This window comes from Pseudomonas sp. FSL R10-1339 (genome assembly GCF_009600545.1).
In the GTDB taxonomy this organism is placed as follows: domain Bacteria; phylum Pseudomonadota; class Gammaproteobacteria; order Pseudomonadales; family Pseudomonadaceae; genus Aquipseudomonas; species Aquipseudomonas bubulae.
Map to the genome: position 1 here is coordinate 1 of NZ_WIVQ01000013.1, position 56314 is coordinate 56314.

General features: G+C 57.9%; 55 protein-coding genes (1 of these 55 cut by a window edge). 32 read left to right on the forward strand and 23 right to left on the reverse strand.

Annotated elements, in window-relative coordinates; genetic code table 11:
• Window positions 1-687: 687 nt before the first annotated feature.
• The 4 genes from GHO03_RS06480 to GHO03_RS06495 form a co-directional block, all read right to left on the reverse strand.
• The gene (locus tag GHO03_RS06480; protein WP_133144362.1) at window positions 688-1191 is read right to left on the reverse strand and encodes a hypothetical protein; all 504 of its coding nucleotides are present in this window, start codon (window positions 1189-1191) and stop codon (window positions 688-690) included.
• A gap of 418 nt (window positions 1192-1609) precedes the next feature.
• The gene (locus GHO03_RS06485; protein WP_095024246.1) at window positions 1610-1924 is read right to left on the reverse strand and encodes a tyrosine-type recombinase/integrase; all 315 of its coding nucleotides are present in this window, start codon (window positions 1922-1924) and stop codon (window positions 1610-1612) included.
• A gap of 55 nt (window positions 1925-1979) precedes the next feature.
• On the reverse strand, window positions 1980-2585 hold the full coding sequence (locus GHO03_RS06490) for a hypothetical protein (protein ID WP_095024247.1): 606 nt from the start codon (window positions 2583-2585) through the stop codon (window positions 1980-1982).
• Between the two features lie 71 nt (window positions 2586-2656).
• On the reverse strand, window positions 2657-3544 hold the full coding sequence (locus tag GHO03_RS06495; protein WP_153379916.1) for a LysR substrate-binding domain-containing protein: 888 nt from the start codon (window positions 3542-3544) through the stop codon (window positions 2657-2659).
• A 108-nt stretch (window positions 3545-3652) separates the two neighbouring features.
• Here GHO03_RS06495 and GHO03_RS06500 point away from each other — a divergent pair, with 108 nt between their 5' ends.
• The 5 genes from GHO03_RS06500 (at window position 3653) to GHO03_RS06520 (ending at window position 6711) form a co-directional block, all read left to right on the forward strand.
• Complete coding sequence (locus GHO03_RS06500) at window positions 3653-3988, forward strand: carboxymuconolactone decarboxylase family protein (protein ID WP_095018802.1); 336 nt, start codon at window positions 3653-3655, stop codon at window positions 3986-3988.
• Between the two features lie 6 nt (window positions 3989-3994).
• A complete protein-coding gene (locus GHO03_RS06505) occupies window positions 3995-4369 on the forward strand; it encodes a tautomerase family protein (protein ID WP_095024250.1) in 375 nt (124 codons plus the stop codon).
• Window positions 4370-4624: 255 nt separating this feature from the next.
• Window positions 4625-5140: an AAA family ATPase gene (locus GHO03_RS06510; RefSeq protein ID WP_133144365.1), complete on the forward strand. Its 516-nt coding sequence runs from the start codon at window positions 4625-4627 to the stop codon at window positions 5138-5140.
• A 517-nt stretch (window positions 5141-5657) separates the two neighbouring features.
• A complete protein-coding gene (locus GHO03_RS25730; RefSeq protein ID WP_153379918.1) occupies window positions 5658-5813 on the forward strand; it encodes a hypothetical protein in 156 nt (51 codons plus the stop codon).
• 229 nt (window positions 5814-6042) lie between these two features.
• On the forward strand, window positions 6043-6711 hold the full coding sequence (locus GHO03_RS06520; RefSeq protein WP_153399399.1) for a DUF3313 domain-containing protein: 669 nt from the start codon (window positions 6043-6045) through the stop codon (window positions 6709-6711).
• A 72-nt stretch (window positions 6712-6783) separates the two neighbouring features.
• Here GHO03_RS06520 and GHO03_RS06525 read toward each other — a convergent pair whose 3' ends face one another.
• Window positions 6784-6990: a hypothetical protein gene (locus GHO03_RS06525; RefSeq protein ID WP_095002319.1), complete on the reverse strand. Its 207-nt coding sequence runs from the start codon at window positions 6988-6990 to the stop codon at window positions 6784-6786.
• Between the two features lie 548 nt (window positions 6991-7538).
• Between GHO03_RS06525 and bcsQ the strand changes: the two genes are divergently transcribed.
• The 10 genes from bcsQ (at window position 7539) to GHO03_RS06575 (ending at window position 23212) form a co-directional block, all read left to right on the forward strand.
• Window positions 7539-8618, forward strand: coding sequence for a cellulose biosynthesis protein BcsQ (bcsQ, locus tag GHO03_RS06530; RefSeq protein WP_095021181.1), 1080 nt, complete (start codon window positions 7539-7541; stop codon window positions 8616-8618).
• The gene (gene bcsA, locus GHO03_RS06535) at window positions 8615-10837 is read left to right on the forward strand and encodes a UDP-forming cellulose synthase catalytic subunit (protein WP_133144367.1); all 2223 of its coding nucleotides are present in this window, start codon (window positions 8615-8617) and stop codon (window positions 10835-10837) included. Before bcsQ ends, bcsA begins: the two co-directional genes overlap by 4 nt.
• The gene (gene bcsB / locus GHO03_RS06540) at window positions 10837-13104 is read left to right on the forward strand and encodes a cellulose biosynthesis cyclic di-GMP-binding regulatory protein BcsB (protein WP_095031850.1); all 2268 of its coding nucleotides are present in this window, start codon (window positions 10837-10839) and stop codon (window positions 13102-13104) included. The genes bcsA and bcsB overlap by 1 nt, the downstream gene beginning before the upstream one ends.
• A gap of 6 nt (window positions 13105-13110) precedes the next feature.
• On the forward strand, window positions 13111-14349 hold the full coding sequence (bcsZ, locus tag GHO03_RS06545; protein ID WP_095018810.1) for a cellulose synthase complex periplasmic endoglucanase BcsZ: 1239 nt from the start codon (window positions 13111-13113) through the stop codon (window positions 14347-14349).
• The gene (locus GHO03_RS06550) at window positions 14325-18245 is read left to right on the forward strand and encodes a cellulose biosynthesis protein BcsC (protein WP_153399401.1); all 3921 of its coding nucleotides are present in this window, start codon (window positions 14325-14327) and stop codon (window positions 18243-18245) included. The genes bcsZ and GHO03_RS06550 overlap by 25 nt, the downstream gene beginning before the upstream one ends.
• 17 nt (window positions 18246-18262) lie before the next feature.
• On the forward strand, window positions 18263-18931 hold the full coding sequence (locus GHO03_RS06555; protein WP_095025060.1) for an SGNH/GDSL hydrolase family protein: 669 nt from the start codon (window positions 18263-18265) through the stop codon (window positions 18929-18931).
• Window positions 18928-19590, forward strand: coding sequence for an alginate O-acetyltransferase AlgF (locus GHO03_RS06560; protein ID WP_133144369.1), 663 nt, complete (start codon window positions 18928-18930; stop codon window positions 19588-19590). The genes GHO03_RS06555 and GHO03_RS06560 overlap by 4 nt, the downstream gene beginning before the upstream one ends.
• A gap of 18 nt (window positions 19591-19608) precedes the next feature.
• Window positions 19609-21024 carry an MBOAT family protein gene (locus GHO03_RS06565; protein ID WP_133144370.1) on the forward strand — a complete coding sequence of 472 codons (1416 nt, stop codon included), beginning with the start codon at window positions 19609-19611 and terminating at the stop codon, window positions 21022-21024.
• An 11-nt stretch (window positions 21025-21035) separates the two neighbouring features.
• On the forward strand, window positions 21036-22172 hold the full coding sequence (locus GHO03_RS06570) for a cell division protein FtsQ (RefSeq protein WP_133144371.1): 1137 nt from the start codon (window positions 21036-21038) through the stop codon (window positions 22170-22172).
• A gap of 209 nt (window positions 22173-22381) precedes the next feature.
• The gene (locus tag GHO03_RS06575) at window positions 22382-23212 is read left to right on the forward strand and encodes an AraC family transcriptional regulator (RefSeq protein WP_153379928.1); all 831 of its coding nucleotides are present in this window, start codon (window positions 22382-22384) and stop codon (window positions 23210-23212) included.
• Here GHO03_RS06575 and GHO03_RS06580 read toward each other — a convergent pair.
• The gene (locus tag GHO03_RS06580) at window positions 23209-23796 is read right to left on the reverse strand and encodes a LysE family translocator (protein ID WP_095026980.1); all 588 of its coding nucleotides are present in this window, start codon (window positions 23794-23796) and stop codon (window positions 23209-23211) included. The two genes, GHO03_RS06575 and GHO03_RS06580, sit on opposite strands and share 4 nt — an antisense overlap.
• A 159-nt stretch (window positions 23797-23955) precedes the next feature.
• Between GHO03_RS06580 and GHO03_RS06585 the strand changes: the two genes are divergently transcribed.
• The 4 genes from GHO03_RS06585 (at window position 23956) to GHO03_RS06600 (ending at window position 27870) form a co-directional block, all read left to right on the forward strand.
• Window positions 23956-24513 (forward strand): helix-turn-helix domain-containing protein, encoded by a 558-nt coding sequence (locus tag GHO03_RS06585; protein ID WP_095002329.1) that lies wholly within the window; start codon window positions 23956-23958, stop codon window positions 24511-24513.
• A 22-nt stretch (window positions 24514-24535) separates the two neighbouring features.
• Window positions 24536-25882 carry a glutamine synthetase family protein gene (locus GHO03_RS06590; protein WP_095002330.1) on the forward strand — a complete coding sequence of 449 codons (1347 nt, stop codon included), beginning with the start codon at window positions 24536-24538 and terminating at the stop codon, window positions 25880-25882.
• A 145-nt stretch (window positions 25883-26027) separates the two neighbouring features.
• A complete protein-coding gene (locus GHO03_RS06595; protein WP_095002331.1) occupies window positions 26028-26789 on the forward strand; it encodes a hypothetical protein in 762 nt (253 codons plus the stop codon).
• A 22-nt stretch (window positions 26790-26811) separates the two neighbouring features.
• Window positions 26812-27870: a linear amide C-N hydrolase gene (locus GHO03_RS06600; RefSeq protein ID WP_095039170.1), complete on the forward strand. Its 1059-nt coding sequence runs from the start codon at window positions 26812-26814 to the stop codon at window positions 27868-27870.
• A 4-nt stretch (window positions 27871-27874) separates the two neighbouring features.
• Here the strand turns inward: GHO03_RS06600 and GHO03_RS06605 are convergent, their stop codons facing one another.
• The 3 genes from GHO03_RS06605 to bamA form a co-directional block, all read right to left on the reverse strand.
• Window positions 27875-28177: an XRE family transcriptional regulator gene (locus GHO03_RS06605; protein ID WP_165484571.1), complete on the reverse strand. Its 303-nt coding sequence runs from the start codon at window positions 28175-28177 to the stop codon at window positions 27875-27877.
• Window positions 28170-28529, reverse strand: a complete 360-nt coding sequence (locus tag GHO03_RS06610; RefSeq protein ID WP_095002334.1) for a type II toxin-antitoxin system RelE/ParE family toxin — start codon at window positions 28527-28529, stop codon at window positions 28170-28172. The genes GHO03_RS06605 and GHO03_RS06610 overlap by 8 nt, the downstream gene beginning before the upstream one ends.
• Before the next feature lie 93 nt (window positions 28530-28622).
• Window positions 28623-30989 carry an outer membrane protein assembly factor BamA gene (gene bamA, locus GHO03_RS06615; RefSeq protein WP_153379933.1) on the reverse strand — a complete coding sequence of 789 codons (2367 nt, stop codon included), beginning with the start codon at window positions 30987-30989 and terminating at the stop codon, window positions 28623-28625.
• 183 nt (window positions 30990-31172) lie between these two features.
• Here bamA and GHO03_RS06620 point away from each other — a divergent pair, with 183 nt between their 5' ends.
• From GHO03_RS06620 to GHO03_RS06630, 3 genes are all read left to right on the forward strand, one after another.
• Entirely contained in the window at window positions 31173-31856 is a 684-nt protein-coding gene (locus tag GHO03_RS06620) for a response regulator transcription factor (protein WP_133144673.1), read from the forward strand.
• Window positions 31853-33112, forward strand: a complete 1260-nt coding sequence (locus GHO03_RS06625; RefSeq protein WP_095031858.1) for an ATP-binding protein — start codon at window positions 31853-31855, stop codon at window positions 33110-33112. The genes GHO03_RS06620 and GHO03_RS06625 overlap by 4 nt, the downstream gene beginning before the upstream one ends.
• A gap of 203 nt (window positions 33113-33315) precedes the next feature.
• Window positions 33316-33765 carry a hypothetical protein gene (locus GHO03_RS06630; RefSeq protein ID WP_095002338.1) on the forward strand — a complete coding sequence of 150 codons (450 nt, stop codon included), beginning with the start codon at window positions 33316-33318 and terminating at the stop codon, window positions 33763-33765.
• Here the strand turns inward: GHO03_RS06630 and GHO03_RS06635 are convergent.
• Window positions 33759-35345 carry an aldehyde dehydrogenase (NADP(+)) gene (locus tag GHO03_RS06635; protein WP_095024263.1) on the reverse strand — a complete coding sequence of 529 codons (1587 nt, stop codon included), beginning with the start codon at window positions 35343-35345 and terminating at the stop codon, window positions 33759-33761. The two genes, GHO03_RS06630 and GHO03_RS06635, sit on opposite strands and share 7 nt — an antisense overlap.
• 330 nt (window positions 35346-35675) lie before the next feature.
• The gene (locus GHO03_RS06640) at window positions 35676-36287 is read right to left on the reverse strand and encodes a TetR/AcrR family transcriptional regulator (protein ID WP_095039165.1); all 612 of its coding nucleotides are present in this window, start codon (window positions 36285-36287) and stop codon (window positions 35676-35678) included.
• Window positions 36288-36404: 117 nt separating this feature from the next.
• On the opposite strand from GHO03_RS06640, the gene GHO03_RS06645 reads away from it, so the two are divergent.
• On the forward strand, window positions 36405-37610 hold the full coding sequence (locus GHO03_RS06645) for an MFS transporter (protein ID WP_095002341.1): 1206 nt from the start codon (window positions 36405-36407) through the stop codon (window positions 37608-37610).
• Between the two features lie 59 nt (window positions 37611-37669).
• On the opposite strand, the gene pcp is transcribed toward GHO03_RS06645, so the two are convergent.
• Genes pcp through GHO03_RS06660 form a run of 3 tightly spaced genes read right to left on the reverse strand, consistent with a single transcriptional unit; the run spans window position 37670 to window position 39994 of the window.
• Complete coding sequence (gene pcp, locus GHO03_RS06650; protein ID WP_153379937.1) at window positions 37670-38308, reverse strand: pyroglutamyl-peptidase I; 639 nt, start codon at window positions 38306-38308, stop codon at window positions 37670-37672.
• Window positions 38309-38315: 7 nt separating this feature from the next.
• A complete protein-coding gene (locus GHO03_RS06655; RefSeq protein ID WP_095002343.1) occupies window positions 38316-39266 on the reverse strand; it encodes a DUF979 domain-containing protein in 951 nt (316 codons plus the stop codon).
• Entirely contained in the window at window positions 39263-39994 is a 732-nt protein-coding gene (locus GHO03_RS06660) for a DUF969 domain-containing protein (protein WP_095002344.1), read from the reverse strand. Before GHO03_RS06660 ends, GHO03_RS06655 begins: the two co-directional genes overlap by 4 nt.
• A gap of 306 nt (window positions 39995-40300) precedes the next feature.
• On the opposite strand from GHO03_RS06660, the gene GHO03_RS06665 reads away from it, so the two are divergent.
• Complete coding sequence (locus GHO03_RS06665; RefSeq protein WP_095002345.1) at window positions 40301-41221, forward strand: LysR family transcriptional regulator; 921 nt, start codon at window positions 40301-40303, stop codon at window positions 41219-41221.
• Window positions 41222-41311: 90 nt separating this feature from the next.
• On the opposite strand, the gene GHO03_RS06670 is transcribed toward GHO03_RS06665, so the two are convergent.
• Both GHO03_RS06670 and GHO03_RS06675 read right to left on the reverse strand, forming a co-directional pair.
• Window positions 41312-41479 carry a hypothetical protein gene (locus GHO03_RS06670; protein ID WP_153328097.1) on the reverse strand — a complete coding sequence of 56 codons (168 nt, stop codon included), beginning with the start codon at window positions 41477-41479 and terminating at the stop codon, window positions 41312-41314.
• A gap of 186 nt (window positions 41480-41665) precedes the next feature.
• On the reverse strand, window positions 41666-42853 hold the full coding sequence (locus tag GHO03_RS06675) for a methionine gamma-lyase (protein ID WP_095026973.1): 1188 nt from the start codon (window positions 42851-42853) through the stop codon (window positions 41666-41668).
• Between the two features lie 124 nt (window positions 42854-42977).
• Between GHO03_RS06675 and GHO03_RS06680 the strand changes: the two genes are divergently transcribed.
• From GHO03_RS06680 to GHO03_RS06690, 3 genes are all read left to right on the forward strand, one after another.
• Entirely contained in the window at window positions 42978-43448 is a 471-nt protein-coding gene (locus GHO03_RS06680; protein WP_095002348.1) for an Lrp/AsnC family transcriptional regulator, read from the forward strand.
• 170 nt (window positions 43449-43618) lie between these two features.
• Complete coding sequence (locus GHO03_RS06685; RefSeq protein ID WP_095018824.1) at window positions 43619-44299, forward strand: glycoside hydrolase family 19 protein; 681 nt, start codon at window positions 43619-43621, stop codon at window positions 44297-44299.
• A 65-nt stretch (window positions 44300-44364) separates the two neighbouring features.
• Window positions 44365-44898 carry a DUF3087 family protein gene (locus tag GHO03_RS06690; RefSeq protein ID WP_095002350.1) on the forward strand — a complete coding sequence of 178 codons (534 nt, stop codon included), beginning with the start codon at window positions 44365-44367 and terminating at the stop codon, window positions 44896-44898.
• 157 nt (window positions 44899-45055) lie between these two features.
• Here GHO03_RS06690 and ppnN read toward each other — a convergent pair whose 3' ends face one another.
• Window positions 45056-46429, reverse strand: a complete 1374-nt coding sequence (ppnN, locus tag GHO03_RS06695) for a nucleotide 5'-monophosphate nucleosidase PpnN (RefSeq protein WP_095002351.1) — start codon at window positions 46427-46429, stop codon at window positions 45056-45058.
• A 234-nt stretch (window positions 46430-46663) separates the two neighbouring features.
• Here ppnN and GHO03_RS06700 point away from each other — a divergent pair, with 234 nt between their 5' ends.
• Window positions 46664-46984 carry a YbjQ family protein gene (locus tag GHO03_RS06700; protein ID WP_095002452.1) on the forward strand — a complete coding sequence of 107 codons (321 nt, stop codon included), beginning with the start codon at window positions 46664-46666 and terminating at the stop codon, window positions 46982-46984.
• A gap of 46 nt (window positions 46985-47030) precedes the next feature.
• Here the strand turns inward: GHO03_RS06700 and GHO03_RS06705 are convergent, their stop codons facing one another.
• Window positions 47031-47576, reverse strand: coding sequence for a DUF1269 domain-containing protein (locus GHO03_RS06705; RefSeq protein WP_016780418.1), 546 nt, complete (start codon window positions 47574-47576; stop codon window positions 47031-47033).
• Window positions 47577-47873: 297 nt separating this feature from the next.
• Window positions 47874-48068 (reverse strand): carbon storage regulator CsrA, encoded by a 195-nt coding sequence (gene csrA, locus GHO03_RS06710; protein ID WP_016780419.1) that lies wholly within the window; start codon window positions 48066-48068, stop codon window positions 47874-47876.
• A 251-nt stretch (window positions 48069-48319) separates the two neighbouring features.
• Between csrA and GHO03_RS06715 the strand changes: the two genes are divergently transcribed.
• The gene (locus tag GHO03_RS06715; protein WP_095002352.1) at window positions 48320-48676 is read left to right on the forward strand and encodes a hypothetical protein; all 357 of its coding nucleotides are present in this window, start codon (window positions 48320-48322) and stop codon (window positions 48674-48676) included.
• A gap of 122 nt (window positions 48677-48798) precedes the next feature.
• Window positions 48799-49419 (forward strand): TetR/AcrR family transcriptional regulator, encoded by a 621-nt coding sequence (locus GHO03_RS06720; RefSeq protein ID WP_095002353.1) that lies wholly within the window; start codon window positions 48799-48801, stop codon window positions 49417-49419.
• 115 nt (window positions 49420-49534) lie between these two features.
• On the opposite strand, the gene preA is transcribed toward GHO03_RS06720, so the two are convergent.
• From preA to GHO03_RS06740, 4 genes are all read right to left on the reverse strand, one after another.
• Window positions 49535-50809, reverse strand: a complete 1275-nt coding sequence (gene preA, locus GHO03_RS06725; RefSeq protein ID WP_133144379.1) for an NAD-dependent dihydropyrimidine dehydrogenase subunit PreA — start codon at window positions 50807-50809, stop codon at window positions 49535-49537.
• The gene (locus GHO03_RS06730; RefSeq protein ID WP_133144380.1) at window positions 50810-52177 is read right to left on the reverse strand and encodes an NAD(P)-dependent oxidoreductase; all 1368 of its coding nucleotides are present in this window, start codon (window positions 52175-52177) and stop codon (window positions 50810-50812) included.
• A 58-nt stretch (window positions 52178-52235) separates the two neighbouring features.
• Window positions 52236-53675: a dihydropyrimidinase gene (gene hydA, locus GHO03_RS06735; protein WP_153399403.1), complete on the reverse strand. Its 1440-nt coding sequence runs from the start codon at window positions 53673-53675 to the stop codon at window positions 52236-52238.
• Between the two features lie 313 nt (window positions 53676-53988).
• On the reverse strand, window positions 53989-54228 hold the full coding sequence (locus GHO03_RS06740; protein ID WP_133144381.1) for a hypothetical protein: 240 nt from the start codon (window positions 54226-54228) through the stop codon (window positions 53989-53991).
• Window positions 54229-54281: 53 nt separating this feature from the next.
• On the opposite strand from GHO03_RS06740, the gene GHO03_RS06745 reads away from it, so the two are divergent.
• Entirely contained in the window at window positions 54282-55769 is a 1488-nt protein-coding gene (locus tag GHO03_RS06745; protein WP_133144382.1) for an NCS1 family nucleobase:cation symporter-1, read from the forward strand.
• 36 nt (window positions 55770-55805) lie between these two features.
• Window positions 55806-56314, forward strand: the 5' portion of a protein-coding gene (locus GHO03_RS06750) for a Zn-dependent hydrolase (protein WP_095021197.1). 763 nt of this gene lie beyond the right edge of the window; 509 of the gene's 1272 nt are visible here — the first part of the coding sequence; its start codon is at window positions 55806-55808; the stop codon falls past the right edge of the window.

Here is a 56314-nt window from a genome sequence, read left to right on the forward strand (position 1 = left end):
GGCTCCAGAAAGAAATCGGGAGCACAGCATCGGACATCAGGTTTCGGCTTGGAATGTGGGCTTCATGGAGCGCTTACGAATAATTTAGGTCGAATGCTCGGCACGATTTTTTCTCTATAGATATCGTTGGATAGCATTCGGAATTTTCAGGTTTTCTAGCAGGTAGGTCTTTCGGAAGGCGCGCAAAATGCCAACGTAGCGATCTCATATTATTGTAGTATATTTGGCAATGCCATAGGTGATATTTGCAAATGGAAGAAAAATATATTTTTTGCGCTGCGGTTTTGCTTTATATGAATTTTATGGCTCTTCGGAAGAGTTCAAAAGCGCTAAGTGCTCCTTAGGTAACATTCGGGTTTCGTACATTTTCAATAGTGCCAGTATCGAAATTGAATTCGCTTTGAATACCCGAGTTTTCTTACGTTCAATCTGTACCTTGGACGTCCGAAGGTAATAACTGGCCGATTGCAGCCAGTTACGATGAGTTACTATTGGCACATGGCAGGCGTTAACTATAGGCAGTAATCGACAGAAGCAACCGTCCAGAGTGGCTGACTCACAGGCAAGAGCTGCATAGTTCTGATTATCTACAGTTCAGAGAACAGATGAGGATTCGAAAATGCGTTTAGCTTAGGAGTAGTGCAAAGGAGTTTGCCAATTGCTAAGCATGAAACTGAGTACTGGTCATCAGCGCTCAATCCACACCCAGCGCCACGTGTGTTTTGGCGCTGTACCAACACGCACTGCCCTAAGTATATGCTCAAAAAATACCTCGTACTCAGCTTTGCGCGAGCGCTCGTCGAAGATTATCTCGGTTACGCCGTAGTTCTCTTTAAGCAACTTGGCGAAGCCGTGCGCCATGCGCTTGGAAAAGCCCATTCCTGTGTAATCTGAGGCGACGGCGAAGTGTCCCACTGTTGCTGTTTTTTGGTGCATGTCAACGGTGATTTCTTGGATATATCCCAAGATTACGGCACCCGCTCGCCATTCGAGCCTTGGTAGCGTCCAGAAGTCGTCAGTTTCGTGGCAGAGCATTTTCGTAAGCTCTAGCGACGCACCTAGTTCCCCCACAAAATTAGTGCTTGGGGACAGGTAAGATCTGCCCAGGGCCATGAGAAATTCTTCATTTGGAGATACGGAAAATGCTCTCGCCTTGCGTTTAAAGTAACTTTTCATCTTCAAATCGGCCATTTAATTGTCGAGATTATAAGCAAGTAGTGATAGTATATGGTTATCGGATCATTGACTAGACTGATGTGCTTTGTATTGTCCGCATTTGGAGGAAAAAATGTTTGTTAACACTGGTGCATCTATTGATTTAGATGCATGCGCGAAACCTTCATTTATGAACAATATCGTTACCAGGGGCAAGTTTTCACCTAATTAAGGTCGACTACGCGAGGTGTCGTGGCACAGGTAGAGCGCCACCCTTAGGTAGTAGACGCAACTACTGTATGAAAATACAACGCTAAGTTATTGATTTATATAGGCTGATTCAACGATTTCAGGCGATGGATTAAGCCAATAAAACCTATTTAAATCATGCACTTAGTGCCTATATCTGGTCACCTTGACATGGTGGGGGTCGTTGGTTCGAGTCCAATCGCGCCTACCAAACAAAATCCGCTCTGCTGGGCGGTCTAGAAGGGCTCACCGAAAGGTGGGCCCTTTTTTGTTGTTCTCGTTTGGGAAAACTTTGGCCAATCATTGGGCAAACCACCAACGGCAGCAGTTTCAGATCGGCTTTGACCTTGTGATAGATCACTGCCTCCGGCCCATGCCCAGAATGATAATGCGCCGTCATTTTCACATCGGCATGCCCCATCAAGCCCTGAATGTCATCCTGAGCAAATCCCTGTTGCTCATATAGCCAGGCACCCAACGCTCGAATCTCATGAAAGGTTGGCCGCTCATTCGCCGGAATGTGGTCATAGGCCTTTGCTTGCCCAAAGCGAGCGAGTCGCTACTTGATTTGTTATTCAGCAGTTGAATACCGGTGCGTAGCGTTCTTCGCGCTTCTTGAAGTGGACAGGTGCCATCGGGACTTTCTCACCGTTCACGAAAATATCCGGAAAGGTTACGGTGAAGTCATCCATATCCCCTTTGCCCAAGGGTGTTCCCTTGAAGCCCGCGTGGAAGATTTTCCTCGGATCAAAACCGGTTTCCAGCTGTTCAACGCTGACCTGATAAGACTGCCCTGTAGCCAGTTGCACGGTGACCATGGGCGATGCGGCACTCACCCAAAGGTCGGGCGGGGTCTGTTTGAGCGCCGCGCTGCGTTGTTCCGGGGTGTTCAGGTTGAGCAGGTAAGGCGGTTTGTACAGGCGACCGAAGAGGCGCAGTTCCGTGTCAGTTGAGCGCTTGTTGCTTGGCCAGCTGGATGTACCCGGCGGTGCTGCATAAACCAGCACATGAACCCAGTCGAGTTCTTCAGAAAGAGGCGTATAGCTCATCGCCGCCTTTGGCCCGGGGCAGGTACGCTCGAGGAGGGCGTTTTGGCCCACGGCTGATTCTGGATGCAGATAGGGCCCTGTACTGCATCCCGCGAGCAGTACCAACAGCGCATACAAGGTGTGTTTTTTCATAGGGGCAACTCCATTTGCTGCGCGATAAGCCGCTAGTTCGACGTCTGGGCTGCTTGATTCAAGCTAAGAATTTATTTCGAAACTGCAAAATTGAATGCCGGCTCTTGTAGGCTCGCTTTGATCAATGCTGCGAGTTCACGCGTGGCGGGTGTGGGAGCCTCAGTACAGCTATGAATCATGTAACCAAGGTGTGGTACAGGGGGCAAGCCTGAAACGATGTCGAGATGGCCCGGTAGCCCGATGCGGGTTCTTAGCGTCAAGCCTAACCCAGCAGCAACGGCGGCCCATATACCGGCAACGCTGGGGCTGGTCAGGGCGATTCGCCAGGGGATATTCGCGGCATCCAGTGCCTGGGTGGCGGCACTGCGCAACACGCACGGCGCATCAAACAGGATCAATGGCAGCGGTGAGTCATCCATCATGGTTGGCAGTCGTGTGTTACGAGCCCCGATCCAGTGCATCGGCGTTTCACCCAGTCTCGTCGCAAGCGGCGAATTGCGCTCCGTGTCCCATGTTAGGGCCAAGTCCAGGCCGGTGCTTTCTACCATTGAAAGTAATTCAGCGTTTCGCGCAATCCTGACTTCAAGATTCACCATTGGGTAGGCTTGAACGAAGCGTCGCAGGATGTCGCTGAGGAAATGCTCCCCAAAATCTTCTTGAACTCCGAAGCGAACGGTTCCGGTCGTCTGGCTTTCATGCAGGCTCAAGAAGATCCCGTCGTTGAGCTCCAGTAGCCGGCGGGCGTGGCTGAGCAGGATTTCTCCCACAGGTGTCAAGACCAGGCCACGTCCTGATCTGGCCAACACCGGGGTGCCCATCTGCTCTTCAAGTTTCTTCAATTGAGCGCTCACTGCGGACGTAGATCGACCGAGGCAATCCGCAGCCTTGGCAAAGCTGTTGAACTCAACGCCGGTAACGAAGGTGCGCAATACATCGAGATCGAAAGTTGGACGGCGCATCGGATAATCCACAAATTTGGAACAGTTGATCCTATTAAATCTGATATTCGCAATTACCGCGACTTGATAGTTTTGTCCGATTGACAAGGTAATTCGGGGATTAAGGTCGTGAATACATTAAAGGATAGCGGGCGAGAGCACGTGGGCAGATTCCCGCAAAAGTTTGCCGATTTAACTGACCAAACCCTGTTTGGTGATATGTGGAAGCGAACGCAATTGACACCTCGCGAGCGCAGCCTGGTGACGGTGGCTGCCCTAGTGGCGCTGTACCGGCTGGAGCAACTGCCATTCCATTTGAGTCGAGCGCTGGACAACGGTTTGAGTGATGATGAATTGGAGGAAGTCATGACCCATCTGGCGTTCTATTCAGGCTGGCCGACGGCTGCTTCTGGCCTGAAGCAGCTCAGCGATGTGCAAGCCAGTCGTGCTCCCAGCCAAGGGTAACTATTTATGCCATTTGCACGTATTTCACTGCATCGCGGAAAGTCCGCTGCGTATCTGCAGGCGCTATCCCAAGGGGTGCATGACGCTCTGGTCGAGAGTTTTGAGGTGCCTGGCGCAGATCGCTTCCAGGTCATCCATCAGCATGATGTCGGTGAGCTGATTTTCAATCCCGAGTACCTGGGCGGGCCGCGCAGTCATGATTTTGTGTTGATTGCTATCACCGCTGGCCGTTCACGAAGCGTCGAAACGAAACAGCATTTCTACCGCACTCTGGTCGAGAAACTTAACGAGACTACTGGGCTCAGCGAGGAAGATGTCATGGTGGTAATTACCACCACAGACAGTGAGGATTGGTCGTTTGCTGGCGGTCGGGGTAACTAGCTCCCGCGCTCTTGATAAAGAAAACAGGTCGGCCCAAATTATCTACGTGTACCAGAGGCCAGAACTTGCATGATTGAGTGGTAGTAAATACGAGTCTGTACGGCTTTTAACAATGTTCTTTAGCTACCTGCTTCTATCGCTCCGCCACCGAGCGAGCCTGCTCTGTGCAAGAACCCATTGGTTGCTGCGTAATGACTGAAGTGGCCCGGTTTCTGCGTATAACGGGCAGTCACCAGACCCATTCAAGGACATAAAATGCTTATCGTCTTCAGCGGCCTTCCAGGCACCGGAAAAACGACTATCGCAAGCGAGCTTGCCGGCAGAACGGGTGCCGTCTACCTAAGGGTCGATACCATCGAACAGGCGATTCGAAACGCCGGCGTTCTTGCAAAAGAGGTGGGCAAGAGCGGTTACATGGTCGCCAATGAGCTTGCTCTGAGCAATCTTCGTTTTGGCCACACGGTTATAGTCGACTGTGTAAACCCGGTCGATGAAAGCCGACAGGCATGGAGTGATATTGCTCAGCGCGCTGATGTGCCCTTGGTCAACATTCAGGTGATATGTTCTGACAGGCGCGAGCACCAGCGTCGGGTGGAAACCAGGGAGGTCGATATTCCCGGGCTGACGCCCCCAACCTGGCAGTCTGTTCTCGATCATGAATATGAGGCGTGGGGCACTGCTCCATTCAGCATCGACACGGCCTTGACTTCTAAGGCGCAGGCTGTGGCGCTGATCACTGAAACGCTTTTATCCAGGGCGCGTCTGCTCTGAAGGCGTTCAATGCGCCCCCGGTTCTACTGGAGCCGGTTATCTGTCCGCATCGGAGTGCGATCTGCCTGATGCTTGTCAGCTGCGCTTGTGCGCTGGCCGGCAGCCCCGGATCACACTCCGATGCGACCTCCCGTGAGGGATCGGGCAGTTAGCGACAGGCTGTCGTTGGCGCTGGTTGTTCGGTGCGGTTCTATACCTGTAATTGAAGCTTGATCAGGTCAACTTGCACTGCTTTTTGCAGATTTATTCACCGTCGGTTGTCATTCTGCTCCCCAATTAACCAACACCAAGCAGGCGTAAGTGGGTGGGTCAGGTAGGGCGTGTGCCCCAGTACGCAGTCTTTGCGAGGGCGGGAGCAGCCGCGGGTGTCGAGGAATCATTGGTCGTTTTTATTGTCATATTTATGACCTTTTCTTTCAGGACGCTCAAATGAAGCGCACAACCCTATTGATCCTGGCCGTCTCTAGCGCTTTTCTGCTGGGCGGCTGCGCGCCTGTCTGGTACGACGGGGGGCGGCATGGTCACGATCGAGGTTACGACTCGGGCCGTGGATACGATCGCGGGCATGATGATCGGGGTTATGACCGCGGCTACGATCGTCGCGACAATGATTGCCGTTATGACCGCAATCGCGATCGTGATGACAGGGACGACTGATCCTCTGGTGCTTTAACTGCGCAGCGTGTCATCCACGCTGCGCTTCAGGTTATTAACTGCTGGCTCAATCAATTCCCGCCATTTGTTTCACCTCTGCAATATCCCTGCTTCGCGGAAACAAACCGGACATCTGCCAGCAATTGCGTTCAGGCAAGCTGTGCGCAATTAGTCCCGCCGCGCTCGTTCTGGCACCTAGGGCTGATGAGAACCCTCCTGTAAAACATCGTCCCGGGAATTCCTGCTCCATGCGAACCAGTCTTTCGCTGCCGCTGCTGGCTGCCTTGTCCATTTTGCTTGCGGCCTGTGCCAGCAAGACCATCCCGCCCGAAGAGTTTTCGGGCTATCTGTCCGATTACAGCCAGTTGGCGCAAAAGCAGTTGCCTTCCGGGCAGGCCGTACTGTCCTGGGTAAGCCCTGATCTGGATATCAGCCATTACACCGGCATCTATATCGAGCCAAGCCAGTTTTACCCGTGGGTGTTACCGACCGGGCGGGGGCCACAGTCCACGCTGTCGGCCGTAACCGGTTATTACGATGCTGCGCTCAAGCGCGAACTGGGCAAGGTCATGACGGTTGTCGCGGCCCCGGGCCCTGGCACGCTGATTGTCAGGCCGGCCATAGTCTCGCTCTCGGCTAGTACCCAGGGCCTGCGGTTTTATGAGTATTTGCCCGTGACCCTGCTCGCCGCTGGGGTCAGCACGACGGTCGGGATGCGTGATCAGGACAGTGAAATCAGCACCGAGATCGCCGTGATCGATGCTGCTGACCAGCAGGTGGTCGCGCAAGTGGTGCGCAAGGGGACAGGGCTGGCGCTGGAAAATGATTCTCAGGTCATGACGCTGGATGATTTCAAGCTGGTGCTCGATGGCTGGGCGCTTGATATGCGCCGCGAATACTTGTCCAGCCGCCATTGAGAGCCGGTCAAGGGTTGGTCCGGGGCTCGCCGAAAGGCGGGCTTTTTTTTGTCTGCGATTTGTCTGGCTCCTTCACACGACTTCAAGTGCCGCCTGAATCTGATCGGCGTACTTGCTCAGGTTATTCATCTCTGTCTGTAACTGACCGGAGCTGGCTGAGTTCAGCACCTTGGACTGGATCAAGGTCAAAGCAGCCGCGACGGCCAGTTCACGTTTGCCTTCCGGGCTGGCAGCACCAAAGGGGGTATCGCCCCGGAGGTTTTTGAAGTGCTCAGACATGATGCTCTCCTTATCGTTGCGGGTTTGAAACCTGTTACTACCGGTAACCGGTAATAACTAAAGTTTAGGGTAGGATTGATGGCGCGCATCGAAAAGGGCCTGAAAACAGCCCGGTAGACATGGTTGTGCCCGAAAGTACCGGCATGAATCTGAGGAACCATCAGGGTGACCAGCGGTGCACCGTTAGTCGCTGCGTAACGTTCAACTTTGTTCATAATGGCGCGGTAATTGCTGTCTGTCGGTCCGCCAATGGATCACTCGTCTAATTGATGTGCATTTCCTGCGCATTTTCCGGTCTTTCCGGCCTTCGCGTATAAGCCTCGTCATTACAAAGGATTGGGTTGATTGGTTGAGAGCGACGCGAGCAGCGCCAAATAAAAATAGCCGTACTCGTCAATAAAATGGCGAATAGCCTGATTATTTGTGCTTGCAATTACGATATTAATCCAAATTTGTTCAATTTATTGACGATATCATTGTGATGGCTTATTTTGACGCCCTGTTGCTGGCCATGCGTCGTGAATACTCAGTCCGGAAGGAACCTACTTATGAGTCGTACAGACGACATATCGAACTTGTTCAGCAGGTTCGGCGCCACTTCGGACAGTTATCACGAGTTCGACAGTCAGTTCGAATACCCCAATACGCCGCCAGCTCAAGTTAAAGCCTCTGAGCCTGAAGAAGTCACGGCCCCGGTACTTGCTGCTCTGCCACCGGTTGCGCCAGTCTGCGTGGCATTGGCGAAAGCCGAAGATCCGGCACCGCTGATGAGCACTGCCGACGTCGCCATCCCGCTGCGTAATTTGCTCGCTGAAGTAGCGCTTGCTCGTCAGGCCGAAACCGAGGCCCTGCAGGCACAATTGCGCACGCCGCAGTGCAAGGCTCGTGTCGTGGTGCTGGTCTCGGCCAAGGGCGGCGTTGGCAAGACCACGCTGGCCGCCAGCCTGGCAAGCAGCCTGCGTCTGGAGGGTGGCAAGACCCTGGCCATCGACCTTGATCCGCAAAATGCCCTGCACCATCACCTCGGCGTTGAATCCGGCGTGACCGGCATCGGCAGCGCCTGCTGGAGCAGCAATCTGCAGCAGGGATTCAACGATGTACAAGTGCTGCCCTACGGCGTGTTGAGCGATGACCAGCGCTGTGCCCTGGAGCGCGAAGTAAGCCAGGACCGCCACTGGCTGGCACGGCAACTGGAACGCATGGACCTGGGCACACATGACCTGGTGATTGTCGATACGCCCACCGGCCGCTCGGCGTACCTCCAGCAGGCGCTGGATGTGGCCGATCAGGTGCTGGTGGTCACTGCTGCCGACGCGGCCAGCTTTATTGCCCTGGAGCATATGGACCGTCTGCTGGGAGCCAACGTTGCGCGCAGCTATGTGGTCAATCAATTTGAGCCCGGGCGCGAGTTTTCCCGCGACATGCTCGAAGTGCTCAAGCGCCGTCTGGGTGCGCAGTTGACGGGGGTAGTAGAGCAGGATCACGGTTTTGGCGAGGCCTTGGCTTACGGCCGCAACCCGTTGACGGTGCCCGTCCGGTCTGTAGGTGGTGAAGGGGTTTTACTGCTTGGCGAACACCTTAAGGCTGCTTTGCAGAACGTCCGTGTAACCGAGAACTCAGCTTCATGAGTCAGTCAAACAGCCCCCCCCAGGTTGCGCAAAGCCGGTTTCAGCGTTGGGCCCAGTCGCTGTCAGATCATCTTGATCAGTGGCCGGCTGCGGCACGCCGTGCGCTGCTTGCCGGTACCGCAGTGTTTTGCGGGCTTTTGGGCCTGCTGATTATTACCGTACCGTTCGAATTCTATGCGCAGTGCATCTTTGCCATCGGCTGCTTTGTTGCAGCATTGGTGCTGCGCAGGATACCCGGGCGCCTGACCATCCTGATCATGATCGGCCTGTCACTCACGGCCTCGTTGCGCTATATATACTGGCGCTTGACCGAAACCCTGGGGTTCGACGACTGGGTCGACATGGCGTTCGGTTATGGCCTGGTGCTGGCCGAAATCTATGCCCTGGTGGTGCTGGTGTTTGGCTACCTGCAAACGGCCTGGCCGCTGCGGCGCCAGCCGGTATTGCTCAAGGGCCCGCCGAGCGAATGGCCAGTGGTTGACGTGTTTATCCCGTCATACAACGAGACGCTCGATATCGTGAAGCTGACCATCTTTGCCGCTCAGGCAATTGACTGGCCACAGGACAAGCTGCGCGTGCATGTGCTCGATGACGGTCGCCGCGAAGACTTTCGCGAGTTCTGCGAGCAGATCAACGTCAACTACATCACCCGTGACAACAATCGTCATGCCAAGGCCGGTAACCTCAACGAAGCATTGCAGGTCACCAGTGGCGAGTTCGTAGCATTTTTCGATGCCGACCACGTGCCGACCCGCTCTTTCTTGCAAGTGAGCATTGGCTGGTTCCTCAAAGACCCCAAGCTGGCGATGTTGCAAACGCCGCACTTTTTCTTTTCGCCCGACCCGTTCGAAAAAAATCTCGACACCTTCCGTTCGGTGCCCAACGAAGGCGAGTTGTTTTATGGTCTGGTGCAGGACGGCAACGACCTGTGGAACGCCACGTTTTTCTGTGGCTCTTGCGCAGTGATCCGTCGCAAGCCGCTGATGGAAGTCGGCGGGGTGGCGGTCGAAACTGTGACCGAAGATGCCCATACCGCGCTCAAGCTCAACCGCGCCGGCTACAACACTGCTTATCTGGCGATACCGCAGGCAGCGGGTCTGGCCACGGAAAGCCTTTCACGCCACATTAGCCAGCGTATTCGCTGGGCGCGGGGTATGGCGCAGATTTTCCGCACCGACAATCCGCTGTTCGGCAAGGGCCTGAACCTGGGCCAGCGCCTGTGCTACCTCAACGCAATGCTGCATTTCTTCTATGGTTTGCCGCGCTTGGTGTTTTTGACGGCGCCGCTGGCTTTTCTGTTTTTTGATGCGCAAATCTTTCATGCCTCGGGCTTGATGATTGCCGCCTATGCATTGCCGCATATTTTTCATGCCAGCCTCACCAACTCCAGCATTCAGGGGCAATACCGGCATTCGTTCTGGAACGAGGTCTACGAGACAGTACTGGCCTGGTACATCATGGCCCCGGTGCTGGTGGCGCTGGTCAACCCCAAGTTCGGTGGTTTCAACGTGACCGACAAGGGCGGGATCATTGACGAGAAGTACTTCGACTGGAAGCTCGCCCGTCCATATATCGTGCTGCTGACCCTTAACATGGCAGGGATGGCGTACGGGATCGCGCGGCTGGCAATGGGTGAGGAGGGCGCCACGACCACGCTGTTGATCAACCTGTTGTGGACGCTCTACAACGTGATCATCACCAGTGCCGCCGTAGCGGTGGCCAGTGAAACCCGGCAGGTTCGTGCCGAACCGCGGGTTGCGGCCACATTGCCGGTACGCCTGACCCGTGCCGATGGCAGTGTGATAGACGGCGTCACCCAGGATTTTTCGCAAAAAGGCATGGGCTTGCGCCTGCCCCAGGGCGTCAGCGTACCTCAAGGCGAGCAGGTGCAGATTTCGCTATTGCGCAGCCAGCACCTGAGTCTGTTCCCGGCTGTGGTTGTATTCAGTCGCGGTGAATTGCTCGGCGTTCAATTTGATGCCCTGACCCTGCGCCAGCAAAGTGATCTGGTACGTCTCACCTTTTCCCGTGCCGACACCTGGGCATCGACCTGGGGTAGCGGGCAGGTTGATACCCCGCTGGTGGCCCTGCGCGGAGTCAGCCGAATTGGTTTTCGCGGTATCCAAGAACTCTTCAAAGCCTCGCTCATGGAAGTGCGCAGCTTGCTGCGCCGTCGCCGCGTCGCCCCATCAAAGCTAGAAAACATCCAGGATAAGTGATGAATTCAACGTCTTCAGTCTTCGCCAATTTGCGCGATCCGCGTCGTGCCCTGGCACGCATTGCGTGTGCCTTGCTGGCTTTGAACAGCGGCGCTGCCTGCGCCGAGAGCGCTCCAGCCGTTGCTGCAACCGGTAGCAATAATTACACCGTGACCCTCAAACAGTTGGGCCGCAATTATCCGATGAACCTGCGTGGTGTGGAATCGAGCGACAGTGTCAGTTTCGATGTGCGGGCCGACTCGATTGTGACGGGTGCCAAGTTGAACTTGCAGTACACCTACTCGCCGGCATTGCTGGAAGAGCTGTCGCAAATCAACGTCATCATCAACGATGAAGTGGCGGCAAGCCTGCCGTTGCCCAAGGACAAAGCCGGGCAACTGCAACAGCATGTCGTCGACATACCGGCGCACCTGATTACCGAGTTCAACCGTCTGAGTTTGCAGTTTATCGGGCACTACACCATGAGTTGCGAAGATCCGCAGCACACCAGCCTGTGGGCCAAGATCAGCAACGCCACCAGCTTGAGCATTGATGTATCGCCCTTGGGTTTACCCAATGATCTGTCCATCTTGCCGTTGCCATTTTTCGATCGTCGCGATACCCGGGCCCTGGATTTGCCGTTTGTGTTCGTCTCTGCGCCTGACAACGCCACGCTCGAAGCAGCCGGTGCACTGTCGTCGTGGTTTGGCGCCCAAGCCAGTTTTCGGGGTGCACGGTTTTCCTCGAGTTACAACCAGATTCCCGCCAGCGGCAGTGCGGTGGTTTTGATCAGTGGTCCGGATGCGCTGCAGATTGGCAGTATTAGTCTACCGCCAGCGAAGGGCCCGACCCTGACCTTGATGACCAATCCGAATGACGTCAATGCCAAGCTGCTGGTGGTCAGCGGTCGCGACGGTGCCGAACTCAAGAGTGCCGCAACTGCTTTGGTACTGGGCAGCCAGGCCTTGTCGGGCAGCAGCGTGGTGATCGATCGATTGCAGGTGGTGCAGCCCCGCAAGCCCTATGACGCGCCGAACTGGTTGCCCAGTGATCGCCCGGTAAAGATTGGTGAGTTGATGCAGGCCAAGCAACTGGCGGTGTCCGGCTACAACCCGGGTGACATCACCGTGCCGTTGAATTTTCCGCCGGATTTGTTTACCTGGCGTAACGAAGGCGCGCCGCTGAATCTTAAATACCGCTATACGCCGCAAGAGAAGTCCTACAATTCGTCGTTCATTATCAGTTTTAATGACGCGCTGATTCAGTCGCAGAACCTGCTGTCCCGGGACAGGCTCGACAGCAGTGTGCTCAGAACACTGAAGTCAGACGACAGCCTTGACCGCGAAACCAATGTGTTGCTGCCCCTGAACTCGGTGGCCCTGCAGTCCCGCCTGCAGTTGCGCTATATGTTCGATTACATCAAGCAGGGCCAATGTAACGACATCATCATTGACAATATGCGCGGTGCGATTGATCCCGAGTCGACCCTTGATTTGAGCGGCTACGACCACTTTATCGCCATGCCCAACCTGGGCGTGTTCAAGGATTCCGGCTTTCCGTTTACCCGTCTGGCTGACCTGTCGCAAACCGCCGTGGTGTTGCCGGATGATGCCGGGGTTGCTGATTTGAATGCCTACCTCACACTGCTCGGCCGATTTGGCCAGTCCACCGGCTACCCGGCTACTGGCGTACAGGTGATTCAGGCGGATCAGGTGGCGGGCGCTGCGGACAAGGACTTGCTGGTGCTGGCGTCCGGTGCCAATCAGCCCTTGCTGGCACATTGGGCCGATCGCCTGCCCGCTAACGATGGCGAAGGCCAGCAGAGCTTCCATTTATCTGACTTGCCGATGCGGCTACGTGACTGGTTTAGCCCCGATCCTGAAGCCAATATTCGCAAGACGCGGTTGGCGATGGCGTTTTCCGGTGGCGCGCGTAGCACTTACCTGACCGGTTTCGAATCGCCGCTTAAAAAAGGGCGCAGTGTTGTGGTTATTGCCAGTGGTCAACCGCAAGGTCTGGCCGATGCCACAAATGCACTGATCGGAGGTGAGGATTACACCCATTCGATCCAGGGCAGTCTGGTGGTGGTACGCGGTAAAAACATCGAGCCTCTGGTGGCGGACGAGCAGTACTACGTTGGCAGCCTGGGGCCTATCAAGTACCTGCAATGGTTGATGTCGCGCCATGTGGTCTTGTCCCTGCTGCTGACCGGTCTGGGGGTGATTTTGCTCAGTGGTCTGGCTTATCTGGCACTGCGCGCACGCGCCAACAAACGACTAGGTAACTGACGGCTCATGGGGTTCTTCGCGATCAAACGTTTTAATTCCTCACCGCGGCGCCTGCATCGTGCGCTGCTGTGGTTGGCAGGCGCTCTGGCAGGTATCGCCCTGACCCCCGCGATGGCCAAGGACACCAGGTGCCAAAAAGCCGACTGGCCGCTGTGGCAAGCCTACGCTTCGCGCTTTGTACAGGCTGACGGCCGTATGCTGGAGTCCAGCCCACAGCTCAACCAAAGCTCTTCCGAAGGTCAGTCCTACGGGATGTTATTTGCATTGATCGGCAATGATCAGGCGCGCTTTGACAGGTTATGGCAATGGACCTTGGCCAATATGGCTGGCGCCGACGTGAGCACGCGTTTGCCAGGCTGGTTGTGGGGGCAGGGCAAGGACGGGACGTGGCAATTGCAGGACGCCAATTCAGCGTCCGACTCGGACTTGTGGATTGCCTATTCGTTGCTCGAAGCGGCACGTCTGTGGCAGCGCCCGGACTACCGCGAGGCAGCCTTGCATCTGCTTGAAAACATCCAGAGCCAACTGGTCGTGAGCTTGCCCGGTCTGGGCAAAATGGTGTTGCCCGGGCCTCAAGGCTTTGTGCAGCCAGATCATCTGTGGCGCTTGAATCCCAGCTATCTGCCGCTGCCGTTGCTGCGGCGGCTGGCCATGCAGGCACCGGCCGGGCCGTGGAAAGAAATTGCCGAAAACACCGTGAAAATGGTCAAGGCTTCCAGCCCCAAGGGCTATGTTGCCGACTGGATCGGCTATCGTGCCACCGGGCCGAACAGCGGTCTGTTCGTGGTCGATCCGGTTAATGGCGAACTGGGCAGTTACGACGCGATTCGCGTTTACCTGTGGGCAGGCATGACGCCCAAATCCGATGTGTTGGCAGCACCGTTGCTGGCGCGACTGGAGGGTATGGCGAACAGCACGGCTTCCACCGGCATTCCACCGGAAAAGGTCCAGGTCAGGAGCGGTACGCTAGAGGGGCAGGGGCCGTTCGGCTTCTCCGCCGCGCTGATTCCTTACTTCCAGGCCAAAGGCCAGCCCTGGCTTGCCCAAGCTCAGCAGCGTCGAACCGAGCTAGCCCTCACGAAGGCGCTGGGGCAGGCCGATGGCGAACGTACCGAGCCTTTGTATTACAACGTCATGCTTAGCCTGTTCGCACTCGGCTGGGCAGAAAACCGCTTTCAGTTTCGTGATGACGGAACACTCAAACTGTCTTGGGAGACGTCATGCGTCCGCACCGCCACGCACTAGCTATCGGGATTCTAACCGCAGTCATCGGCACAGCCGTCCACGCCGATACCAGCGACGTGCAAGCGCGGCTGGTCGCACAGGGTCAGTACTGGCAAGGCCGCGCCAATGCACAACGGGCGGCCGAGGCCTGGGAAAAAGTCTTGCGTCTGGACCCCAATCAAGTGGATGCCCTTTATGGTATGGGCTTTGCCAGCCTCAAACAGAACAAGCCCGAGCAAGCAAGGCAATACCTGGCGCGTTTGCAGGCCCTGTCGCCCCGACCGTGGCTGGCGGCGCAGCTGGAACAGGATATTGCCCTGACTGAGACGCAGAACAAAGCACTGCTGGATGAGGCCCGACGTCTGGTCGATAGCGATCAGCGAGATGAGGCGACTCAGGTGTTTGCCAAACTGTTTGCCGGTCGCACACCGTCAGGTACGGTGGGACGTGAGTATTACAACAACCTGGCGTTCAATCCTGCAGGTTGGCCAGAAGCGCGAAAAGGCATGGAGCGCTTGCTGCGCGAGACGCCCAACGACTCGACTCTGGCGCTGTTTCTGGCCAAGCAACTGATTCGTTACGAAGACAGTCGCCCTGAAGGTATCCGTAATCTGGCCAAGCTATCGACCCGGCCCGACATCGGCGGTGACGCTGATGAAAGCTGGCGTCTGGCGCTGGTCTGGTCCGGTCCGCCGAGTGCTGCCCAGGTGCCGTTGTTCGAAGCCTTTTTAAAGGCTCATCCAGATGATCAGGAAATTCGTGACCTGCTGAACAAAGGTAAATTGAAAGCCAGCACTGCAGACCGTGTACCGGCCTGGCAACCTGATCCGCTGGTCGAGCGTGGGCTCAAGGCGTTGGATAAAGGTGATCAGGCGGGTGCCGAGCAAGCCTTTGCCGCACGCTTGAAAAACAAGCCGAATGATCCTGATGCTTTGGGTGGGCTCGGTGTGGTGCGTCAGCAACAGGACCGTCTGAGCGAAGCTGAGCAACTTTTGAACCGCGCTATCGGCAACGGCGGCTCGCGCTGGAAGCCGGCGCTGGATAACGTGCGCTACTGGGCTTTGCTGCAACAGGCGCGCAACCAGGCCAAGAGCCAGCCCGCCAAGGCCCGGGAAAGCATTGCCCAGGCAATGCGAGTGAACCCCAGGGGCATCGAGGCACGTTTGGCCCTCGCGGATATTCAGGCTCAGAACGGTCAGCTCGATGAGGCTCAAGCCAGTTACCGTCAGGTGCTGAGTGTGCAGAAGGACAATGCTCAGGCCGTACAAGGGCTGGTCAATGTTCTGTCGCAAGCGGGGCAGGCCGATGAGGCCTTGCGCCTGCTAGATACCCTGACCCCGGCCCAGCAGGCCGAAATGGGCGGTGGCGGTCGACTGCGTGCGCTGCGCTCCACGCAGGCTGCGGCATTGGCCGAGCAGCGTGGCGATACCCGGGGCGCACAACAAGCTTTGGTGCAAGCGGTCAAAGATGACCCGGACAACGTCTGGACCCGTTTTGATCTCGCCCGCCTTTACCTAAAAACCGGTGAGCCGCAAAAAGCCCGCGTTCTGATCGACAGCTACCTCAAAGCCCATCCGACAGATGTTGACGCCCTCTATACCAGTGCTCTGCTCTCAGTGGAAATGGAGCAGTGGGACGCTGCTCAGGCTGCCATAAGCCGGATTCCAGTGGGTCGTCGCACCGCAGATATGAACGATTTGGCGGATCAGATCACGCTGACGGTGCAGGTCAAGCTCGCTGCCACCATGGCCAAGCGTGGCCAGCGTCAGGAAGCCCTGGCACTGCTCGACCGGTTGCAACCGATGGCGAGCCGCAGTCCGGATCGTATGGCAACGCTGGCCTCGGCTTATGTGGACACAGGAGATTCCACGCGAGCGTTGACCATGATGCGCGATGTGATCAACCAGACACCTACACCTTCCGCCGACTTGATGTTGCAGTACGCCAATCTGCTGCTCAAGACGGGTAATGATGCCCAGGTCAACTCGATCCTGCGCGGCCTGCAAAACCAGCGAATGAGCGTTGCCACACGCAAACGTTTCGACGACCTGCTGTATCAGTACCGCATTCGTCAGGCCGATCTGCTGCGTGAAGGCGGTGACCTGGCGGGCGCTTATGACACTCTGGCACCGGCGCTGGCATCGCGGCCTGGGGACGCCGGTGCGACTTCGGCGCTGGCGCGGATGTACGTCAGCAGCGGCAATAACGCCAAGGCGTTTGAGCTGTACAAGCCTTTGCTGCAACGTCAGCCCAACGATCCGCAAATCCTCCTCAATGCCGCGGACGCTGCGGTTCTGGCCCGAGATAACGGCTACGCCGAGCGTGCGCTGGAGCAGTTTGTGAAACTGCAAAACTACGACCCGCAGTCTTTGACCGAAGCGGCACGAATCTACCGCAGCATGGGCAAGAGCGCTCAGGCTGCGCACCTGTTGCGCAAGGCCGTGGACATCGAGCAAACCGAGAAAAAACGCAACCTTACGGCTCAGGCCGGCGTATCTGGCGTTGCGCCGAACCCGTTCGCCGGCTTGTCGGGCCCAGCCAATCAGATGGGGCGTGGGGCCATCGATGCGATTCCCGCGCCCGCCCAAACCACGCTCGATTCGAGCGCTTATATGGCAGACGACAATGCGCTGTTGGCCAGCGATGTCTATCCGGGGCAACCCCTGCCTTCCAGGACAGGCAATGGCACCTTGCCGGTGGGACGTAATGCTGGTGCCGGGGCTAATCCATTTTTACCCCAAGGCACGGTCAATGTGGCGGTGGACCAAGCCAGTTCGGCCCAGCGTGCGCTGGACAGTATCCTCCAGGAGCGCAGTGCCTACGTGACCCAGGGCGTCACTATTCGCAACAACGACAGTGAGCCTGGCCTTGGCAAAATGACCGATATCGAAACACCGCTGGAAATTAACTTTCCGGCGGGTGACAACCGTATCGCCGTACGTGTGACACCGGTGTCCCTGAATGCGGGTAGGGTGGGTGTTTATGCCGCCGAACGCTTTGGTAGTGGCAAAGAGTCAACCGAGGGGATTGGCGCCCAGCGTGAGAGTGGTGTGGGTGTGAGCGTTGGCTACGCTCGCCCGGATGAAGGCATCAAGGCCGACCTCGGTACCACGCCGATCGGCTTTCAATACAGCACCGTGGCCGGTGGCGTGAGTGTCGATCGCCCGCTCGCCAGCAATTCCAATGTGCGTTATGGCGTCAATGTTTCACGCCGCCCGGTGATCGACAGCGTAACGTCATTCGCCGGTACCACTGATGAGCGCACCGGGCAGACGTGGGGTGGCGTAACGGCTAACGGCGGCCGTGGTCAACTGAGCTATGACAATCAGGCTGTCGGCGCCTATGGCTACGGCGCCTGGCACAAGCTGCTGGGTCATAACGTCGAATCCAACAGCCGTGCCGAACTGGGCGGTGGAGTGTATTGGTATTTGCAAAACACCGAGGACAGCAAGCTGACCCTGGGTCTGAGCGCTACCGGCATGAGTTTTGAGAACAACCAGAACTTCTTTACTTATGGCCACGGCGGCTACTTCAGCCCGCAAAGCTACTTTGCCCTGGGCGTGCCGGTGGCCTGGTCGCAGCGCACCGATCGCTTCAGCTACCAGGTCAAGGGCTCGGTGGGCGTTCAGTACACCCATCAGGCCGGTGCCGACTACTTCCCCGGTGACAAGGACATGCAGGCCACCAACGACCAGCGCTACTCCGGCGAGAGCAAGACTGGCGTCGGTTACAGCCTGGCCGCTGCCGGTGAGTACAAGTTCGGGTCGAGCGTTTTCCTGGGGGCCAATTTGGGTCTGGATAATGCTCAGGACTACCAGCAAATCACCGGGGCGATGTACCTGCGCTATATGTTTGAAAATATGAATGGCCCTATGGAGCTGCCGGTCAGCCCATACAGTTCGCCTTATTCCAATTGATGTCCTGGAGACTTTAAATGCCTTCTTCCGTTCTTGCCGGTATGACCCTTCTTGTTCTAGGGGAAAGCCACATGAGCCTGCCTAACTGTTTGATGGAGCCGCTGCACGCCAACCTGACCCAGCAGGGCGCAAATGTGCACTCGATTGGCGCGTGCGGTGCCGGTGCCGGCGATTGGTTGATTACCAAAAAAGTCGATTGTGGAGCCGAAGAAAAGGGTAACGGTAAAATTGTGATCAGGGGGCGTGACGCGACCACTACGCCGATCAAGGAGTTGCTTGCAGCGGATAAACCGGATCTGGTGGTGCTGGTGATTGCAGACACTATGGCCTCTTACGACAAGCCGGTGTTTCCCAAGGCGTGGGCGTGGCAAAACGTGTCTGCCCTGGCCAAGGAAATTACCGCCAATGGCGCCAAGTGCGCCTGGGTAGGCCCGGCGTGGGGCAAGGAAGGTGGCATGTACAAGAAGAACGATGCCCGCACCAAGCTGATATCTGCGTTCCTGGCGACCAATGTTGCACCTTGTACTTACATCGATTCGCTGGAGTTTTCCAAGCCGGGGCAGTGGGTGACCACTGACGGCCAGCATTTTACTGTAGCGGGTTACAAATCCTGGGCCAACGCCATCGGTGATGCATTGGGCAAGCTGCCCCCTGAAGCGGTCAGTGCCAAGGGTGCAAACAAGTGATCCGAGCTGTATTGAGCGCGGCAGTGTTGTTTTGCAGCGCGCATGCGCTGGCTGCCGACGTTGCGCTGTACCCCACTGGCCCCGATCAGGACGCTGCCTTTATCCGCTTCGTCAACGCCACCGCTGCCCCTCTGGACGTAATGGGCCAGCCCGGGCAACCACCGTTGCGCCTTGAAACGGCAGCGCCTGCTTCATTGTTGTTCCCGGTGGATTCGGGCAAGGCCGTCAGGGGCTCGCTGGCCAGTGGTGCGCACCAGTTGGCCCTGGACCTCAAGGTCGAGCCCGGTGAGTTCGCGACCATTGTGGTGGTGCCGCAAGGCGACGGGATCGAACAAGTCGCCGTGCGCGATACACCGGATGACTTCAACGGCCTCAAGGCTTCGCTGGCGTTTGTCAATGTCGACAAGTCCTGCAGCGATGCCAGTCTGCGTCCTGCCGGGCGCACGGGCGATCTGTTCAAGGCGGTACCGTTCGCCAGTCTGCAGCGACGTTCAATCAACCCGGTAAACCTGTCAGTGCAACTGGTATGTGCCAACGCCAACACCGGTGCGCCGTTGGACCTGGGCGCACTCAAGGCTGGCGAACGCTACAGCGTGCTGCTGCTGCCATCTGCCAGCGGGCCGCGTTTGTTGAGTACCACGGACACGCTGTCCCACTGATCGGATTCTGCTGCCACCATGGTCTTCGCCTCACTCGAGTTCCTGACGCTGTTTTTACCGGCCTTTATGCTGGTCTACGCCCTGGGCAAGCCGCAGTGGCGCAACGTGATTCTGTTGATCGGCAGCTGGCTGTTTTATGGCTGGTTGAACCCGATGTTCCTCGCGTTGCATGTGGCATTGACGGTCGTGGCATGGCTTGGCGGGTTGCTCATCGATCGCAGCCGAGAGGACTCCCGGGGCAGGGTGCGGCTGTTGATCGCGCTGATCGTGTTCAACACGGCGGTGCTGTGCTGGTACAAGTACGCCAATATCCTGGCCGCGACCTGGATTGACTGGATCACGTATCCGGGGGCGATGCCGCTGGAATGGCAGCGGGTGGCGCTGCCCGCCGGGCTGTCGTTTATCGTGCTGCAGGCGATTTCCTATCTGGTGGATGTACATCGCCACACCGTGCCGGTGGAGCGCAGCTTTATCAATTACGCCACCTATATCTCGATGTTCGGCCACTCGATTGCGGGGCCGATCATTCGTTATGACTGGGTGCGTCGCGAACTTACCCAACGTTATTTCGACTGGCAGAATTTCTCCCTGGGTGCGCGCCGTTTCATGATCGGCATGTGCATGAAAGTGCTGGTTGCCGACACCCTGTCGCCGCTGGTGGATGTTGCGTTTCACCTCGACAACCCTTCTTTTGTCGACGCCTGGATCGGCTGCCTGGCCTACTCGCTGCAACTGTTTTTCGACTTTGCAGGCTATAGCGCCATGGCCATTGGCCTGGGCCTGATGCTGGGTTTTCATTTCCCGGAAAACTTCTACCAGCCGTATCTGGCCAGCAGCATTCAGGACTTCTGGCGGCGCTGGCACATGTCGTTGTCCAGCTGGCTGCGGGACTATCTTTATATCGCCCTGGGCGGCAACCGCAACGGTGCCTGGAAAACCTATCGCAACCTGTTCCTGACCATGGCCATTGCGGGGCTGTGGCATGGCGGTGACAGCTGGAACTACCTGCTATGGGGCGCGGCCCACGGTATTGCGCTGTGTGTGGACCGGTTGTGGTCGCGTTCCAGCCTGCCGCGCATTCCGTCATGGTTGTCACATACATTGACGCTGCTGTTTGTGTTTATGGCCTGGACCTTGTTCCGCGCTCAGGATTTTGCTTCGGCCCTGAATATGTACGCCGGTCAGTTGGGTTTGCACGAGTTTGCCCTGGGCGACGCGCTGGCCGTGACCCTGCGCTCGGCTCACGGCCTGGCGGCATTGCTGGGGGTGGCGTGCATCATCGCGCCGTTGTTCAAGCGCCGGTATGAAGAGCGTTTTGGTGCGCAATTCTGGTTTGCGCCGATGGCGGCGCTGTGGCCAGTCGCGGGTTTTCTGCTGTCGTTCGCCTTGATAGCGAGCCGTGAAGCGGTGCCCTTTCTGTACTTCCAGTTCTGATGGTCGCGCCCATGTCCTCGTCATCGCCCAAACCGGCTGTAGCCACTGAATTCACTGCCCGTGTGAGCAGATTTGGCGGTGCGGTGTTTGTGCTGTTTCTGGCGGCGAGCTTTGCCTCGTCCCTGTGGTTGTTTGCCAGCGGCAAAATACAGATGCTTGCCCCCGACCTGAGCCGTGATGCGGTGCTGCATGGCGAGGTGACCCACAGAATTGCCAAGCAGTTGTCCGAGTCCGGCGTTGCACAAAAGGCGGCCGATCTGGAGCGTGGCGCCAGCTGGTTGCTGTTCCACGACACCGGCGCGCGGGTGCGTCCGGGCTGTACGGGCTGGCTGTTCTTGACCGATGAAATGCGCATCAATCGTCATGCTCAGGTTAATGCTCAAACCAAGGCAGCAGCGGTGCGTCAAATCCAGCAGCAGTTAGCCGGGCGTGGTATCCGCTTGCTGGTGGCCGTGGTGCCGGACAAGAGCCGGATTGCCAGTGCGCAACTCTGTGATTTACGCCGCCCGGTGCAGTTGCAACATCGCGCCGAAGCCTGGGTTGAGGGATTGAACAAGGCAGGGGTGAGCGCTGTTGATCTCGCGCCAGTTCTTCAGTCTGTGGGCAGCGATGCCTATCTGCGCACTGATACCCACTGGAGTGAAGCCGGGGCCTCGGCGGCAGCCAGGGCCATTGCCGTGCAGGTACAGGCAATGGGGATCAGCGCCACGCCGCACAAGCTTTATGAAATTGCCAGGCAAGACCCGGCGCGTCGCCCGGGAGATCTGGTGCGGCTGGCCGGTCTTGAATGGTTGCCAGTGGGGTTGCAACCCGCAGTAGAATCGGTGGCGGCCAGCCGGTTCAGTGAGAAAGCCGATTTATCCCAAAGCGATGCTGACAACCTGGATGATCTGTTTGGCGATGACAACCTGCCCAACGTTGCCTTGATCGGCACATCGTTCTCGCGCAACTCCAACTTTGCCGGTTTTTTGCAGCAGGCCCTGGGTGCGCCGATTGGCGATTTTGCCAAGGACGGTGGCGAGTTCTCCGGTGGTGCCAATGGCTACTTCAGCAATCCTGCCTTCAAACAGACACCGCCAAAACTGGTGATCTGGGAAATCCCCGAGCGTGATTTGCAGACGCCTTACAGCGAGCCAATAAAACTGTAACCCGTAGCAGCTGCCGCAGGAACGAGGCTGCGTCCGGCGACGCAGTCGCCGCAAAATCAGGCACTGCGGTGTGCCAGGTAAACCCGACTCGCAGGGTTAACGGTCGCTTCGCAACCGAACGCAGCCTCGTTCCTGCGGCAGTTGCTACGGACGGTCAGCCAAGGTGCTAGTCTGGTGATCAGACACCTGCCCATCACGGTCACGCTACCATGCCCGCAAGCCCGTCAACACACTGCGCTACACCCCGGTTCTGGCGGGACGCGCAGTTGCCCATTATCGAAGCGCGCTCCATCGACGATGGCCGTAAGGTCTGCTATGCCCGACACTCCCACGAGATTTTCTCCATCGGCGCCATCACCTCCGGCTGCTGCACTTACCTGCATGAGAAAACCAGTCACGGTATCAGCGCCGGCACGGTGGTGTTGATGAACCCGGGAGATGTCCACGCCTGTAATCCGCTGGACGACCAGCCATGGTCCTATGTGATGCTGTATGTCGATGCGCAGTGGCTGGCAGGCATTCAACAGGCCTTTGACGATCAGGCCAGCGGGGTGTACCAGCCCCTGGCGGCCACCCACACCCGCTCGCCGGGGTTGTTCAATGGCCTGACCGCCCTGTATGCGCAGCTGGTCGACCCGCACCTCGAGGGGCTGGCCAAGCACGAGTCGGCGGTCAAGTTCTTTTCAGCGATGCAACAGGAACTGGGCGGCCCGCTGGTGCTTCGCAAGAGCGCCAATGCACGGGTGGAGCGCGCCGCCAAATTTATCGACGAGCGTTTCCTGCACACCATTCGCCTGCAGGATATCTGTGCCGCCGCCAGCCTGTCGGAGGCTTACCTGATCCGTGCCTTCGAGCAGCGTTACCATATGACGCCCCACGCCTATCTGATCAATCGGCGCATTCAACATGCCCAGGCGCAACTGCGCGAAGGGGCGTTGATCGCCGATATCGCCCAGCAAACCGGTTTTGCCGATCAGGCGCATTTCCAGCGGGTGTTCAAAAAACACCTCGCGGCCACGCCCGGACAGTACAAGGGCTAAAACCACAGCAAGGACACCGCGCAGCCCACCAGCATGGCCGCCATGCCGCGATTGAACAGGCGGATGCGCCGGGTGCTGTGCAGGTAACGGCTCAGAAAGGCGCCGGTGTAGGCCCAGCAAGCCACTGACAGGTAGCAGACTACAAAGTAGATCAGTGCAAATGCCCAGATCAGCGTGGCTTCGCCCCCCGAAACAAACGCGCCCATACCTGCAACCGCCGCCAGCCAGGCTTTGGGGTTGAGCCATTGCATGGCGGCGCCGGTAAAAAACGATGGCTGCCGGGCGTCCCCGCCAAACTCGATGCGGCCGTTATCCATCGCCAGTTTCCAGGCCAGGTACAACAAAAATGCCATGCCGGCCCAGCGGATCAGGTCGGTGAGGATCGGCCACTGCTTGAGCACTTCATGCAGGCCAAAACCGGTAAACAGCAGCAACACCACAAAACCGACGGTGGCCCCCAGCACATGGCGCAGACTGGGCCCCAGGCCGAACTGCATACCCGAACTCAGGGCCACCACATTCACCGGCCCCGGTGAGATGGAGGCTGCCAGGGCGAACGCCGCCATTGAAATCAGCACGCTCATCGTTATTGTTCTCCGCTCCAAGGTTGAGCCCTGAGGTTATGGGGCGCGGACCCAAGCGTATTGAACAAAACTCCCCTGTACGGAGGCACCTTGCGTTTATGAAATTTAATCTGTATTTTTTCATGAAAATAAATGATTTAAATTTCATGGCGGCCCGGGATGAACAAGCAAGAAGAGATGGCCGCCCTGGCCATCCTTATCCACGACCTGCGCAAGCACAAGAAGTACACGCTCAAGGAACTGGCCGATAAAATTGGCCGCTCCGTGGGTTTTTTGTCCCAGGTCGAGCGCGGCCTGTCCCAGCCCACGGTGGCCGACCTGACGGCCATCAGTGAAACCCTGGGTGTGCCCACCACCTATTTCTACAGTTTGCCCAAGCCCAAGCAGTTGCCCTGGGTGACCCGCCCGGACGAGCGACGCACGCTGTACCTGGGCAACGGCATCACCGATATCCTGGTCTCGCCACAAATCCGTGCGTCGTTCTCCATGCTCGAAAGCCTGCTGGAAGCGGGCGCCAGCAGCGGCGAACGGCTTATGACCGACAGCTCGGAGCAGGGCGGCTATGTCATTGAAGGGCAATTGACCCTGTGGCTGGGCGACGACGCTGAGCCTGCCACCCTCAATGCCGGTGACAGTTTCCAGTTCGACAGCCATACGCGCTGTCGCTACGCCAACCTGACACAGCAGCTTGCCCGCGTGCTGTGGGTTTACACCTGATAACAACAAAGGAACCTTGAAGATGGATGCTGCCTGCTCTGATCTGCTGGCCGAAGTGCGTGCGTTTCGTCAGCGCAACCCCGAGGTGCGTTATGTCGACCTGATCTCCCTGGATATCCCCGGGCATTTCTACGGCAAGCGTTACCCCATCGACATGCTGGAAAAAGTCGCGGCCGGCAGCGTCCTGAAACTGCCGCAGAACTGTGTGTTGCTAGGGGTGCAGGGCGGATTGTTCAAGATAGGCGACTATTGTTTCAACGACGGCGACCCGGATGCCGTGCGGCGTCTGGTACCGGGCACGCTCAAGCCGGTGACCTGGGAAGACAAGCCCCTGGGCCAGATGCTGATCACTTCTGACGGCACTGAACAGCCGATCGTCTTCGAGCCCCGCGAAGTCCTGGCCCGGGTGCTGGCCCGGCTGGCGCGCAAAGGCATTCGCCCGGTGGTGGCGTTCGAGCTGGAGTTCTACCTGTTCGACAAGAAGCTGCGCGATGGCTTGCCGCAGTTCCCCCGTGATCACTTGAGCGATGATGCCGACGATCAGCCCACTATGCATATCGAGCGGTTGTCGCGCTTTGCCCCGGTGCTGGATGACATGGTCGATGCGGCCCAGGCCCAAGGGATTGATGCCACCGTGATTACGGCCGAGCTGGGTCCGGGGCAGTTCGAAATCAATTTCGCTCACCTCGATGACGGTTTGCGTGCCGCGGACTGGGCGGCGCTGTTCTGTCGCAGCACCCGCGGGGTGGCGCTCAAGCATGGCTATCGCGCCAGCTTTATGGCCAAACCCTACCTGGAGCACCCGGGCAGCGGCATGCATGTGCATGTCAGTCTGTACGACGCGGGCGGCAACAACTTGCTGGCGGCCAACCAGCAGCAGCCCTTGCGCCACGCTATCGGCGGTTGCCTGGAATTACTGCCGGCGTGCATGCCGATATTTGCACCTAACCACAATGCTTTTCGCCGCCTGGGCGGTACGACCAATATCGCCACCCAGGCCAGTTGGGGGTATGAGGATCGCGATGCGTGCTTGCGTATCCCGGAATCGGACAGTAAAAACCTGCGGGTCGAGTATCGCCTTGCGGGCGCTGATGCCAATCCGTATCTGGTATTGGCGGCGATTCTGGTGGGGCTCGAACACGGGCTGGAAGCGGGCAAGGAGCCGATCCTGCCCCTGAACGAAGACCGCAGCAGCGGCATCGCCTTCCCGCTGGACATGCTTGAGGCCGTGCGCGCCATGCAGCACCAGCCGCAGCTGCGTGAAGGGCTGGGCGGCGAATTTGTCGATGTGTACTGCGAGAACAAGCGCCAGGATCATCTGGCCTTTATGCAGGAAATCAGTGCCCGGGAATATCGCTGGTTTATGTAAAAACCCATACAAGAGTTTTTGATCGCAACAATGCCTACTCCTGACAGCAGGTTTTCAGGTGAGAGCTGCTATACCTAATGATCAAATCAGATGCTGGTCAGTCAGGGCGATGAAAAATACAAGGTTCAATAGAGCTGCAACGGCTTTGCCGCTGTTGCTGTTCGTGCAGGTGGCACATGCTGATCAGCCTGCGGACTCACAATGGTTATTGCTGGCCAGCCCCTTTGTCTGGGCGCCCTCCATGAGCGGGCAGGCGGCGCTTGGCGGGGTCAATACCAAGGTTGATGTTCCGTTTGCGGATGTCTGGGAAAACCTGAGCACGGTATTTATGGGCAATCTGGAATTGACCAATCGCACACTGGGTTTTTATATCGACGGCGTCCACGCTAAAACCGATCAGTCCGAACGGGTGTACGGGCGCAAGGTGGGCCTGGCGATCACCCAGAGCACCCTGGCTGTCGGCACCTATTACCGGGCCTATGAGTATGAGTTGGGTGGTCAAACGATTTTTGGCGAGCCGCGCACCTGGCGTGTCGAACCTACGATCGGTGTGCGCTGGACCAAGCTGTCAACCAAGCTGGACATTGACTCGCTGGGGTTCAGCACCAAGAAAAAAACCGAGTGGACCGACCCGTTCGTAGGGCTGCGCATGCAGGCTGACCTGACCGACCGCTGGACCCTGTCCGGTGAAACCGACACCGGCGGGCTGGATACCTCCTCAAAGAAAACCTGGAACGCCCAGGGCTACCTGGGTTATCGCATGTACCTGGCCGATCACCCCACGATCATCCGCGTCGGCTATCGGGTTCTGGCGCAAAATTACCGCACCACCGACTTTACCGGCAACAAGTTCAAGTACGACGTGACCCAGCGCGGCCCGGTACTGGGCCTGTCCATGCGCTTCTGACAAGTACCGAGGAGACAAGGGAATGCAACTGCTCAAACACACCCGCAACCTGACGCTGGCCATGGCGGGCTTTATGCTGGCGCTGCCGGTGGCTACTGCCTGTACCCGCCTGGTGTATCTGGGGGACAACGACAGGGTGATTACGGCGCGTTCGATGGACTGGAAAACCGACGTGGCCACCAACCTGTGGATCTTCCCCCAGGGCATGCAGCGCACAGGTGAAGTAGGGCCGGGGTCGCTGAAGTGGACATCAAAGTACGGCAGCGTGATTGCCAGCGGCTATGACATTTCCACCACCGACGGCGTCAACGAAGCGGGGCTGTCGGCTAACCTGCTGTGGCTGGTCGAGTCCGAGTACCCGCCGGTCAATCAGGGTAAACCGGGGCTGAGCATTGCCGCCTGGGCCCAGTATGTACTGGACAATTTCAGCAGCGTTGCCGAAGCGGTGGCGGTGCTCAAGACTGAACCCTTTACCGTGGTTACCGCCAATGTGCCGGGTGAAAGTCGCCTGGCGACCTTGCATCTTTCAATGTCCGATGCATCGGGTGACAGCGCCATCATTGAGTTTATCGATGGCAAGCAGGTGATCCACCATGATCGCAGCTATCAGGTCATGACCAACTCCCCGGCGTTCGATGCCCAACTGGCCATGAACGCCTACTGGCAATCCATCGGCGGGACGGTAATGCTACCGGGTACCAATCGCTCGGCGGACCGTTTTGCCCGGGCCTCGTTTTACGTCAATGCGGTGCCGAAAAACCAGGACTCGCGCTTGTCGCTGGCCAGTGTATTCAGCGTGATCCGCAACGTTTCAGTGCCGTATGGCATCACCACTCCCGGCGAGCCGAATATTTCCTCGACGCGCTGGCGCTCGGTAATCGACCACAAGCAGGGGCTGTACTTTTTCGAGTCGGCCATTACACCAAACACCTTCTGGGTGGACTTGAACAAGATCGATTTCACCAGGGCTACAGGCGCGGTCAAAAAACTGGATCTGGGCCCGGACCAAAGCACCATTTACTCCGGGGAGGTTTCAAGCCGCTTCAAGGCCACTCCGGCCTTCAAGTTTGAAGGGGCGTAAGGGGTTAACCCTGTTCGGCTGTGTGCTCCGGAACCAGACGAATTTCTACGCGTTGGCCTAATGCCCGTGCGGCGCTGGCCAGGGTGGCCAGGGTCATGCCTGGGTCATTCTGGTCGAGCGCCCGATCCACCGCCGTGCGGCTGGTATGCATGCGGTCGGCCAGGTTTTTTTTGCTGACGTGCTGCTCTTTCATGGCCTGGGTTATCTGCCAGGCAATAACGCGTTTGAGTGCGGCGGCCGAAACCTCTTCTGCAAGGCCTTGTTCCGAGAGAAAGTCGTCAAAGTCGGAGCCGATATGGTTATTCATGCGCTGTACCTCGTAGTTTTGCATGGCGCTGCCTGGCGGTTTGCAGATCCACCGCCGGGGCTTTCTGACTTTTCTTGATAAATCCGTGAAGCAGGATCATCTGTGAGCCGATTACCGTAAAGATTATACGGGCAATGACGCCATCCAGATCAGAGCGAACTTCCCACAGTTTTGGCTCCAGTTTGCGAACAACCGGCATGCCAATCGGCCAGCCAAGTTGCACGGTCTTAATATCGGTGCCTATCAGTCGTCTTTGCTCGCGCCCAAGGCCGATTAACCATTCGCGAACGGGTTCGTTACCGGCTTCGGTGCGAAAAAATGCAACCGTCAGGATGGGAGGGATTCCAGTCATGAACTTGAGTGTACCTAAAATGGTACATCTATCAAGCGCGCCTGATCGCCAGATGACCAGTGGCTCAAGCCCGTGCGATCACCTGTCGTGCTTTTAAAACGTCTGCCCCATGGAGAACTGGAACACCTGTGTTTCTGCATCATCCGGTTTGCGGATGGGCAGCGCGAGGTTGACGCTCAGCGGGCCCATCGGGCTGTACCAGGTCACGCCCACCCCTACGGAACTGGCCATCTGGCTGAGGTCCACGCCGTCACAGCCGGTGGTGGTGCTCAGGTAGCATTTGTCCGAGTACACGCTGCCCACATCCCAGAACAGCGAGGTGCGCAGGGATTTGTTGTCCTTGATAAAGGGCATCGGGAACAGGTACTCGACCCCGCCGGTGATCATGATATTGCCGCCTAGCGCCTCGGTGTCGCGGTCGGAGTAGTACGCCTGCCCGGCGCTGCTATAGGTGCCGGTGGCCGGGGTGTTGCGCGGGCCCAGGGTGCCGCTTTCAAAACCGCGCACCGTGCCTTCACCGCCCGCAGTGTAGTTTTCATAGAATGGCAGGCCATCGGTGGAGCCATAGCCGTTGCCGTAGCCCAGCTTGGTGTGAAAGCGCAGTGAGGTGGATGCACTGACGGGCAGGAAGGTCTGGCCGGTGTAGTCGATCTTGTAGAAGCTCAGGTCGCTGCCGGGCACCGTGACCATCAGGTTAAGGTTTTGCGCATATCCGCTGGTAGCCAGGATGCCCTTGTTCAGGGTCGATTCCGACCAGCCCAGGTTGGCCTTGAAATTGGTAAATTCCTTGCCTTCGCGGTCGATAAAATCATAGATCTCGTCGGCACTGTAGGTGCCGGGCTCGATGCTGTCATGCTGCGCGGTGAGGCCGAAACTGATCCGTGAGGTTTCATTGATCGGGTAGCCCAGGGTGGCACCGGCGCCATAACTGTTGATCGAGTAGTACGACACGCCATCGTCGTAGTAATCGTTGTAGTCGGTCTTGTTGAAGAACGCGTTGTAGCCAAGGCTGACGCCATCCTTGGTGAAGTACGGATCGGTAAAACCGATGTTGTATTTGCTCTGGTACTCGGAGCGGGTCAGGCCCAGGCTGGCGGAGTTGCCCGTGCCCAGAAAGTTGTTCTGGGTGATCGAACCACCAAGAATCAGGCCGGCACTCTGGGCAAAGCCGACGCTGGCAGTGATCGAGCCGGAAGACTGCTCTTCAACGCTGTAATTGACGTCAACCTGATCGTCGACTCCCGCCACCGCCGGGGTCTCGACGTTGACTTCCTTGAAGTAACCCAGGCGCTCAAGCCGCGTTTTGGACTGGTCGATCAGGTAGGTCGAAGCCCAGCCGCCTTCCATCTGGCGCATCTCTCGGCGCAAGACCTGGTCTTCGGTCTTGGTATTGCCGCGAAAGTTGATGCGGTTGGCATAGGCGCGCTTGCCCGGGTCGACCACGAATTCGATATCTACCGTGTTGCCGTCCTTGCTCGGGACCGGCACCGCGTTGACGTTGGCAAAGGTATAGCCTTCGTTGCCCAGGCGGCGGGTGATCAGGTCCGAGGTGGAGGTCATCAGCTTGCGCGAAAATACCTGGCCCTTTTGTACCAGCAGCAAGGCGTGGATCTGATCTTCGGGTACTTTAAGGTCACCGCGCAACGTAATGTCGCGCACGGTGTATTTGGCGCCTTCGCTGATATTGACGGTAATGAAGACCTGCTTTTTGTCCGGGCTGATCGACACCTGGGTCGACACGATTTCCATATTGATATAGCCGCGGTCCATGTAGTACGAGCGCAAACGCTCCAGATCACCGGACAGCTTTTCCCGGGCATACTTGTCATCATTCTTGAAGAACGACAGCCAGTTGCTGGTCTTGAGGGTGAACTGATCGTCCAGCTCGGCCTGGTCGAAGACGGTATTGCCCACCACATTGATGTGCTTGATCGCGGCCACTTCGCCTTCGTCGATCCTGATCTTGAGGCCGACGCGGTTGCGCGGCTGGGCCACCACCTCGGCGTCCACCGCGGCCGAGTAACGCCCCTGGGCTACGTACTGACGCAGCAGCTCATTGCGTACACCTTCGAGCGTGGCGCGCTGGAACACTTCGCCTTCGGCCAGCCCCGATTGCTTGAGGCCTTTCATCAGGTCATCGGTGGAGATCGCCTTGTTGCCCTCGATGTCGATATTGGCAATGGACGGCCGCTCGACTACGGTGATCACCAGGACGTCGCCGTCGCGGCCCAGCTGAATATCTTGAAAGAATCCGGTCTTGAACAGTGCGCGCGTGGATTCCACCAGTTGCTGGTCATCGACCTGTTCGCCAACGTTCAAGGGCAGGGCACCGAACACGCTGCCGGCGGACACCCGCTGCAGGCCGTTGATACGGATATCGGCAATCTTGAAGCCCTGGGCGTGGGCCAGTGAGGCATTGAGCAGCAGTGCAACCGAGCAGAGCAGGCGCGCAAAATTCATGTAGATCATTTATCCAGGACACATCGACAAACAGCACAAGCAGGCTGGTGGAGGTCCAGCATAAAAGTTCGGGGCGTATGGTGCGGTTAACCGAGTGTCAAGTTAGGTAAAGGTTGGCTGCATGCAATGACGCTGCGGGCCGCAAGGACGATAATGGGCAGATCCCCCCTTCAAGAGTTCGCCATGATCCGTGTATTGCTCGTCGACGATGACCAGGAACTGACCGGTTTGCTCAGTGAGTATCTGGAGCGCGAAGGCTTTGAAGCGACTGCGGTGCATACCGGCGAGGAGGGCGAGGTGCAGGCGCTGTCCGGGCAATACAGCATTGTGGTGCTGGATGTGATGCTGCCGCGACTGTCGGGGATCGAAGTGCTGCGGCGCATTCGCGCGCGCAGTCAGGTGCCGGTGGTGTTGCTCACTGCCCGTGGCGACAACATCGACCGCATCACCGGCCTGGAGCTGGGTGCCGATGACTATGTGCCCAAACCCAGCTCGCCGGGGGAGCTGGTGGCGCGTTTGCGCGCCATCATGCGCCGGGTGCAGCCGGCGGAGCAGGCCACCACCGAGGTGATCAAGACCGGCCCGCTGGTGTTGTGGCCCGGCAAGCGCCAGGCGCTGTGGCAGGGGCGGGAGCTGGGGGTAACCAGCACCGAGTTCAGCCTGCTCGAAGAGCTGGCCCGCAGTGCCGGGCAAGTGGTGAGCAAGCAGGACTTGTCGCTCAATGCCCTGGGCTGCCCGTTGACCCGCTATGACCGGCGTATCGACGTCCATATCAGCAGCATCCGCCAGAAGCTCGGCCCGCGGCCTGACGCCAAGGCGTGGATTCAGAGCGTGCGTGGGCTCGGCTATCTGTTGATCGCGGAATGATGAAACCCAGCCGGCTGTTCTGGAAACTGTTCCTGGCCTTCTGGCTGGCTACCAGCCTGACGTTTTTTGTCGGTATCGGCATTATTACCTTGAGTCGCCAGGGCCCTGGCAATCCGCATCTGGATACCATTCTTGAAAGCGAGGAACAGTTGCTGCGCCAGTTCGGTGTCGAGGCTGGCAAGCAGTTGCTGCAGGTATGGCACCACCCCGATGACGAGGCCATTGCGGTGTATGACAGTGGCGGGCAACTGCTGGCCGGGTTGCCGATTGTGCGCCCGGCGTTCGAGCGCACGGTGATCAGCAAGGAAGGCCTCACGCTGTCGCTCAGGTCGACGCGGGTGCCCGGCAATGGCGGTGGTGGGGAGGGCGGACCGGGGCTGATGCCATTGCTTATCGGCACCGTGATGAGCGCGCTGTTCAGCAGCTTTATGGCGTTTTACCTGGCCTGGCCGTTGGCCTATTTGCGTCGGGCGATGAGCGATGTGGCCCAAGGGCGATTCGAAACCCGGGTAAAGCCGTTTATGGGCGCGCGGCGTGATGAAATTGTCGACCTGGCCGAAGACTGCGACCGTATGGCCAACCAACTCAAGCTGCTGGTTGATGCCCAGCAACACTTGTTGCATGACATCTCCCATGAATTGCGTTCGCCCCTGACACGCATGCAGGCCGCCATCGGGTTGTTGCATCAAAACCCGTCCCGCGCCGATATGGTCGAACGCATCGAGCGCGAATCGCAGCGCATGGACACCCTGATCGAAGCCCTGCTGACCCTGGCCCGGGTGCAGGGGCGGCCCGAGAGCATCGCACGCGAGCCGGTGGACATCATCGAGTTGTTGCACTTGATAGTCGAAGACGCGCAGTTCGAAGCGGGCATCAAGGGTTGTCGGGTGATCCTGGAAGGGTGCCCGTCCTTTGTCAGCCGGGTCAGTGGCGAGTTGTTGTATCGCTGCTTTGAGAACGTGATCCGCAATGCAGTGCGCCATACCCGTGCCGACAGCACGGTGCTGGTAATGGCTGAAGCCAGCCCGGCGGGCCACTGCCTGACAGTACGGATCAGCGATCAGGGTCCGGGTGTTGAAGAATCGCGGTTGCAGCGGATTTTCGACCCGTTTGAGCGGGGTGTCAGTGAGACGGGTAGCGGTTTTGGCCTGGGTCTGGCGATTGCTTCAAGGGCGGTGGAAATGCACGGCGGCAGCATCAAGGCGAGCAACCTTGCGAGCGGCGGCTTGAGTGTGACAATTACCTTGCCGCTGTAGATACTCTGTTGCAGGTCAAGCCCTATTGTGGGAGCGAGCCTGCTCGCGAACGACCTTCGCGAGCAGGCTCGCTCCCACAGTTGCAGTGTTCCTGTAGATACTACGGGATCGCCGGGGATCTTTACACGAAATTACATTGCCTTGACGGCCCTGTACGCCATGCCCCCGTAGACTTTACCGCTCAATATCGAGCGGAGTTGGGCATGTTTCTGGTGCATAAAAAAGGGTTCGTTGCCGGCAAGAAAATGGTCGATGGCCTGGTGCCTTATGACTTTTTTTGCGAGGACAATCCGGCCATCAATCTGTTTGTGTTTACCGGTGCCGGCGCGTTGGGCAAACCGGTAGAAGAGCAGACGCTATGGGGCTTTACCCGCCTTGAACGCTTTGAAGCGCTGAGCAGTACCCTGGTCGCCAACAAAAAGAACCAGGGCTGGTTTCAAAGCGTCAATGTGCTCACCGGGCCCGCACAGAACGGCACCCAGACAGTGAAGTTCCAGCGGGTGCTGAAGATCATCAAGCATGTCAGCGTCAACAATCGCGTAGCCAGCAAGGCGGGCTACGAGATCCTGACCGAAGAGGGCGACACCTACTTCACCCTCAGGCATGCAGCGGGGCATAGCGCCCAGACCGTGATTTACGCCGCCGATCAGTGACCCAGCGGATTGCGGCTGTGGCTGCCGTTGACCAGACGCTCGATACCCAGCGGGTTGGCGTTTTTCAGCGCATCCGGCAGCAGGCTGTCAGGGTAGTTCTGGTAGCACACCGGGCGCAGGAAACGGTCGATGGCCAGGGTGCCGACCGAGGTGCCACGGGCATCTGACGTCGCCGGGTAAGGCCCGCCATGCACCATCGCGTCACACACCTCGACACCGGTAGGGTAGCCATTGAGCAGCAGGCGCCCGGCCTTGTGCTCCAGCACGGGCACCACCTCGGCGAAGGCTTCAAGGTCGCCAGGTTCAGCAATCAGCGTAGCTGTCAGCTGCCCATGCAGGCTGTGCAGCGCTTGCAGCAACTGCGCCTTGTCCGCGACCTCGACCACCAGGGTGGTTGGCCCGAAGACTTCCTCCTGCAACACCTCGGCACCACCGATCAACAGGCTGGCACTGGCCTGGAACAACTGCGGGCTGGCCTGGTTGCCCTGTTGCGGCGCACCGGCAAGGTGGCGGATGCCATCGACCTGGGCCAGACGCTGGATGCCTTTGCTGTAACTGGCCAGGCCCCCGGCGTTGAGCAGTGTTTGCGCCGGTTGAGCACTGAAGAACTGGCCAAGCGCGGCGACAAAGGCGCTGAATTCAGGGGAGCGGATACCCAGTACCAGACCGGGACTGGTACAGAACTGCCCGGCGCCAAGCATCACCGAACTGCCCAGCTCCTGTGCGATCTGCTCGCCACGCTTGAGCAGTGCCTGGGGTAATACCAGCACCGGGTTGATGCTCGACATCTCGGCAAACACCGGGATTGGCTGGGGTCTGGCGGCGGCCATATCGCACAGGGCACGGCCACCGGACAACGAACCGGTAAAGCCGACGGCCTGAATGGCCGGGTGCTTGACCAGTGCTGCGCCCACACCCGCGCCGAAGATCATATTGAATACACCGGCGGGCATGTCGGTGCGCTCGGCAGCGCGCACTATGGCCAGGGCAACTTGCTCAGCAGTTGCCATATGCCCGCTGTGTGCCTTGAACACCACCGGGCAACCTGCGGCCAGTGCCGAAGCGGTATCACCGCCAGCGGTGGAGAACGCCAGCGGGAAGTTGCTGGCGCCAAACACGGCCACCGGGCCTACGCCGATGCGGCATTGACGCAGATCTGCGCGCGGCAGGGGCTGACGGTCCGGTAGCGCCTGATCGATGCGTGCGCCATAAAAATCGCCGCGCCGCAGTACGTTGGCGAACAGACGCATCTGCCCGCTGGTGCGTCCCCGCTCGCCCTGGATCCGGGCGGCAGGCAGGGCGGTTTCGCGACAGACGATGGCAACAAAGTCGTCACCCAGCGCGTCTATTTCTTCGGCGATAGCTTCCAGAAACTCGGCCCGGCGTGTGGCCGGCAAACTGCGAAAGGCCGGGAAGGCGGTATTGGCCGCGCTGACAGCGGCATCCACTTCGGTTTCGGTGGCCTGCACAAACGCGTATGGCAATGCCTCGCCAGTACTGGCATCCACGCTGTACAGGTGAACGGTGCCGGCGCCGCTGCGCTGACCGCCAATAAAGTTCTGGCCGGTGATGGGGAACATAGGGATTTCCTTTAGGTGGGAAGGCAGAGACGCGCTGTTGCGAGACGAATCATGTCGCCGCTGACGAGCGCAGCGAGGCTGCGGCAAGGCCCGAAGGGCCTTGAACAGGCAGGGGCCGCTAGCAGCCTCGCTGCGCTCGTCAGCGGCTACAGGGGATTGCCACCCAAGTACAGGCAGTGGCAGCGTTTTCGCCGCCTATTGTCGTTATAAGTTGCACCGCAGTTATCCCGATAGCGAGCCATAAGGGCTCTTTCAGGCGACCACTGTAGGTTTTGTCGGGGGCACTGCCCAATGACGAATATTGATTGGCCGATAACCAGCGCTCATCCCTCAGGCGCGCGCGGCATCCCAAGTGCTCATCACCTGGGTGATCGCAGCGTCCAGTACGGCATGGGCTACACCATCCCGGGCCAGGGTGGTCAGGCCCAGCAGAAAACTCTCGAACACCGTGGCCAGCGTTCGCGGATCAGTCTGGGCGGCAAGCTCACCCTCGCGGATGGCGCGCTCGACACAAGCCATAAACCCGGCCCGGTTACGCGCCCTCGCTTCGGCCAGAGGTGCGCTTATCGCCACCGCTTGAGCTGAACTGGCACTCATCAGCCCCAGAGCGACCAGACAACCCCGTGGGTGACCCGGCTCACATTGCATTTTGGCGGAGCTGCGCAACGTTCGCTCGATCGCTTCGCGTGGGGGCAGGTGAGTGTCGAACAGGCTTTCGGTGACCCTGCCGTGGCTGTTCAGGTAGCGCGTCATGACCTCTTTGAACAGCGCCTCCTTGGAGCCGAAAGCCGCGTAAAAGCTGGGCGCGGAAATGCCTGAGCCCATATTGGCCTTGAGCTGGCTCAGCGATGTCGAGTCATAACCGTGCTCCCAGAACAGGTGCATGGCCTGGGTGATTGCCGCGTCCCGATCAAATGTGCGCGGGCGTCCCATCTGTGCCATTTGAGTCTCCTTCGTAGCGAGATATAAATACTAGTCGATACAAAAGTCATTGACCAATATTTCCCGTCGCCCTACATTTGTACCTATCGATACATAACTAGCAGGAGCAGGGCATCCATGGGCAAAGAGCAAAACACCACTGAGCGATTACCCATGGGCGCGCTGCTGGCGCTGGCCATGACCGGTTTTATTTGCATTGTTACCGAGACCTTACCCGCAGGCCTGTTGCCGCAAATCAGCAGCGGCCTGCAAGTGTCATCGGCGCTGGCGGGGCAGATGGTTACGGTCTACGCGCTGGGCTCCCTGCTGGCGGCCATCCCGTTGACCATCGCGACCCAGGGCTGGCGGCGTCGCAACGTACTGCTGCTGACGATTGTCGGGTTTCTGCTGTTCAATTCGATTACCGCGTGGTCGTCTCAGTACGGCGTGACCCTGATTGCACGTTTTTTTGCCGGCGCATCAGCCGGGTTGGCCTGGAGCCTGCTGGCAGGTTATGCGCGGCGCATGGTTGCCCCGCAGTTGCAGGGCCGGGCCATGGCGGTGGCGATGGTGGGCACGCCGATTGCCCTGTCACTGGGTGTGCCATTGGGCACCTGGCTGGGTGCGCTGGTAGGGTGGCGTACGGCATTTGGCCTGATGTCGGCCTTGACCCTGGTGCTGATGGCCTGGGTAGTGCTCAAGGTGCCTGATTACCCAGGGCAGTCTGCTTCGCAACGTATCGGCTTGCGACAGGTGCTGCTGACACCGGGAGTGCGCTCCGTGCTTGCCGTGGTACTGACCTGGATGCTGGCGCACAACATGCTCTACACCTATATCGCGCCTTTCGTGGCATCGGCGGGCCTTGCCGATAAGGTCGATATTGTGTTGCTGGTCTTCGGATTGGCGGCGCTGCTGGGAATCTGGCTGACCGGGCGACTGGTAGACCGGCATCTGCGCAAGGCAGTCATGGCTTGCCTGGCGACATTTGCTGCGATTTCGCTGCTGTTCGGTTTCTTCTCGCAGTCGGTGGCTGTCGTATATGCAGGGATTTTTGTTTGGGGGTTGTCCTTCGGCGGTGCCGCCACCCTGCTGCAAACTGCTCTGGCCGATGCGGCAGGCGAGGGCGCCGATGTTGCGTTGTCGATGAACGTGGTGGTGTGGAACAGCGCCATTGCCGCGGGGGCATTGACCGGTGGCATATTGCTCGATCAATTCGGGGTGAACGTCTTCCCCTGGGTGTTGCTGGTGTTGTTGCTGGTCGGGCTGGGGATCGTGTTCAGTGCCCGTGCCCATGGTTTCCCGCAAGGGCACCGGCAGGCGGGGGCGGCGGTTGTCGGTCATTAGGCCGATAGCCGTGTTGGTCAGGCAGCGACTACCAATCGTGCCCGGTTTCCAACGCGTTATCAGCTGACCTGGCCACCACCTTCAAGTACATCATCTTCGGTATTCAGGGCCGTGATTACGGCGATGCGCAACCCTTCCACCTGGGTGGCCAGTGCCATGGACGGGCCACCAGCCACCACCGCCTGTTGCGGCAGAGGCGGGACGTGGATAAAACCACCGCGTACGCCGGTCCCGGCCAATGCATGCTGTAGGCAATAGAACACCTGATTGCAGACAAAGGTGCCCGCCGTATGGGAAACCGACGCGGGAATCCCGCCGGCCCTGATCGCCCGCACCATTGCCTTGAGCGGCAAGGTACTGAAATACGCCGCTGGCCCTTGCGCCACCACGGGTGTATCGATCGGCTGATAGCCAAGGTTGTCAGGGATGCGGGCGTCGTTGATATTGATCGCTACCCGCTCGATGCAGATGTCCGTGCGACCGGGGCCAAGCCCGACGGCGATCACCAGCGTCGGGGTGAACTCCTGCAGAAGTTGGCTCAGTCGCTCGGGCGCTCCGGCAAACGTACAGGGCAACTGACGGGCGATGATCTGCGTATCGTCCTGCAAGGTGCCGTCCAGAAGGCGTACGGCCTCCCAGGACGGGTTGACGGTGTCTTGGTCGAACGGTTCGAAACCGGTCAGCAGTACAGTGCGCATGGTGTTCTCACATCAGTACGTAAAGAAGCACGATATTGACCACCAGCATCATCAGAGCGGTGGGCATTTGAGCCTTGATCACGGCGTATTTGTCAGGCAGCTCCAGCAGGGCCACGGGCACGATATTGAAGTTGGCTGCCATTGGCGTCATCAGCGTGCCGCAGTAGCCGGAAAACATGCCGATTGCCGCCATGACAGCCGGGTTGGCATCGTAGATGCCGACCAGTACCGGCACGCCGACCCCGCCGGTCATGACCGGGAATGCAGCAAAACCGTTGCCCATGATGACCGTGAACAGCGCCATGCCCAGCACATAGACCATCACCGCTACCAGGCGATAGTCCATGTTGATATAGGCGGTGGTGACATGAGCAACGGCGGTACCGACCCCGGCGTCATTGAACAGCAGGCCAAGCATGGCCAGCATTTGCGGCAGCACCATGGTCCAGCCCAGGGCTTCGGTCAGGCGGCGCGATTCACGCAGGCCTTGCAGCGGCGTATCACGGGTCAGGATGCAGGCCAGAACCAGGGCCACCATGCAGCCGATGCCCAGGGACACGAACGTGGTGTTTTTCGGGTCAAGCAGCGGTACGCCACCGATCTGGGTGTTTTTCAGCAGGATCGAACCGATCACGGTCACCAGCGGAATCGACAGGGCCGGGATAAACAGCTTGTGCCCCAGACGGCCAGCACTGGCCCGTGCAGCCTTGACATGCAACTCGGCGTGGGTGCCTCGGCCAACACCGCCAATGCCGGCAATGCCGGCCATGACCAGCACGCCAATACCTACCACGAACGGCGAAAGGCGATCGCCAATCAGGAACACCATGGCGAACAACGCCCAGAACAGGCCACTGGTCCAGCGTTTGGGGTGGGTGCGGTCTGTCAGGATCATGCCCGCGGTGATCAGCAGCAGCACTCCCGCCAGCCAGTAGAAGTACTCAATAGAAATAATCATCGTGCCAGCTCCTGAGCTGCGTCAACTTCTTCCCGGGCAACTTCGGCCATGCTGCGCTCCAGCATCAGGTCAAAGCGATACAGGCGCAGGGCATGCACGATAAAGGCGCAAATCGCCGTCGGAATTCCCCAGAAAGCGATGTGCAGCGGCTCGACATCAAGCCCCGAACCCAGCAGGAAGGTGTGCATCAGTGCGATTGCGCCGAAGGCCACAAACACGTCTTCACCAAAAAACAAGCCGATGTTGTCGGTGGCGGCACACATGGCCAGGACTTTCTGCCGCACAGGAGCAGGCAGCTTGCCGTACTTGTTCTCGGCTGCGCCCTCGGCCATCGGGGCCAGCAGCGGGCGGACCATTTGCGGATGCCCGCCCAGACTGGTCAGGCCTACAGCAGCGGTGGTCTCACGCACGAACAGGTACATAATCAGCAACCGGCCGACCGTTGCGCGCTGGAAGCTGGCGATCCAGTTTTGCGCGTGCAGACGCAGGCCGTGACGCTCCAGCAAGCCGATCACGGCCAGGGGCAGCAGCAGAATCAATTGCAGGGCGCGGGTTTGCAGGAAGCCTTCACCCATTTCACTGATGATTTTTTCCAGCGGGAAGTTGGCAGCAAGGCCGGTGACGATAGCCGCCGCGCTGACCACCAACAGTGGGTTAAAGCGCAGCACAAAGCCGATGATGATGACGAACACGCCAATCAAGGGCCAAAGGTTTACGACGGTTTGCATGAGGGGGCAATCCCTTTAGCTGATTGCCGCAGCACCAGGGCAGGCTGGTGAGGGCAAGTCGAAAGCGGTCAGGCACACTTTCGAAAAATCGGTACGCTGCCGGACTCAGCGTGTTTTTTTATTGTTGAGACCCTATGGGCCTCATTGCCCGATATGGTTGGTGGCTTTGGGTTGTGCGTCCAGTCAATAAAAGTTGTCACCCCCGAACAGAAAAGTTTTATCAATCACCGACTTAAGCCGACTAGCCTGTCCCTGCGGCAAGGGTTTACAGTGCTGCCCTGGTTTTGATTGGGTGGGGCGTCCTGTATGAATATGCGATTTCTTCTGACATTCGTCTGGGTAGCGCGCCTTGGCAGTTTTCGGCTGACCGCCGAAAAGTTATCCAGTACCCAGGCAGCCATTTCGAGCCGTATTTCAGTCCTCGAAACCGAGCTTGGCGTGCAGTTGTTCCAGCGCGATTCCCGTGGTGTCAACCTCACCCGTGAAGGCCATCAGGTGCTGGGTTACGCCGAAGAAATGCTGGCCACCCAGCAACGCCTTCTGCAATCGCTGGGGCAGGCGGACAGGTTTGCCGGGCGCCTGCGCATCGGCGTGATGGACACGGTTATCCATAGCTGGCTGAGCGATCTGATCAGTGCGCTGAGCCGCGACTACCCCCAGGTAGAGGTTGAACTGACCGCCGATACGGCGCTGAACCTTAATGAACAATTGCTTAAAGGTCAGCTGGACCTGATTTTTCAGACGGATTTATTGCGTGCCGACGGCGTGCGCAATGTACAACTGGCCAGTTACCCGTTGAGTTGGATTGTGGCCAGGGACGCAGCTCTGAACCGCAGCTACCGTGACCTGGCGGATCTTTGCGAGGAGCGCTTGCTGACCTTTTCACGCTTGTCGCGGCCGCATCAGGACATGCTCAATTTTCTACACCAGCACGATATTGCCGCGCCACGCATCAGTTGCATCAACTCGGTGGCGGCGATTATCAAACTGGTGGCGGACGGCTTTGGCATCGGTGCCCTGCCGCCGGTACTGGTCAGTCGCGAATTGCAGAGCGGGGCCATGATTGCGTTGCCGATCGAGACTGCACCGGGCTTTGCGGTATACGCCAGTTGGCGCACGGGGGCGGGGCTGGAGCTGAATGAGGCGGTGGTCAACCTGAGTCAGGCGGTTGTTGCCGAGTACCAACACAGCGTTGAGCCTGGGCATTTTGTGCTGCCGGGCATCTGATCCGTATTTTTTCGCGTTATCTGCACCTGTTATGTGTGCAGTTTGCGGCGCAAAATTTCCTCCAACCTTCCGAGACAGACGAGGACGCGACTACACAGCAGCACGTGTGTGTGGTCGGCAGCTGTTCTGCGCCTGTTTTATGACGAACGACTGACGGGGAAACATCATGAACAAGATGGCTTGGTTTTTGGGCGGTTTTTTGGTGCTGACCATCGGCATCGGTATTTTGGCGACAATTCCGCCGGGTTGATATTTCATCCTGTCCTCCACACGGCTTGTAGCAGCTGACGAACGCAGCCTCGTTCCTCGGCAGCTGCTAGGTCTGAAGGGAATTTTAACTGTGGGAGCGAGCCTGCTCGCGAAAGTCGTTCGCGAGCAGGCTCGCTCCCACAGGGAGGGTTGACCGGCAACAGAGTATCTACAGGGGAGGCTGGCGCTGCCCCCCTATAATGCCTGCTCTATATCCGCCAGCAAATCGGCGACATCCTCCAGCCCCACCGCCAGGCGCACCAATCCTTCACTTATTCCGTGTCGTGCCCGTTCCTCCAGGGTGTAGGTGGAGTGGGTCATGCTCGCGGGATGCTGCGCCAGTGACTCGGCCCCCCCCAGGCTGACCGCACGGCTGAACAATTGCAGGGCATTCATAAAGCGCTGTCCAGCAGCCATGCCGCCCTTGAGCTCAAAGGCAATCATGCCCCCCGGCAGTTTCATCTGCCGGGACGCCAGCTCGTATTGCGGGAAAGAGGGCAGGCCGGGGTAGGCCACCCATTCCACGGCAGGGTGATCCTGCAACATATGCGCAATGGCCTGGGCGCTGCTGCAATGGCGATCCATGCGCAGGGCCAGGGTCTTGATACCGCGCATCAGCAAATGCGCATCATGGGGCGACAAGACTGCCCCGGTCAGGTCCTTCAAGCCTTGCAGACGGATCCGGTCAGCCAGGAGCTGGCTGGTGACCACCATGCCAGCGGTGATATCACTGTGCCCGCTCAGGTACTTGGTGGCCGAATGCACCACCACGTCGGCGCCCAGTTCCAGTGGACGCTGCAGATAGGGCGTGCAGTAGGTGTTGTCGATCACCACGAGCAGGTTGTCATGTGTGTGGGCAATCCGCGCTACGGCAGGGATGTCCACCAGTTGCATATTCGGATTGGCCGGCGTCTCGAAGTAGATCATGCGGGTTGCAGGGCTGATCGCGGCTTGCAGTTCGGCCGGGTTGGCCATGTCCACATGTTTGACTACCACCCCGAATTCACCGATGCCGTGGTGCAGCAGGGCAAAGGTGCAGCCATACAAGGTGCGGTTGACGATGATTTCATCGCCGGGCCGCAGCAGGGTCCAGAATGTTGCGGCGATCGCGCCCATGCCGGAACTGAACGCCACACCCGCTTCGCCGTTTTCCAGCGCCGCCATGCGTGCTTCCAGCAGGGCCAGGGTGGGGTTGGAAATGCGGGTGTAAAAATGCCCGTGCTCTTCACCGGAAAAACAGCCTGCGCCGTATTCGGCCGTGGCAAAGGCAAAGGTTGAGGTCATATAAACAGGGGGGATTACCGCGCCGTTGTGTTCCAGCGGGTTATAACCGTAGTGGATGGCGCGAGTAGAAAAGCCGAAGTTGTTGTTCTTATCGTTCATGGTGAACTCTCCGATATTTCCTACAATGCTATGCTTTAAATGAACGTGGAAAATTCCAAATTTACCTGTAAATACACCACTTACCAGAACAAAAAACCGCCACGCTGACCGCTAGGGGCAAAACATGCCAAACGCTCTGGACAGAACCGATAAAGCCTTGCTTTGCGCACTGCAGGGCAATGCCCGACTTACCGTTGCAGAGTTGGCCGAGAGTGTCTCACTGACCACCTCGCCGTGTTGGCGACGGGTCAAAATGCTGGAAGAGAGCGGGATCATTACGGGCTATCAGGCGGTTCTTTCGCCAAAGGAACTGGGATACGGGGTCACGGCGTTTGTCAGCATCATGATGGCCTCTCACTCGCAAGAACTGGCCAGAAGCTTTGAACAACGGTTATTGGAAATTCCCGAAATCGTCGCGTGTCACAACGTGTCGGGTCGTTACGACTTTTTATTGGAAGTCGTGGCCAGGGATCTCGAATCCTTTGGCGAATTTGCCCGTGAAGTCCTGCAGACATTGCCCGCGGTCAAAGAGATTTACTCGAGTTTTTCGTATAAGTCGGTCAAGCCAAGGCGAGAGGTGCCTGTTGAAGGTTGAGTGCATCAAGGGTGCATTCAAGTCTTATCTGTAAAATAACTTTTCGATGAGTTGTAAGTGTTTTCTTTGAGTAGAGTAGTTCTGGCCTGATTACTCTTTTGGTGACGGCAGATGCGTGTTTTAAGTGCTTGGCTTTTACTTTTAATTACATTGATTAAGAGTAAATCCCCATGTTGAACCGCGAAGTAATGCTCCAGCTGTTCCCCAAAAGTACGGCCTGCGTCGATCTGTATTTGCCCCTTGTGCAGGCCGTTAGCCGTCAAGTGTTGATCAATACCCCCCGACGCCTTGCTGCATTTCTAGCTCAGGTAGGCCATGAAAGTGCAGGGTTCACGGTACTTGTCGAAAACCTTAATTACAGTGCAGGTGGCCTCGCGGCCACCTGGGGCTCCCGCTTTGCGCAGAAGGATGGCGAAGGTCAATACATTACCGTAACGGACGGCAATCGCTCCCGGCGCGTACCCAATGCTGACGCGCTTATGCTTCAGCGCCGGCCGCAGGCGATTGCAAACCGGGTCTACAGCAACCGCCTGGGCAATGGCTCAGAGGCGTCGGGGGAAGGCTGGTTATATCGGGGCAGGGGATTGATTCAAGTCACCGGTAAAACCAACTACTGCCAGTGCAGCCAGGGGTTGTTCGGGGATGAGCGCTTGCTCACCAGCCCGCAACTGCTGCAAGAGTGGCAATGGGCAGTGGCGTCGGCGGGCTGGTACTGGAACTCGCGCAGTATAAATACCCTGGCAGACGGGGAGGATTTCGAACGCGTGACAAGGGCTATCAATGGTGGTCTCAATGGTCACGCCCAGCGTGCGGCGCTATACCGCAAGGCACTGGTTTTATTGCACGCCTGAGCGGTTCAATCAGGCCATAATGCCCGCGCAGTTTGTTCGCAGCCATCAGGAGCCATAGATCAGTGATGTTCGAGATAAAGCCGATTAACCCCGAGACATATCGTCAGCAAACTCGCCGCAGTACGCTGTATATCGCGTTGACGTTTGTCTTGCTGGCGCTGCTGTTGTCAGGTGTGCTGGTCATGGTTTTGGGTGTCGCCGGTGGCGACAATTTTCGCCTGAATCTGGCCGGGGTCATTGTTGCCCTGATCACGACCTTCCTGCTGGTGCGCTACGTGTTCTGGTCTCAACCCTGGATGGCGCCCGCAGTCTACGGCTGGCAACTCAAGCGTAGCCTGATGAAGGTCACCAATGTCATGCATCACGTAACGGCGGGAGTCATGGCGGGGGATGTGGCGGCGATGAAGCTGCTGCGCTTCTATCATCTGGGCGTGACCCAGATGTACCAGCTGGACGCCAATTCCAGCGCGTTAAGCCAAATGGTTCGCGAGATCGATTTGCACAAGGCACGTCTTGAAGCACTGGGCATCGACACCGGGCAGACCCGGCTCGATCCGCAGTGGATTGATGCGGTGAAAAAATTTGCGCCGCTGAAGTAATGCTGCTCACCAGACCTGCTGTGTTTGTGTGGGAGCGAGCCTGCTCGCGAAGTTCGTAAGTGATAGCCTGTTTTTACGGGATAATTGCGACGATCTGGAGCTCTTCGCGAGCAGGCTCGCTCCCACCGTTGGGGCATGCGAGCCTTATGGGTGGGGTTCAGCTTACGACGCGATAGCACGGCTCATAGGCCGCACCGCCTGGCAGTTTCATACGATGCTGCTCAACAAATGCCTGCAGCAGTTTGTCCAGAGGTTTCATCACGGCAGCGTCACCGTGGATCTCGTAAGGCCCGTATTGCTCGATCAGATGGATGCCTTTCTCTTTTACGTTACCCGACACAATCCCGGAGAAGGCCTGACGCAGGTTGATGGCCAATTCATGTGCTGGCATGTCGCTGCGCAGTTTCAGGCTGGCCATGTTGGCGTGGGTCGGGTCGAACGGGCGCTGAAAGCCTTCGTCGATTTTCAGTAACCAGTTGAAGTGGAAAGCGTCGTTGCGCTCGCGGCGGAATTGTTTAACCGCCTTGAGCCCGGCGGTCATATGACGGGCCACTTCGGCCGGGTTGTCGATGATGATCTGATACTGCTGTTGCGCTTCTTCACCCAGGGTAGCGCCGACAAACTCATGCAGTTGCTGCAGATAGGGTTCGGCTTCCTTGGGGCCGGTCAGGACAACCGGGAACGGCACATCTTTGTTCTCCGGGTGCATCAGAATGCCCAGCAGGTACAGGAATTCTTCTGCCGTGCCAGCACCGCCCGGGAAGATAATCACCCCGTGACCGACCCGCACAAAGGCCTCAAGACGCTTTTCGATATCCGGCAGAATGACCAGTTCATTGACGATGGGATTCGGCGCTTCGGCAGCAATGATGCCCGGCTCGGTCAGGCCCAGATAGCGGCCCCCGGTCAGACGCTGTTTGGCGTGGGAAATGGTCGCGCCCTTCATTGGCCCTTTCATCACACCGGGACCGCAGCCGGTACAGATATCCAGGCTGCGCAGGCCCAGTTCGTGGCCGACCTTTTTGGTGTATTTGTACTCTTCGGTATTGATGGAGTGGCCACCCCAGCACACCACGATTTTCGGTTCGACGCCCGGGCGCAACGTGCGGGCATTGCGCAGCAGATGGAACACGTAGTCGGTGATGCCCGCCGAGCTGCTCAGGTCAATGCGTGGGCTGTCCAGGCCGCTCTGGGTATAGACGATGTCGCGCAGGGCGCTGAAGAGCATTTCACGGGTACTGGCGATCATTTCGCCATCCACAAATGCATCGGCAGGGGCGTTGAGCAGTTCAAGCCGCACGCCGCGGTCTTGCTGGTGAATCCGCACCTCGAAGTCCTGATAGGCCTCAAGGATGGTCTTGGCGTTATCGACGTGAGCGCCGGTGTTGAGGATAGCCAGTACGCACTGGCGGAAAAGCGTGTAACTGGTGCCTGAGCCAACCTCGCTCAGCTGTTGTACTTCACGTTGGGAAAGTGTTTCCAGGCTGCCTTTCGGGCTGACCGAGGCGTTGATGACTTGTCTTTGGACCATTGCGAGCTTCCTTGAGCGGGGTCGAAAAATTGCTTGGCGCAGCTTTTGAATTCATGTCATCAGTGCGAGCGAGGCGTCCCGACTCTTGCGTCTTTGGATTGCATTTCTGTAAGCATAGTAGCCTTGGTCCTGTAATTAAAAGAGCCGCAGTTAACTCCAGTTACAGTACCAGCAGTGAGCACGGCAGCGATAAGGTAACCTCGCAAGTCACTGAAACAGAAAATGGACGGGCAGATGATCATCACCACCACACACAGCATTGACGGCAGAAAAGCCACTGAATACCTGGGGATTGTCAGTGCCGAATCGGTTCACGGCATCAATGTGGTACGAGATTTTTTTACCGGAGTACGCGACTTTTTTGGTGGACGCTCTCAGACGCTGGAGCGAGCACTGAAAGAAGCGCGAGCAGAGGTCACGGACGAGATTCGAGACAGGGCCAAAGCCATGGGAGCGGATGCGATTATGGGGCTGGGGTTTGAAATCAGCATGCCGTCAGGGCGTGGCGGCATGCTGGTGGTGTTTGCCACGGGCACGGCTGTGCGCTTGAACTGAGGCACCAGGATTCGACCGCACAGGGCGGTCGAATGGGCTTTACGAATTAAACCGTTTTCGCCAAAGGTACGCCTGCAGTGGTTTTGGACAGCGCGTCCTGCAGTTTTTGCTCTTGTTCCGGGGACAGGGAGGTACGCAGGACCTTGCCCTTGAAGTCCGAGTCTTCCAGTTCCTTCAGCACTTTTTCCGGCTGGAATTTGCGCAGCAGAACGAACAGGGCCGAGGAATCATTCGGAATGGTCTCGCTCAATGACTTGATGAAATCATCATCGATCCCGTAATCGCTCAATGAGCCCGACAAAGCGCCGGTACCGGCACCCAGTGCGCCGCCGATGGCAAAGCCTGCCAGCGGGTTGAGAAACAGCAGCCCGACCAGTGCGCCCCACAGGCCACCGGTGACCAGGCCTGAAGTAGCCCCGATCGCTGTCAGGTTAACGCTTTGCTTGATATGGATCTTGCCTTCGGCATTACGCACCACAATCACCGCATCTTCCAGCTCGACCAGATGCTCTTTGCTCAGTGAAACCATCTTGGTGAGGGCACGATCTGCTTTTTCGGTGTCTGAAAATCCCACTACGATTAAATCGGACATGTCTTTCATTCCTTGACGGTACAGGTCCAGCCCGGCGAAGGGCTGAAGGGTGGAGGGGTTTCTCAAGGCGGCACAATGCAAACACCCTGGCGCGCAGTGGTTCAGCTTTCTGGAGCCTGCTGCGAGGAATGAGCGTGGTCGCTAACCTTGAAACGGTCAAGTCGACGAGACATATCTCTTGATAAAGAGAGGGGTGCGGCAAGGGGATAATGCCGTGGCAGGTGCAGTGTGCAAATGATTTGAGGAGGGCTGGCTGAGCAGCCCTGACCTCAAGCCTTGGGCTGATACCTCACAGGCTTATGGCTGTTCGTTCTTTTCAGGTGCATTCAGGCCGGCCTGGATACGTTGGTAAATTTCTTCACGGTGAACGGCTACATCCTTCGGCGCATTGATGCCGATTCTGACCTGTTGTCCGCTGACACCTAAAATAGTGATCGTAATATCGTCACCGATGTTTATGCTTTCACCAACTTTGCGGGTGAGTATCAGCATTTTTTTCTCCTTGATGGCTTTGTAAGGCACGTCTCTGAGACGGTGCGGCTTCGGTCATGACTACAGAATACTGCTAAGTACGTATTATTGCGCCGCTCATTACAGACGACATGGCCAGAGGTTTAATTCCCTTTACGGGGAAAATTCTCGCGCATAAGCCTTAAATTGGGGCACTTTGGATTTGTTCAAGGAGAGCAAGGCCGCTGCCCCAGTGATAAAATCTACCCATTCAAACAGACAGGGGAAACGCAGTGCGTATAGTCATCGTGATGACAGCAATATTGGCCTTGACGGCTTGCGGTCAGGAGTCTAACGATAAAATCCAGCGGGCTAAAGCAGCTTCTGAAGCAACGATGGCCCAGGCCCCTGTTGCTCACTGGGCTTTGGAGATCACTGAAGGCCAGAGAGCGACCATTCCGGACACGACCGGCAGGCTTCTTGACAACGGTTTTACTCCTTACATTTACGAGAGTGGCGGGGTTCAGCACTTCCTGATCGGACCATTCACCACCCAGGCTCAAGCGCTTGAGGCCCAGCAAAAGATGAAACTCAAGCCCAAGCTGGACGGTATTGAAACCAACGTGATCGAACTGCCCGCCGCGAAATAGTCTGATACAGCGTCGGGTACCCGCCTGAGCTTAGCTGCCGCTGGCGTTATTCGACGCTTTGTGCAGGAAATATTTGTTCACTCGGCGCACATCAGAGCAACACGACGGCAAGGGCCATCGCCATGAGCAATCACAAGATCGAAATTCGACGCAGCAATGTCGAAAAAATCCTTCTGGGGGCTGAAAAGGTTTTTGCCGAAAAAGGCTTTGCCGGTACGGCGATGGCGGACATTGCGGCGCAAGTCCAGTTGCCACGTTCCAACCTGCATTACTACTTCAGCACCAAGACGGATCTTTACAGCGCGGTATTGCTGGGGTTGCTGGAAGTGTGGAAACAGGATGCGCTTTGTTTCGAGACCTACGACGATCCTCGTCTGGTATTGAGCAGTTACATTCGTGCCAAAATGCACCACTCACGTACCCGGCCCCATGGCTCCAAAGTCTGGGCCAATGAAATGATCCATGGCGCCCCGACCCTGGGTCTTGCACTTGATGCCAGTTTGTATGACTGGGCCAAGATCAAGGAGGCGAAAATTCGCCAATGGGTGCAAGACAAGCGAATCCTGCCTGTTGAGCCGTCCAGCCTGCTGTATATGATCTGGGCATCAACCCAGCATTACGCTGACTTTGACCATCAAGTGATGATCATCAACGATCACCAGCCGTTGTCCGATATCCAGTTTGAACGTGCGGTGCAGACCGTCACCAGCGTGATCCTGCGCGGGATCGGGCTGGAGCCGTAAGCAACCCTGCTTATCGATCGTGTGGGAGCGGGCTTGCTCGCGATGGCATCACCCCGGTGTACCTGACACACCGCATTGCCTGCATCGCGAGCAAGCCCGCTCCCACAGGATTGATTTACGAAGCCACGCAGTACGGGTTACGTGGGTCGTGGTTCCAGTCCAGAAATGGCAGGCCATTGTTGTGTGGCACCATCTCGATACAGTCCTGCACCGGGCAGGTTATCTGGCACAGGTTGCAACCCACACATTCATCGTCGATCACTTCATACCGATGTGTGCCGTCGGCCTGCTTCAAGCTGGCGATGGCCTGGTGCGAAGTATCTTCGCAGGCAATATGGCAGCGCCCGCAACCAATACAGGCGTCCTGATCGATCCTGGCGATAACCTGATAATTGATATCCAGATATTTCCAGTCAGTAGTATTGGCCACTGCACGGCCGGAAAAGTCCTCCAGGCTGGTATAGCCTTGACTGTCCATCCAACGCGACAAACCGTCTTTCATTTCTTCAATAATTCGAAATCCGTGAAGCATCGCTGCGGTGCATACCTGTACCGAGCCACAGCCCAGGGCAATAAACTCTGCAGCATCACGCCAACTGCCAATGCCGCCTATCCCACTGATAGGCAAGCCTTTGGTCAGCGGGTCGCGGGCAATTTCCGCCACCATATTCAGGGCTATCGGCTTGACTGCCGAACCGCAATAGCCGCCGTGGGTGCTCTGGCTGCCCACTACGGGTAGCGCCACCATGCGTTCAAGGTCGACACTGGTGATCGAGTTGATGGTGTTGATCAATGACACCGCATCGGCGCCGCCACGATGGGCCGCCCGGGCGCTAAGTCGCACATCGGTGATATTGGGCGTCAGTTTGACGATCACCGGCAATGAACAGTAGGTCTTGCACCAGCGTGTGACCATTTCCACGTACTCGGGCACCTGGCCCACGGCCGCGCCCATGCCGCGCTCCGGCATGCCGTGGGGGCATCCGAAATTCAGCTCGATGCCATCGGCACCGGTGGCCTCCACCAGTGGCAGGATGTATTTCCAGGACTCTTCTTCGCAGGGCACCATCAGCGACACGATAAGGGCCCGATCCGGCCAGTCCTTCTTGACCTGGGTGATCTCGCGCAAGTTGATTTCAAGGGAGCGATCGGTGATCAGCTCGATATTGTTGATGCCCATGACTTCGCGGTTGGGGCCGTAGTGTGCCGAGTAACGCGAGGACACGTTAACCGCGGCCGGGTCCTCACCCAGGGTTTTCCAGACCACGCCACCCCAGCCTGCCTCGTAGGCTCGTACCACGTTGTAGGCTTTGTCGGTAGGTGGCGCAGACGCCAGCCAGAACGGGTTGGGGGCCTTGATACCGGCGAAAACAATCGAGAGATCGGCCATTTATGCAGCCTCCTGATCAAGCATGAGTTGGGCATGCATGGCTTCTGCGGCCAGCTTGCCGTGTTGCACGGCCTGTACGGTCAGGTCTTGCCCCAGAGAGGTGCAATCGCCTCCGGCATACACACCGGGAATATTGGTGCGCAGGTGTTCGTCTACTTCGATGCGATCGCCCGCGCGCTTGAGTGTTTGCGCCAGCGGATCGCTCAGGGCTGCATCATCAAAGGCCTGGCCTATGGCCTTGAACACCGCGTCTGCGGCCAGCTCGAAGGTTTCACCGGTGGTCACCAGGCGCCCGTCTTCCAGGCGTGTGCGGGCAAAGCGCATGCCGCGCACCTTGCCGGTGTTGTCCAGCAACACGTCCTGTGGCTGTGCCCAGGTCATTAGTCGCACCTGATTGGCCTTGGCAATGTCCTGCTCGTGCCCGGTGGCGCCCATGTCCTGCAGCCCGCGGCGATACACCAGATTCACTTCGCGAGCGCCAAGACGGGCCATTTGCACGCCCATATCGATCGCGGTGTTGCCAGCGCCCAGCACAATGCAGCGCTCGGCCAGGGGTAACCGGGTCAGGTCGTCGCTTTGGCGCAACTCGCGGATGTAGTCGGTGGCAGCCAGCAGCCCCGGAGCATTTTCATGGGGCAAACCCAGCTGGCGACTGGCAGCCAGACCCAGCCCGAGAAATACCGCATCGAATTGCCGGTGCAGTTCGCTCAGGCTCAGGTTGTCGCCCAAGCGCTGGCCGTGGCGCACTTCAATGCCGCCAACCTGCAGGACGAAATCCACTTCGCGCTGGGCAAAATCGTCCACCAACTTGTATTTGGCAATCCCGTACTCGTTAAGCCCGCCGGATTTCTCCCGCGCTTCGAAAATCACCACCTCATGCCCGTGCAGTGCCAGGCGATGGGCGCAAGCCAGCCCCGCAGGTCCGGCGCCGACCACCGCGATGCGTTTGCCGGTGGGCGCGGCACGCTTGAACGGATGCTCGCTGAACTGTGCATGATCGACCGCATAGCGCTGTAACAAACCGATCAGTACAGGCGCGCATTCCTGGCTGTTGTTGCGCACGCAAGCTTGCTCGCACAGTACTTCGGTAGGGCACACCCGGGCACAACTGCCGCCGAGGATATTGGCCGAAAGAATTTTCTGTGCTGCGCCCTGGATGTTTTCCTGTTGGATATTGCGAATAAACGACGGGATATCTATATCGCTGGGGCAGGCATTGACGCAGGGGGCGTCGTAGCAATACAGGCAACGTGAGCTTTCCAACACGGCCTGGCGAGCATTGAGGGGCGGCGCCAGATCGGTAAAGTGGCTGGCCAGCACCTGCGCAGATTCATGGGGGTGGGGTAAATGGTTCAAGGACTTGATCACGGTGCTTACCTCAGGGGTGAGGAGATCTTTGTGCCTCTGTCGGGCAGTGTTTTTATGCTCAGCGTTTAACAGCCACCGGTTGCTGATGCTCGGCGCGCTTTTTCAGCAAGTCGAACACCGCAGGGTAGGCCGGGCGTTCGATATAGCGACCGGCTCCGCGTTCGGCCCGCAGGTCACCGTCAACCCACACCAGGCGACCCTGACTGATGGTATGACTAGGCACACCGCGTACGGTCTTGCCTTCAAAGATGTTGAAGTCGACATTTTGATGGTGGGTTTTGGCGGAAATGGTGCGGGTGCCCTGAGGGTCCCACAGCACCAGGTCGGCATCGGCACCGACCCGGATCGTGCCTTTGCGCGGGTAGATATTGAAGATCTTCGCGGTGTTGGTGGAGGTCAGCGCTACAAACTCCTGCATCGACAGGCGCCCGGTATTCACGCCTTCATCCCACAGCAGCGCCATGCGGTCTTCGATGCCCGCCGTGCCGTTGGGGATCTTGCTGAAATCGTCACGCCCGGCGGCCTTTTGTTCGGCGCAAAAGCAGCAGTGGTCGGTGGCGGTAGTGTGCAGGTTGCCCGATTGCAGGCCGTGCCACAGTGCCTCCTGATGCCCGCGAGGGCGGAAGGGCGGGCTCATCACGTAGCCTGCTGCCGTTTGCCAGTCGGGATGCTGGTACACGCTGTCATCCAGCAGCAAATGCCCGGCCAGTACTTCGCCATATACCGGTTGGCCCTGACTGCGGGCGTAGGTGATTTCGTCGAGTGCTTCACGGGTCGAAACATGCACCAGGTACAACGGCGTACCGAGGGTCTGAGCGATGCGGATCGCCCGGCTGGCCGCTTCGCCTTCCACCTGGGAGGGACGTGACAGCGGATGGGCTTCCGGCCCCGTCATGCCCTGGGCCATAAGTTTGCGTTGCAGGTGGTACACCAGTTCGCCATTTTCGGCATGCACGGTCGGGACCGCACCCAGCTCCAGGCAACGCTCGAAGCTGGCCACCAGGGTGTCGTCTGCGGCCATGATCGCGTTCTTGTAGGCCATGAAATGCTTGAAGCTGTTGATGCCGTGATGGCTGACCAATTCGGCCATTTCTTCACGTACCTGCTCGCTCCACCAAGTGATTGCGATATGAAAGCCATAGTCTGCTGCCGACTTTTCGGCCCAGCCCCGCCACTGATGAAAAGCCTCAAGCAGGGACTGCTGCGGGTTGGGAATGACAAAGTCGATAATCGATGTTGTACCGCCTGCCAGACCGGCCGCGGTGCCACTGAAAAAGTCTTCGCTGGCGACGGTGCCCATAAACGGCAATTGCATATGTGTGTGGGGGTCGATACCACCGGGCATCAGATATTGGCCGCGACCATCGACAACTTCGCAGCCTGGGAGAACATCAAGATCAGTGCCAATCGCGCGGACCAGACCGTCAGCGCAATATACATCCGCACAATAACTTTCATCATGGGTCACAAGCGTAGCGCCACGGATTAACAGCGACATACGGAGTTCCTCGCAGGCTGACCGGCTAGAGCCGGTTCTAACTGTTGTTATTGAAATTTAGTGGGAAGTTTGCATTCCTGCCACTGGTGACAGGAATAAAATCTAGTGGGTTGTTGAAGAATGATCAAACTTTATTTTTAAAGGGGTTAGATATGTATAACTATATGATTTTTAAAGTTAATTATTTTAAATCACCAAAATGATGCACGGCCTCACCATTTTGACGCACTTGACAGGATTCAAATATAAGCGAACTTTCTTATGCGAAATCAGGTGCTTGAGCTTGCGGATGAAGGGAGGTGAGTCGATTAAGTTAATAAGCACGCACCGAAGTGTTTCGTTTGGCGATATAAAAAAACTGATAAAGGCCTTTAACGGGAATGAGAGTCATTTGGCTGGTGTTTAAAACGGTTTTAAAAGCAGCGTGTTGCCAGTCATGCAGGACGGTTTGAGCAGGCGAGGGAAGTAACACGGCACAGTTCTTGATTGTTGCTGCCATGACCGGGCGGGATAGGCAAGTAAGTGTCCAGGCAAGGGAGCGCTTTGTGTCCATACGCAGCGCCAGGCAGTTCAACCAGGAGCAGCACAACAAGAGAGTGATCGACTATGCAACCGAGCAGATCAAAAGTCACCGAACGTAACGGTTTGTACGAACTGGATGCCGGGCCTGAAGTCCTCGATAGCCCCCGGTACAACCACGATATCGCCCCCACCAAAGTTCATGAGCGCACCTGGAACAAGTGGCATATCACTGCCTTGTGGGTCGGCATGTCCATTTGCGTACCCACCTATACCCTGGGCGGGGTTCTGACAGCCTATTTCGGGCTTTCAGTGGGTGAGGCACTGCTGGCGATTCTGCTGGCAAATATCGTGGTATTGATCCCTCTGACTCTCAATGCCTTTGCGGGCACCAAATACGGCATTCCCTTTCCTGTTTTGCTGCGTTCTTCCTTCGGCATTATCGGCTCCAACGTACCGTGTCTGATCCGTGCTCTGGTGGCCTGCGGCTGGTTCGGGATCCAGACACTGTTCGGCGGTCTGGCCATTCACCTGTTTCTGGGCTCGGTGTTCGAGGGCTGGAAAAGCCTGGGGGGTACGGGTGAAGTGATCGGCTTCATGATTTTCTGGGCGCTCAACCTGTGGGTGGTATTGCGCGGTGCCGAGTCGATCAAGTGGCTGGAAACCCTGTCTGCACCCTTGCTGGTACTGGTCGGTCTGGGCCTGCTGGTGTGGGCTCTGCCCAATGTGTCGATGAGTGAACTGCTGGCCCAGCCGCCCAAGCGCCCGGAAGGTGCCAGTGTGTACGGCTACTTCTTTGCCGGCCTGACTGCAATGGTGGGTTTCTGGGCCACCTTGTCCCTGAATATTCCGGACTTCAGCCGATACGCAAAAAGCCAGAAAGACCAGATCCTGGGGCAGATTTTTGGCCTGCCGCTGACCATGTTCCTGTTCGCCGCTCTGGGCGTGGTGATGACGGCAGCGTCCGAAAAACTGGTAGGCGTTACCGTATCCGACCCGGTCAGCCTGATCGGCCATATCCAGAGCCCGGGCTGGGTGGCATTGGCCATGGCGCTGATCATCATCGCCACGCTGTCGACCAATACGGCGGCCAATATTGTGTCGCCCACCAATGACTTCCAGAACATCGCTCCCAAGTTGATCAACCGCACCACGGCAGTGATCTTGACCGGCCTGGTGGGCTTGGCGCTGATGGCTCATGAATTGCTGAAGAAACTCGGCCTGCTGGTCTCGGATGTGAGCCTGGAAACCGTGTACTCCAACTGGTTGCTGGGTTACTCCAGCCTGCTTGGGCCGATTGCCGGGATCATGGTTGTCGACTATTTCGTTATCCGTCAGCAAAAACTCGACCTTGCCGGGCTGTACCGTGACGGGGTGTACCCGGCCTGGAACTGGAAGGGATTTATCGCTTTTGGTGTACCTGTGGCGCTGACGTTGCTGTCGTTGGGCAGCAGTGCCTTCAGCTGGTTCTATGACTTCGGCTGGTTTACCGGGTCGTTGCTCGGGGCCGTGATTTATTACGGGTTGTATCGCCTGAACAGTCAGCAAGCAGAAACCGTCAAAGGCACGGTTTGAAGCGCCTTCCTATAAAAACTGCCTGAGGAAACTATCATGAACGCCGCACACGACCTTCAGCAGCACCGCGCGCCATTAATCAACGGCGAGCGCCTGTGGGCCTCGTTAATGGAACTGGCCCAGCTGGGTGCCACGGTAAAGGGCGGTGTATGCCGCCTGGCCCTGACCGACCTGGACCGCCAGGCCCGGGATATTTTTGTACGCTGGTGTGAGGACGCCGGTTGCACCGTCAGCGTGGACGCCGTGGGCAATATCTTTGCCCGCCGCCCGGGGCGTAATCCGGATTTGCCGCCGGTGATGACCGGCAGCCATATCGACACCCAGCCCACCGGCGGCAAGTTCGACGGCTGCTTTGGCGTACTGGCCGGGGTTGAAGTACTGCGCACCCTCAACGACCTCAATGTCGAGACCGACGCGCCGCTGGAAGTGGTGGTGTGGACCAATGAAGAAGGCTCACGCTTTGCGCCGTGCATGATGGGTTCCGGGGTTTTTGCAGACAAGTTTACCCTTGAAGAAACCCTGGCCAAAACCGATGCCCAGGGCGT

Coding starts and splice junctions, on each gene's coding strand:
- GHO03_RS06600 (WP_095039170.1), top strand. CDS start 26,812: ATGCAACTGCTCAAACACACCCGCAACCTGACGCTGGCCATGGCGGGC.
- pcp (WP_153379937.1), bottom strand. CDS start 38,308: ATGCGCACTGTACTGCTGACCGGTTTCGAACCGTTCGACCAAGACACC.
- GHO03_RS06520 (WP_153399399.1), top strand. CDS start 6,043: ATGCGAACCAGTCTTTCGCTGCCGCTGCTGGCTGCCTTGTCCATTTTG.
- GHO03_RS06685 (WP_095018824.1), top strand. CDS start 43,619: ATGTTGAACCGCGAAGTAATGCTCCAGCTGTTCCCCAAAAGTACGGCC.
- GHO03_RS06690 (WP_095002350.1), top strand. CDS start 44,365: ATGTTCGAGATAAAGCCGATTAACCCCGAGACATATCGTCAGCAAACT.
- GHO03_RS06635 (WP_095024263.1), bottom strand. CDS start 35,345: ATGTTCCCCATCACCGGCCAGAACTTTATTGGCGGTCAGCGCAGCGGC.
- GHO03_RS06565 (WP_133144370.1), top strand. CDS start 19,609: ATGGTCTTCGCCTCACTCGAGTTCCTGACGCTGTTTTTACCGGCCTTT.
- GHO03_RS06505 (WP_095024250.1), top strand. CDS start 3,995: ATGCCATTTGCACGTATTTCACTGCATCGCGGAAAGTCCGCTGCGTAT.
- bcsZ (WP_095018810.1), top strand. CDS start 13,111: ATGGGGTTCTTCGCGATCAAACGTTTTAATTCCTCACCGCGGCGCCTG.
- GHO03_RS06640 (WP_095039165.1), bottom strand. CDS start 36,287: ATGGCACAGATGGGACGCCCGCGCACATTTGATCGGGACGCGGCAATC.
- GHO03_RS06490 (WP_095024247.1), bottom strand. CDS start 2,585: ATGAAAAAACACACCTTGTATGCGCTGTTGGTACTGCTCGCGGGATGC.
- GHO03_RS06680 (WP_095002348.1), top strand. CDS start 42,978: ATGCCAAACGCTCTGGACAGAACCGATAAAGCCTTGCTTTGCGCACTG.
- GHO03_RS06605 (WP_165484571.1), bottom strand. CDS start 28,177: ATGAATAACCATATCGGCTCCGACTTTGACGACTTTCTCTCGGAACAA.
- GHO03_RS06705 (WP_016780418.1), bottom strand. CDS start 47,576: ATGTCCGATTTAATCGTAGTGGGATTTTCAGACACCGAAAAAGCAGAT.
- GHO03_RS06630 (WP_095002338.1), top strand. CDS start 33,316: ATGTTTCTGGTGCATAAAAAAGGGTTCGTTGCCGGCAAGAAAATGGTC.
- GHO03_RS06655 (WP_095002343.1), bottom strand. CDS start 39,266: ATGATTATTTCTATTGAGTACTTCTACTGGCTGGCGGGAGTGCTGCTG.
- GHO03_RS06645 (WP_095002341.1), top strand. CDS start 36,405: ATGGGCAAAGAGCAAAACACCACTGAGCGATTACCCATGGGCGCGCTG.
- GHO03_RS06700 (WP_095002452.1), top strand. CDS start 46,664: ATGATCATCACCACCACACACAGCATTGACGGCAGAAAAGCCACTGAA.
- GHO03_RS25730 (WP_153379918.1), top strand. CDS start 5,658: ATGGTCACGATCGAGGTTACGACTCGGGCCGTGGATACGATCGCGGGC.
- GHO03_RS06510 (WP_133144365.1), top strand. CDS start 4,625: ATGCTTATCGTCTTCAGCGGCCTTCCAGGCACCGGAAAAACGACTATC.
- bcsQ (WP_095021181.1), top strand. CDS start 7,539: ATGAGTCGTACAGACGACATATCGAACTTGTTCAGCAGGTTCGGCGCC.
- GHO03_RS06525 (WP_095002319.1), bottom strand. CDS start 6,990: ATGTCTGAGCACTTCAAAAACCTCCGGGGCGATACCCCCTTTGGTGCT.
- GHO03_RS06570 (WP_133144371.1), top strand. CDS start 21,036: ATGTCCTCGTCATCGCCCAAACCGGCTGTAGCCACTGAATTCACTGCC.
- GHO03_RS06575 (WP_153379928.1), top strand. CDS start 22,382: ATGCCCGCAAGCCCGTCAACACACTGCGCTACACCCCGGTTCTGGCGG.
- GHO03_RS06585 (WP_095002329.1), top strand. CDS start 23,956: ATGAACAAGCAAGAAGAGATGGCCGCCCTGGCCATCCTTATCCACGAC.
- GHO03_RS06550 (WP_153399401.1), top strand. CDS start 14,325: ATGCGTCCGCACCGCCACGCACTAGCTATCGGGATTCTAACCGCAGTC.
- bamA (WP_153379933.1), bottom strand. CDS start 30,989: ATGAATTTTGCGCGCCTGCTCTGCTCGGTTGCACTGCTGCTCAATGCC.
- bcsA (WP_133144367.1), top strand. CDS start 8,615: ATGAGTCAGTCAAACAGCCCCCCCCAGGTTGCGCAAAGCCGGTTTCAG.
- GHO03_RS06675 (WP_095026973.1), bottom strand. CDS start 42,853: ATGAACGATAAGAACAACAACTTCGGCTTTTCTACTCGCGCCATCCAC.
- hydA (WP_153399403.1), bottom strand. CDS start 53,675: ATGTCGCTGTTAATCCGTGGCGCTACGCTTGTGACCCATGATGAAAGT.
- GHO03_RS06610 (WP_095002334.1), bottom strand. CDS start 28,529: ATGACTGGAATCCCTCCCATCCTGACGGTTGCATTTTTTCGCACCGAA.
- bcsB (WP_095031850.1), top strand. CDS start 10,837: ATGAATTCAACGTCTTCAGTCTTCGCCAATTTGCGCGATCCGCGTCGT.
- GHO03_RS06745 (WP_133144382.1), top strand. CDS start 54,282: ATGCAACCGAGCAGATCAAAAGTCACCGAACGTAACGGTTTGTACGAA.
- GHO03_RS06480 (WP_133144362.1), bottom strand. CDS start 1,191: ATGGCCGATTTGAAGATGAAAAGTTACTTTAAACGCAAGGCGAGAGCA.
- csrA (WP_016780419.1), bottom strand. CDS start 48,068: ATGCTGATACTCACCCGCAAAGTTGGTGAAAGCATAAACATCGGTGAC.
- GHO03_RS06665 (WP_095002345.1), top strand. CDS start 40,301: ATGAATATGCGATTTCTTCTGACATTCGTCTGGGTAGCGCGCCTTGGC.
- GHO03_RS06720 (WP_095002353.1), top strand. CDS start 48,799: ATGAGCAATCACAAGATCGAAATTCGACGCAGCAATGTCGAAAAAATC.
- GHO03_RS06620 (WP_133144673.1), top strand. CDS start 31,173: ATGATCCGTGTATTGCTCGTCGACGATGACCAGGAACTGACCGGTTTG.
- GHO03_RS06555 (WP_095025060.1), top strand. CDS start 18,263: ATGCCTTCTTCCGTTCTTGCCGGTATGACCCTTCTTGTTCTAGGGGAA.
- preA (WP_133144379.1), bottom strand. CDS start 50,809: ATGGCCGATCTCTCGATTGTTTTCGCCGGTATCAAGGCCCCCAACCCG.
- GHO03_RS06625 (WP_095031858.1), top strand. CDS start 31,853: ATGATGAAACCCAGCCGGCTGTTCTGGAAACTGTTCCTGGCCTTCTGG.
- ppnN (WP_095002351.1), bottom strand. CDS start 46,429: ATGGTCCAAAGACAAGTCATCAACGCCTCGGTCAGCCCGAAAGGCAGC.
- GHO03_RS06580 (WP_095026980.1), bottom strand. CDS start 23,796: ATGAGCGTGCTGATTTCAATGGCGGCGTTCGCCCTGGCAGCCTCCATC.
- GHO03_RS06495 (WP_153379916.1), bottom strand. CDS start 3,544: ATGCGCCGTCCAACTTTCGATCTCGATGTATTGCGCACCTTCGTTACC.
- GHO03_RS06590 (WP_095002330.1), top strand. CDS start 24,536: ATGGATGCTGCCTGCTCTGATCTGCTGGCCGAAGTGCGTGCGTTTCGT.
- GHO03_RS06740 (WP_133144381.1), bottom strand. CDS start 54,228: ATGGACACAAAGCGCTCCCTTGCCTGGACACTTACTTGCCTATCCCGC.
- GHO03_RS06660 (WP_095002344.1), bottom strand. CDS start 39,994: ATGCAAACCGTCGTAAACCTTTGGCCCTTGATTGGCGTGTTCGTCATC.
- GHO03_RS06670 (WP_153328097.1), bottom strand. CDS start 41,479: ATGAAATATCAACCCGGCGGAATTGTCGCCAAAATACCGATGCCGATG.